Origin of the sequence: Streptomyces coryli (assembly GCF_011044975.1) — a bacterium.
GTDB classification, from domain to species: domain Bacteria; phylum Actinomycetota; class Actinomycetes; order Streptomycetales; family Streptomycetaceae; genus Streptomyces; species Streptomyces coryli.
In genome coordinates, this window is record NZ_JAAKZV010000036.1 from 1 (window position 1) to 47,503 (window position 47,503).

Consider the following 47,503-nt stretch of genomic DNA (forward strand, 5'->3'; position numbering starts at 1 on the left):
TCCCGCGCCCCCAAGATCAGCCGCGCTTCCCCCACCGCAATCCGCCGCGCAGCGACCGCCCCGAACCCCGAGGTCCCCCCGGTCATCACCACGGTCACCATGCCGCCACCTCCCGCGTGCGCCGCGACACTTCTGCGTACCATCGCCCGGCCCCGGTGGCGAGGCGGACGGTCAGCCGTCAGCTCACGTCGCAGCCGATCCCATCGCCGTCGCGGTCCAGGCGATGGGGGTCGCTGTCGCCCACCCACACCTCGCCATTGAGATCGGGGCAGTCGACGTCGGGTCCGGGACCGGGACCGGAGGGCAGGCCCGAGTCATTGCCGTCCCCTTGACCGGCCGGCTCCGCGGTGACCGTCTTCGTCACCTCCACCTCGACCTCGACCTCGGCCCGCTTCGTTGTGGTGACGGTCGGCGCGGGCTCCGGGGAAGCGGTCACCGTGGCGGTCGCCGTCACGGTTCGCGTGGGCTTGGCCGCGGTCGCGTCGCCGCCACATGCCGTCAGCGTGGCAGCGGCCGCCAGCACGATGACTGCGAGGCCCGCTATTCGTATGACCATGATCCCCCCGAGGTGGTGCAGTGAGCGACGCTCTGAAACGTATCGGTCCTGGCCGGCGTGCCGTATGGGCCGGATAGGCCCGGTGGGAGGGCCGGACGTCAGTGGGTCGTGCGGGCGCGTACGTGGATGCGTTCGCCCTGGCCGCCGAAGAGGCTGAGGAGTTCGACGCTGCCGCGGCCGGCGGCGCCGAACCAGTGGGGGACCTGGCAGTCGAATTCGGCTACCTCGCCGGGGTCCATCACGAAGTCCTGGTCGGCGAGGCGGACGCGGAGGCGGCCGCGGAGTACGTAGAGCCACTCGTAGCCCGCGTGCGTGCGCAGGACCGGCTCCTCGTCGTGGCCCGGGATCGTCATCTTGTAGGCGCGCGGCTCGCCTTGGGTGCGGGAAAGCGGCACCAGCACGCGGCCCTCCTTCTTCGTCGCGTGCTGCGGCACCCGCGGGTCGACGATCCGCGGTGCCGCGACGATCTCGTCCAGCGGGATACCGAGCGCGGCGGTGATCGGCAGCAGCAGCTCGAGGCTGGGCTTGCGCTGCCCGGACTCCAGCCGCGACAGCGTGCTGGTGGAGATGCCCGTGGAGCGGGCGAGGGCGGCGAGGCTGACGTCCTTCTTCTCGCGGGCCCGGCGCAGCTTCGGGGCGATCTGATCGATGGCGGCGGTGATGCTCGGTTCCTGCTCCATGCGGCCCCAGCCAACCAATGCGTCCCGGATTCGGCAACGAATTTTGCCGCTACGGCACGGCGCGGCGGACGCTCGTCGCGGAGGTGATCCGCATGGATGCGGTGCAAGCGAAGGAGAAGGCGGCGGCGGCGCCCGCCGACTCCCGTACCAATGCGGCCGGAAAGGGCCGCGACCGGCTGCCGGCCGGCGTATATCTGCTGGGCTTCAGCCTGTTCGCGATGGGCAGCGCGGAATTCCTGCTGGCCGGGGTGCTGCCCGAGGTCGCGAGCGATCTCGACGTCGGGCTGTCCGCGGCCGGGATGCTCATCACGGCCTTCGCGGTCGGCGTCGTGCTCGGCGGGCCGCCGTTCGCCGTCCTCAGCCTGCACTGGCCGCGGCGCACCGCGCTCGCCGTCACCCAGGCGGTGTTCGCGGCGAGCATCGCGGCCGGGCTGCTGGGGAGTTACGAGGTCATGCTGGTCACCCGCTTCGTGTCCGGGGTCGCGTACGCGGGCTTCTTCGCGGTCGCGTCGGTCACCGCGATCAGCCTGGTGACGCCCGATCGCAACGCCCGCGCGTCCGGCGTCGTGGTCAGCGGCCTCAGCGTCGCGATGGTCGCGGGCGGACCCGCCGGCACGCTGCTGAGCCACTTCACCGAATGGCGCGGCGGCTTCTGGGCGGTGGTCGCGCTGACGCTGGCCGGGATCGCCGGGTGCCTGCGCGGCCTGCCGGCGGACCGACCGGCCGCACAGCCGGCCGCCGACCCTGACGCCGGCCCCTCCGCCCCACCAAGCGTCGCGCGCGAACTATCCACCATGCGCAACCCCCGCCTCTGGACCGTATACGCGATCACGATCCTCACCACCGCCGCCTACATGATCTCCTTCAACTACCTGGCCGCCCTCCTCCAGGACCGCACCGGCATCCCGCAGATCTGGATCCCCGCCGTCCTCGCCCTCTTCGGCATCGGCGCCTTCCTCGGCCTGTCCATCGGCGGCCGGATCTCCGACCGCCGCCCGCACCTGGCGCTGCTGACCGGCGCCGCCGCGATCGTGGCGCTCTCAGCGACACTCGCCGGCGTCATCTCACACGCCTGGGCCGTGGTCCCGGTGGTGTTCCTGCTCGGCGTGGCCGCCTTCCTGCTCAATCCCGCCCTCTACGGAAGGGTGTTCGCGATCGCCGGCGCCGCGCCGACGCTGGCGGGCGCCACCACGGTGTCGTCGTTCCAGCTGGGCATCAGCATCACCCCGCTGCTGGCCGCCGTCCCGCTGGCCAACGGGGGCTCGCTGACGACGGTTTGCCTGATCGGCGCGGCCCTCGCCGCACTGGCGGTCCCGCTGATCGTCCTGGACCGCAGGTCCTAGTCCCAAGGCCCCATCCCCCGCCCGCCGGGCGCCCGATGCAGCCGGGCCCCGGCGGGCGGCATGATCTTTCCGTACGCAGCGACGGAGAACGGAGAGGGGAGGGGAGGGACCATGACCGGACCGAACGGCCCGAGCATCGGCACCCCTCACCCCGGTGTCCTCAAAGGCTGCGCCAACAAATGCCCGCCGTCCCCGGTGCCGCACATCCCGGCACCCACCCGCACCGGACCACGGACGGACGAAAGGCACCCCCATGTCTGCAACGCAGGCGGACGACACCCATAAGCGCCGCAGCGGCCTGATCCTCGCCCTGCTCGCGCTCTCCCAGCTGATCATCGCGCTGGACTACAACATCGTGTACCTGGCGCTCCCCGACATCAGCGCCGACCTCGGCTTCAACGCCCAGAACCAGCAGTGGGTGATCAGCGCCTACGCGGTCGCGTACGGCGGCTTCCTGCTGCTCGGCGGGCGCGCCATCGACCTGCTCGGCCGCCGCCGGATGGCGGTCGCGGGCCTCGCGCTCTACGGCGCCTCGTCGCTCGTCGGCGGACTCGCCTGGAACCAGGGCCTGCTCGTCGCCGCCCGCGCCGTGCAGGGCCTCGGCGGCGCGCTGCTCTTCCCCGCCACCCTCGCCCTGATCTCCACCACCTTCGCCGCGGGCCGCGACCGCAACCGCGCCTTCGCCGTCTGGGCGACGGCCGGCGCATCCGGGATGGTGCTGGGCTCGCTGCTCGGCGGGGTGCTCACCGAGGCGTTCGGCTGGGCGTCGGTGTTCTACGTGAATGTGCCGCTGGCCGCCGTCGCCATCGCGCTCGCCTTCCCGCTGATCGCCCCCGACGGGCCGCGCCGCACGGACCAGTCCTTCGACCTGCCGGGCGCGCTGACCGCCACCGGCGGCCTGACCCTGATCGTCTTCGCGCTCGTCCAGGGCCCTGAGTCGGGATGGACATCGGCGACGGTGCTGATCTCGGCCGTGATCGGCCTGGTGCTGCTGGCCGCCTTCGCGGTGATCGAGCGGCGCACCGCCGACCCGGTGCTGCCGGTGCGGCTGCTCCGCAACCAGGACCTGGGCGCGGGCGTCGCGACCACCTTTCTCTTCATGGCGACCTTCGGCACGCTGGTCTACTTCCTGATGGCGTACTTCCAAGGCGTCCAGGGCTACGGCCCGCTCCGTACCGGCGTCGCCTACCTGGTGCCGATGGCCGCCGTCGTCGCCGGCTCCAACCTCGGCGGCCGCCTCAACACCCGCTACGGCGCCCGCCGCACGCTACGCGGCGGGGTGCTGCTGGGCGTGGCCGGCACGGTCTGGCTGGGCCTGGCGATGACGCCGCACGCCTCGTACGGCTCGCTGGTGGCGCCGATGCTGGTCTACAGCCTCGGTCAGGGCGTCGTCTTCACCTCGATGTTCGCGGCCGCGGCCGCGACCGTCCCGTCGAAGCAGCAGGGCGTCGCCTCCGGCATGGCCTCCACCGGCCAGCAGGTCGGCAGCGCGGTCGGCCTCGCGGTGCTGGTCGCCATCGCCAACTCCGGCGTGCACGACCAGACCGGCGAGGCGCTGCGGGCGGCGACGACGGACGGCATCCGCACGGCGGTGTTCGTCGCGGCGGCGGCGATGGCGGTGCTGCTGGTGGTCGCCGGGCGCTTCGAGCGGACGCCGGGCGGGCCGGCGGCGGCACGGAGTGCGAAGCCGGCAGCGGCGAAGGAGCCCGCCGACGCGCTCAAGTGACGCTACTAGGCACGCGGGCCGTCCGGTCACCCCGCTCGCGGGTGCACTCTGCAGTTGGTGTGGAGGTACTGGGCGGCCCCGTTCCTGAAGCCGTAGATCGCGACCGTCTGGGGGTCCTCCAGCGGGTCCGGTGACGGCATCAGGAAGTGCGTCTCGCTGACCGGCAGCAGCTCGTACCGGATGCGGTCCGGTTTCCCGAGGAACTCCGCGTGCATCGGGTCGACGAAGAGCGTCAGGTGCAGCTTTCCGGCTTCCGCCGACACCTCGAATCGTGTGCCCGGGCGCTCGTAGACGCCTTCGTAGCGGGACAGGTCGAGGGTCAGCGCGGGGTCGGGCCGCGGCAGTTCCGGGATGGTGGCGGCGCCGAGGCCGGTCAGGATCTCGTTGAACACCGTGCGGTAGAAGCTGTCCCGCGGGCCGCCGTTGGTCAGCAGCGCGATGGCGGTGTCCGAGTCCGGGAGCAGCCGGAGCCGGGCGTTCTGGCCGATCGTGCTGCCGTCGGTCGCGTAGACGGTCTCGCCGTGCCAGTCGCAGACGATGAGGCCGAGCGCCCACTGTGGTCCGAAGGTGTACGGATCCGGTATGGGTACGCGCGAACGCGTCATCTCCCGGACGCTCTCTGCCGAGACGATGCGCCGTCCGTTCGGCGCCGTGCCCTCGGAGAGGAGGACGTGCGCCATCGCGAGCACCTCCCGGACCGTGGACCTGACGCCCCCGCCGGGGCCGAAGGCACGCGGCAGATAGTCCACCGGCGTGACGATGGGGCCTTCCTCGAGGGAACGGACCAGGTGCCCGGTCGCGGCCCTGCTCTCGTCCACGTCCTCGCGCCAACTGCTCGTGCTGGTCAGACCCATGGGGCCGAAGAGCCGGTCGCGCATGATCGCGTCCCAGCGGGCGCCGTCGTGCACCTCCAGGATCCGCGCGAGGATCGCGTAGCCCAGGGCCGCGCTGTAGCCGTGGGTGTGGCCGGGCGGGAAGACCTGGGGAGCGTCGGCGATGTTCGCGACCATGCGCTCGAGGACGTCGTCGTCCTCCCCCGGATCGCCATAGGCCTCCTCGATGCCGTTGGTGTGATTGAGCAATTGCCGGGGCGTGACCTCGGCGGTCACCCGCGGATCGGCCACCGTGAAGCCGGGCAGGCAGGCCCGTACCGGGGCGTCCAGATCGACCTTGCCCGCGTCGACGAGCTGCATGAAGGCCAGCGCGGTCCAGGTCTTGGTCATGGAGCCGCACTGGAAGACGGTGTCCGTCGTCGCGGGCTCCCGCGTCTCCACATCCTTGACGCCGACCGCGAACTCGGCGATCTGCCCGTCGCGGAGCACGCCGATCGCGGCGCCCGGGATGCCGTACTCCGCGAGGAGCCCGGCGACCCGGGCCTCGATCCGCGGCAGGTCGAGCGTCATCGCGGGAGACCGACCGCGTTCGCGGCGTCGGCTTCGAAGTACTCCGTCGTGGCGTAGGCGCCGCCGTGCGCCTCGAAGAAGTCCCGGACGCCGTCGATCGAGTCGTGCCTGATGATGTTCACCGCCTTGGTCCCGTCCTTGCTCGCGACGGCGACCTTCCACTTGGCGCCCTTGGGGAGCTTGGCGTGGGCCTTCTTCAGGCCGCTCCAGAATCTGCCTTCGTCCGAGACGGTCGAGACGGCCATCACCTGCATCGTCATACACCCCTCACTGCGTTGCGTTTCAAACAAAGTAAATACCGATCGCCCTCAAAACAACAGCTCAGCGGCAATCGTTGCGCTAGCATTGCGGATGAACGCAACGAAGGGCGGAGGTGCGTCAATGGCAGGCGGCAGGCTCACCCACGACGACCGCCGGCAGATCGCGGCCTGGCTGGCCGACGGCCTCGGATACGCCGAGATCGCGCGCAGGCTCGACCGGCCGACGTCCACGATCAGCCGCGAGGTGGCGCGCAACGGCGCCTCCGGCGACTACCTCCCCGACCACGCCCAGCAGGCCGCCGGCCGCCGCGCCCGCCGCAGCAAGCCGCCCCGGCCGCCAGGGCCGCCGGCCGACGGACAGCCGACCGAGGCGATGCGCGAGTTCGTGGACGAGTTCGCCACCCTGCTGGCCGCGACCGGCCTGCCCCGGATGACCGCCCGCGTCTTCGCCTGCCTGCTCACCGCCGACGCCGACGGCCTGACGGCGGCCGACCTGGTGCGCCGCCTCCAGGTCAGCCCGGCGTCGGTCTCGAAGTCCATCGCCTCCCTGGAGGCCATGGAGTTGGTCGTACGCGGGGCGGACCCGGGCGGCCGCCGCGAGCGCTACGTCATCGACGACGACGTCTGGCTCCGCGCCTGGCAGGCCGACACCGGCGCCCACGGCAGGGTCGCCACCGCCGCACGCCGCGGCATCGACATCTTCGGCGCCGACACCACGGCCGGTGCCCGACTTGGCCGGATGGGCCAGTTCTTCGCCCAGCTCAGCGAGCACATGGGCGGCAGCCCCCTCGCCGAGCCCGTCGTACACGACGCCCTGACCGTGCTCGCCGCCCTCGCCCACGCCGCCCGCCCCCTCACCGTGAACACGCTGACCACCGCGCTCGCCTGGCCCGCAGACCGGACCACCGCCGCCCTGGATGCCCTCCAACAGCACCCGGCCATCGCCGATCCCCTCACCCTGCACACCACAGGACCCGGGACCTACACGCTCACGGCGAGGGCGGACCGCCTCACGCCCGCGCAGCGCGAGGCACTCACGTGAATGCCCCGACGCCGCATTCAGCGGATTACGTCGCTACCGGGGTCTTGGGCTCCTCCCGCGGCTCCGGCGCCGGTTCGGGGGCGTCCGAGGCGGCGGCCGGAGGGTCCCGGCGCAGCACGACGACGGCGAGGATCGCGGCCACGGTCACGAGGCCCGCCGCGCCGGCTGCCGCCAGGTTGAGGCCGTCGGTGAAGGCGGCCCTCGCCGGGATGAGAAGCGAGTCCCCCAGGCCGGCGGGGAGCGTCTCGGCCACGGCCAGCGCCCCGGGCAGGGTGTCACGGGCACTCTCCTCCGCCCCGGCGGGGACGGCGGCCGGGACGGCATCGGCCATATCGGCCCGGTAGACGGCGGTGCCGAGGCTGCCCAGCAGCGCGATGCCCAGGGAGACCCCGAGGTCGCTCGCGGTGCTGTTGACGGCGGAGGCCGCGCCCGCCTTCTCCGGCGGGGCCGAGCCGATGACGAGGTTGGTGGCCAGGGTCATGACCGGGGCGACGCCCGGATAGAGGATGTAGAAGCCGGTGATCAGCAGCGGCAGTCCGCCGGCGCTGCCGACCTGGGTGAGCACGACATAGCCGGCGATCGAGAGCACACTGCCCGCGGCGATCACATACGCCGGGCGGATCCGCCGCGCGATGACCGGCGACAGCATCGAGACGATCACCAGCAGCACGGCCGCCGGCAGGATCCACAGCCCCGACTCCAGCGGCGACAGCCCCTCGACCAGCTGCAGATACTGGGTGAACAGCAGATACACGCCGCCGAGCGCGACCGCGCTCAGCAGGAAGACGCCCAGCGCACCGCTGAAGGTGGGATTGCCGAACAGCCGCATGTCCAGCAGCGGATCGGCGAGCCGGAGCTGGCGGCGGACGAAGACCACCGACAGCAGCACCCCGGCCACGACGGCGAGGATGCCGTCCGCCGCCAGGCCATGGGCGGAGATGTCCTTGATCCCGTAGACGATCGGCAGCAGCGTGACCAGGGACAGGACCACGCTGGGCAGGTCGAGGCGACCGGCCTGCGGGGCGCGGTACTCGGGCACCAGCGCGGGCGCGGCGACCAGCACCACAGCCATGACGGGCACGCCCACCAGGAGGGCGGCGCCCCACCAGAAGTTCTCCAGCAGCAGGCCGCCCACGAGCGGGCCGACGGCGACGCCGACGGAGACCGACGCGGCCCACAGCCCGATCGCCGTGCCGCGCTGCTTGGCGTCGTGGAACATGCTGCTGATCAGGGCGAGCGTCGACGGCATCACGGCCGCGGCGCCGATGCCCATCACCGCGCGGGCGACGATCAGCGCCTCCACGCCCGGCGCGAAGGCGGCGACGGCCGAGGCCGCGCCGAAGGCGGCGGCACCGAAGAGCAGGATGCGCCGGCGGCCGATACGGTCGCCGAGCGTCCCCATCGCCACCAGCAGGCCGGCCATCATGAAGCCGTAGATGTCATTGATCCACAGCAGTTGCCCGCTGCTCGGTCGCAGGTCGGCGGCGATCTGCGGGGTGGCGAGGAACAGCACGGTCATGGTCAGGAAGAGCAGCACGGTGGGCAGCAGCAGCACGGCGAGGCCGAGCCACTCCTTGAGCCCGGCACGTTGCCGGGATGCGATGGCAGTCATCGGGTGGGTACTCCTTTTCGGTTGGATATATCGAGAGAAATCCGGCACAAGAGAGCGCGAGTGACCGCACGTTGCCTTGCCACGGTTCGGCTTACGCCCTGCCGTACGGCCCGGAAATGATCAGCTCTTCGCCCGGCGTCGCGTCCGCGTGGAGCAGCGTCGCCAGCCGGTCGCCCGGACCGGCCGAGGGCACGGTGATCTGCAGGCGCGGGCCGTCGTGGTCGCCGATGGGATACGAGCGCCAGAGCGGACCCGCGCCGTCGGCGGCGTGCACCCGGAGCTGTTGGCCGGGTTGGGGTGCCGGACGCAGGCCGTGGAGGGGGTCGTCGAGCCACAGGGCGATGGCGTCCGGTGGCTGTGCGCTCCGGGCGGCTATCCGCGCCGGGCGCGGCCAGCGGGCAGGCGGCGGGCCGCCGTCCGTGGGGACGGGCGTGATGGTGTCTCCGGTACGGGAGAGAGCGGCGCCCACGGTCAGCGTGCCACCCATGACGACGCGGGCGCGCAGCCCGCAGAAGACATGCCCGAAGCGGGCGTTGAGCTCGGCCGGCACCGGCAGGTCGCGGCGTGCGTCGGCGGGGTTCACGGCGGTGGCGCGGCAGCGGTTGATGGGGTGCAGCACCTCGAGTTCGACGTCGCCGATCGCGATCCGCTCGCCTACGAGGCCGAGTTCGGCCCACGCCGGGAGGCCGGAGAGGTAGAGGTTGCCGCGGAAGCGCAGCGGGTCGACCGGAGTCCCGACGGCGTCGGCGAGCGCGTCGACCGTGGCCAGGTTGATCAGCGAGACGGTGCCGTCGGGGTCGTCCCAGTAGCCGCCGTCGGCCGCCCGGACCAGGGTGGCGGGTGCCTCCCCGGCACCGGCGAACCAGTCGATCGTCGCCAGCACGCCCGGCCGGTCGAGCGGGATGGCGAGCGACTCCCGCTCCGGGTGGCCGAGGCGCAGCACCCCGGTCTCCTCCACCAAATCCACCCTGCAGCGGAGCAGTTCCGGGGTGGAGGTCAGATTCAGGAACGTCTTCGTCGGCGCCCACTGCCCGCAGCGCGGCAGGTGCTCCTGCCCCCGCCCGGCGACCAGCGCCACGGTCCGGTCGTGCGGCACGCCGCCACCGGCCCGCACCCGGGCACCGGCCAGGTCCTGGCCCGGCATGCCCTTGACCGGATAGCGCACCAGGCGCGCGAGTTCCGCGAGATCTGTCATGCCGTCAAGCCTGCGGCCGGGCGATCACGCAGGTCCAGGTTGAGTTGGTTCACGCTATCGTGAAGACTCACCATCATGATCGACCTCCGCCGCCTGGCAGTGCTGCGTGCCGTCGCCCACCACGGCACCGTCACCGCCGCGGCCGAAGCGCTCTACCTCACCCCGTCCGGCGCCTCGCAGCAGCTCCGCGCGCTCGGCCGCGAGTTGGGCGTCCGGCTGCTCGAGCAGGACGGCCGCCGGGTGCGGCTGACCGCGGCGGCGCAGGAGCTGCTCGTCCACGCGGACGCCATCGAGGAGCGCTGGGAGCAGGCGGAGATCGCGCTGCGCCGCGACGGCACCCGCCCGGCCGGCCTGCTGCGGCTGTGCGGGCCGCCGAGCGCCCTGGTCGCGCTCCTGGCCCCCGCCACCGCCCGGTTGCGCGCCGAACACCCGGCGCTGACCGTCCGCATCACCCAGGCGGAGTCGCCCGACGGCGTCGACCAGGTCTTCTCCGGCGCCGCCGACCTCGCGGTCATCGAGGCCGCCGTCGGCACCCCGCCGCAGACCGACCGGCGCTTCGAGCAACAGCCGCTGCTCACCGACCCCTTCGACCTCCTGGTGCCGGCCGGGCACCCCTTCACCGACCGGCCGGGGCCCGTAAAGCTGGCGGATGCGGCGGCGGAGGAATGGGTGGTGGAGATGTCGGACCACACCTCCCACGATCACACCCTCGCCGCCTGCGCCGCCGCGGGGTTCACCCCGGACATCGTGCACCAGGCGCGTGAGTGGCCCGCGGTCGTCGCCCTCGTCGCGAACGGGCTCGGCGTCTCGCTCCTCCCCCGCCTCGCCCAGCTCCCCGACCGGTCGGCGGCCGTCCGCGTACCGCTGGCGGGCACGCCTCCCACCCGCCACCTGCTGACCTGCATACGCGCCGGCACCGCGGCGCAGCCCGCGATCGCCGCGGCCCGCGCCGCACTGTGCGCGGTCGCGGACGTCAGCCCTGCTCGACCGTCACCGTCACCGGATCAAAACCGATCCGGGTGACCGTACCGTCATCGGCCCACTGCACTTCGACGCCAGCGTCCGCCGGCCGCACCTCGGACACCGCCTCCGCCGTCCCGGAACCCACTCCCCCGCCGGTGAGGGCCGCCAGCGCCACGTACACGCCGGTCCCCTCCGCCGCCGCCGCAAGCCGCGGCATCCGGGCCCAGGGCGTGTACGCCGTCCCCTCCGGGGCGCGCACCTCCTCACGCTCGCTCCAGCCGAACAACGGCTCCAGCACCGAGGCGACTTCGTCGTCCCGGCCCGTCGCCCACCCGGTCAGCGTCACCCGCGCCCCCGGCGGCGCGCCGATCACCCGGTGGACGCGCAGCTCGTACGGGCCGCGCGCCACCGTCACGCTCTCCACGCGCAGTCCCGGCGCCATCTCCGGGCCCTTCCCGAAGACCGGCCGGTGCCAGGACGCGGCCCAGCCCCAGCCGTCACCGCCGCCCGCGCCCAGCGGGTGGATGCGGCGGCGGACGCTCGGCACCCCGGCCATCTCCACGGCGAGATGGTTGTCGGCGGTGTTCGCGGCGGACGTCGGCCCGGTGCGGGTGGAGTACGCCAGCCGGCCGTAATGCGGATCCTCGGCGGCGGCCGCCTCGCCCTCGTGCGGCCGCACATGATCGCTCCCGTGATTGTGCAGCCGTACGATCCCGTCCGCCCGCGTGGACTGGATCAGCAGACCGGGCCCCGGCAGGGCCAGCACCCGGTCCGCCGTCTCGACCGGAGCGGGCTCCTCCGCCGCCGTCCACAGCGCGTGCCCGGCCGGGGCCAGCAGCGCGGCGAAGGCCTTCGACGCCCAGTACGGCGAGGCCGGCCCCGAGTACGCCTGCAGCGTGGACGCGTGCGGCCCGTACCAGCCGAGGCTCAGCAGGCCGTCCTCGCCCACCGCCCCGCGGTCGAGGAAATGCTTGAGGCAGCCGCTGATCACGCGTCGCGAAGCACCCGCCGACAGCGGCGTGTTCCCGGTCAGCGCGCCCAGCGCCACGGCCGCGCCGGCGGCGAAGCGATACGTCAGCGACCGGCCGAAGTGGATCGGCGCCCCATCGCCGCCGAAGAGCAGCGCGTGGCTCTCCAGATGCTCGCGCAGCCGCGCGCCGTGATGCGTCAGCCGCTCCGCGTCCCCGGCCAGGTGCGCGTCCAGCATCGGATACAGGTGCAGCGCCCACCCGTTGTAGTGGTCGAAGGCCCGGCCGTCGCCGTCCGCGTACCACCCCTGGCCCCGATACCAGCTCTCCAGCAGCTCCTCGGCCCGCTCGCGCGCCCGCGCCGTCTCGGCGTCGCCGCGCCCGACGGACTCCAGGAATCCGGCCACGGCATACGGGAAGAAGTACCAGTTGTTCGGCGCGGGTATGTGCCGCAGCGCCCCGCGCAGCCACTCCTCGGCCCGGTCCTGTACCCCCGCGTCCAGCCGGTCCCACAGCCACGGCCGGGTCAGCCGCAGCCCGAGCGCCACGGACGCCGACTCCACCATGGGCTGGCCCTGCACATGGTGATCCAGGATCAGCGGCCACGACTCGGTGTCGTCCCGCCCCGGCGTCGCGGTCCCGGCGGCCAGCCCGTCGGCGTACCGCTCCAGCATCCCGTCCGGGTCCTTCCCGCCGGCCCCGGCCGTGCGGAAGCCCGCGGCGAGAAAGGTACGGGCATACCCCTCGAGCCCGTCCGACCGCACCCCCGACCGCGACGGCGGCCCCGGCAGATCGAGCAGCGCCCCACGCGGCGTCGCCCACCGCCAGGCCGCCCGCAGCAGCCCGTCGGCGGCGGCCTCCCAGTGATCGCGGGTGTATCCGGTGTACGGGCTGAGCTCGCGGTCATCGGGCAGGAGTTGAAGGTGAGCGGTCATGCGAGGTATGCCAGCCTTTCGCGTCGTACGGGGTGGTCGAAGCCGTCGCCCGCGGCCCAGCGGGTCACCTCGCCGGCGGCGAGGTCGGCCAGGCGGCCCCATTCGTTGCCCTGGGAGCCGGCCAGGTGCGGGGTGATGGTGACGTGGTCGCAGTCCCAGAGGGGGTGGTCGGGCGGCAGCACCTCCGGGTCGGTGACGTCGAGGACGGCGCGGATGCGGCCCGCGGTGGCGGCGTCGGTGAGGGCGTCCTGGTCGATGACGGCGCCGCGGGCCGTATTGATCAATACCGCGTCGGGGCGCATCGCGTCGAGGAGCGTGCGGTCGACCAGGCCGCGGGTCGCGGGCAGCAGCGGCGTGTGCACGCTGACCACGTCGCTGTCGGTGAACAGCTCCCGCAGGCCGACCGGGCGGGCGCCCAGCTGCCGCGCCTCGTCCTCGGTGACGTACGGATCGTGCAGCAGGATCCGCAGGTCGTACGGCCGCAGCAGCTCGATGGTGCGGCGGCCGATGAGCGAGGCGGACAGGATGCCGACCGTGCGCCGGTAGTTGCCGACCGACTGCGGGACGGCGAACGGGTTCCGGGCGGTGCGCGCCGCCTTGAAGTCCCGGGCGCGCTCCAGCACCTGCTTGCCGCTGAGCAGGATCATCGCGACCGTGTACTCCGCGACCGGCACCGCGTTGGCGGCCGCTGCAGAGGACACCTCGATGCCCCGCTCCCAGCAGGCGTCGGTGATGTGCCCGCGCACCGAGCCGGCCGTGTGCACGACGGCGCGCAGCCTGGGCGCGGCGGCGAGCGCGGCCGCGTCGAGGGGCGGGCAGCCCCAGCCGGTGATGAGCAGCTCGGCGTCCTGCAGCACCGAGCGGGCGTACGGGGTGGTGAAGTCGTCGAGTACGGGGCCTTCGTGCAGGTCGCAGACGGCGGCGAGGGACGCGCGGGACTGCGGGGTGAGGACGGCCTCGGCCGCGTTGGCGGCCATGGCGAGGGCGGCCTTGGGATGGTGCGGGTGGGTCACTTCGTGGCTCCTGCTGTCATTTGACGGCTCCTGCGGTCAGCCCCGAGCGCCAGAACCGCTGCAGCAGCACGAAGGCGGCGATCAGCGGCAGCACCGCCAGCAGCGAGCCCATGACGACGACGGGGTAGTACTCGGGCGATACGGACGCTGAGCTGTTCCATTGGTACAGGCCCAGGCTCAGCGGATAAAGGTGCTGGTCGGACAGCATCACCATGGGAAGGAAGAAGTTGTTCCAGATCGCGGTCAGCTGGAAGAGGAAGACCGTGACCAGGCCGGGTCCGAGCATCCGCAGCGAGACCTTCAGATACGTCGCCAGCTCCCCGGCGCCGTCCACCCGCGCCGCTTCCAGGACCTCGCGGGGTACGTATCCCTCGCTGAAGATGCGGCCGAGGTAGACGCCGAAGGGGTTGAAGAGCACCGGGATGAAGACGGCCCAGAAGGTGTCGACCGCGCCGACCTTCGACGCCATCAGGTACAGCGGCAGCGCCAGCACCGTCTGCGGCACCATCACGGCCGCGAGCACCAGGCCGAAGACCTTCTCCTTGTGCCGGAAGCGGTATTTGTCGAAGGCGTAGCCGCAGGCCACGCTGATCAGGGCGCTGAGCGCGGCGCCGACGACGGCGTAGAGGAGGCTGTTCACGTACCAGCGGCCGTAGAGCCCGCCGTCCATGGCGAGGAGGTCGCTCAGGTTCTGGCCGAAGGAGAAGTTGCTGAGGTCGAGGATGTTGCTGCTGAACAGGGCGTCGCGGTCCTTGGACGCCGCGAGGAGCAGCCAGAGCACCGGCAGCAGGGTGTAGAGGACGGCGATGCCGACGATCGTGTTGACGGCGGCGCGGCTCAGCATCCTGGGCCGCAGGATCGTGGACCTGGCGCTCATCGGTCGGCCTCCTCGCGGCTGCGGGTCGTGAAGCGGGTGACGCCGTACGACAGGGCGATGGTGCAGCACAGCAGGATCACCGAGGCGGCCGCCGCCAGGCTGTAGTTGTTGCGGGTGAAGGCCGCGTCGTAGATGTACATGCTGGGCGTGAAGCGCGAATTGATCATCGGGGTCGACTGGCTGAGCAGCATCGGCTCGGTGAACAGCTGCAGCGCCCAGATCAGCGTGAACAGCGCCACCATGACGACCGCGGACCGCACCAGCGGCGTCTTGATCTGCAGCGCGGTGCGCAGCCAGCCGGCGCCGTCGACCACCGACGCCTCGATCACCTCGCGCGGGACCGCCTGCAGCGCGGCGTAGAAGATCACCATGTTGTAGCCGAGGTTGCTCCACAGCGCGATGTTCACGATCGACGGCAGCACGGTGTTCACACCGAGGAAGTCGATGGTGATGTCGCCCTTGGCGAGCAGGTCGACGACGGGGCTGATGCCCGGGGTGTACAGGTACAGCCAGATGATCGCCGCGATGATGCCGGGCACCGCGTGCGGCAGATACAGCGCCAGCTGGGCCGAGGCCCGCAGCCGTACGACGCCGGAGTCGAGCAGCAGCGCGAGGGCGAGGGCGGCGATCACCATCAGCGGGATGTAGATCAGGCAGTAGACGGCGACAAGACCGAGCCCGCCGAGGAAGGTCGGATCGGTCAGCACGGCGGCGTAACTGCGCAGCCCGACGAAGACGGTGCTCTCGGGCCCGAAGCCGAGGCCCGGCTGGTCGTCGCTGAAGAAGCTCAGCCAGACGGCGGTGCCGACGGGGATCAGGAAGACGATCGTCAGGAGGACGAGAAACGGGGTCATCAGCACCGCACAGGCACCGCCCTCGCGGCGACGGGTGCTCATCCGGGCCCGCCGGGCGGGCGCGGCGTCGGCGCCGGCTGCCGTACGCGCCGGGGTGGCTGTCGTGGTCATCGGATTCACCTGCCTCTCTACGAGCTGCGCTGGGTGGTGGACAGGCCGAGCGCCTTCAGGTCCGGCATGGTGCCGTCCTGGGCCTTGCGCACGGCGCCGAGGATGGAGCCGGCGCCGCCGCCGGCCTGCGCGAAGCCGTCCTGCATGACGCGCTGGGTGGCGGTCATGCGCGGGCCCCAGAGCCAGCCGTCGCGGATCGTGTCGGCCTGCTCCCGGAAGAGGGTGTAGATGTCCTGGCCCCGGTAGTACTCCTCCGGGAAGGCCTTGCGGCCGACGTCGACGAGGCCGGGCGCGGCCGGGTACTGGCTGCTGGCGCCGCTGGAGAGGCGGGCCTTGAGCGCGTCCGGGTGCGAGACCTGCCACTCGATGAACTCCATGGCCGCCTCGGGCTGCCTGCTGTCCTTGGTGACGGCGAAGGTGGAGCCGCCGTGGGTGCCGACGGTCGGCCGGTCCGTATCCCACTGCGGCAGCGGTGCGACGCGCCAGCGCCCCTTGGCGCCGGGGTGGGCGGACATCTGGGCGCCGGCGTCCCAGGCGCCGGTGAGCCGGGTCAGGACGAGACCGTCGCCGATCTGCGCCTTGTGCTGGTTGCTCTCGCTGCCGTTGGCGAAGACCAGGTCCTCGTCGAGCATGCGCTGCCAGTACGCGGCGACCTTGCGGGTGGGGGCGTCGGCGAGGGAGACGTTCCAGGCGCCGTCGCGGGTGTCGAACCACTGCGCCCCGGCCTGCCACGCGTACGCGGCGAACTGCATGCCGCCGTCGGTGGGGAAGAGCACCAGCCGCCGCTGCCGGGACTTGCGGCGCACGGTGCGGGCGGCCTCGGCGAACTCGTCCCAGGTGCGCGGCACCTCCAGGCCGAGCTCCTCGAAGAGGTCGGTGCGGTAGTGCAGCACCATCGGCTCCACGTCGAGCGGCACGGAGTAGGTCCGCTTCTCGAAGGTGGTGAGGGCGAGCGTCTGCGGCAGCAGCTTGCGCCGCAGCCCGGCGCCCATCAGATCGGTGATGTCGCGGGCGACGCCGTCGATGGCGAAGCCGGGGACCTGCGGGTATTCGATGGTGGCGACGTCGGGTGCGTTGCCGGCGCGGGCGGCGTTGCTCAGCTTGGCGTAGCCGCCCTGGCCGCCGGAGGGGATCTGCTGGAAGTCGACCTGGATGCGGTCGTGGGTGCGGTTGAAGGCGTCCACCACCTCCTGACTGCCGCGCAGCGCGGACCAGAAGGTGATGCGTACGGCACCGCCGGTGCGGGCCGTGGTGCTGCTGCCGCCGGAACAGGCGCCCAGCGCACCGGCCGCCAGGGGGGCGGCAGTTGCGGCGAGCAGGGTACGGCGGCTGGGTCGACCGGGCATGAGGGCCTCCCGCGGCTCATCGTCGGAGACACGGGAATCCTGACCGCCTGAACGGGTGCGGTCAATATACCGATCAGAAGAACTTGAAGCGGTCAAACAGTCATTGGCGCCTGAGTGGAGCCCCGCACCTCGAGCTTCGGCAGCAGTTCGAGCCGCCCCGCGGGCGGCGCCCCGCCGTCCTTGCCGCCCCGCCCCAGCCGCCGCAGCAGCAGCTCGGCGGCCATCCGGCCGACCTCCGCCTTGGGCGGGGCCACGGCGGTGAGCGGCGGGTTGCCGAGGGCGGCGACCACATCGTCGTACGCCACCACCGAGCAGTCCTGCGGCACCTTCAGGCCGGCGTCGGCGAGCTGCTGCACCAGCATCAGCGCGTCCACGTCGCCGTGCAGGATCGCCGCGGTGGCGCCGCGTTCGCGCAGCAGCGCGGCGAGTTCGACCGGGGTGCCGGGGCCGTAGTCGGGGGCGGCGTCGGGCGCGCTGTAGATGACGTCCCAGGTCTCGCCACCGCTGCGGTCCGCGGCGATGGCGGCGAAGGCGGCCCGTACGGCGCGGGCCGTCGGGCTGTCGTCGCGGGCGGCCAGCACGATGCGGCGGTGGCCGAGCCGCAGCAGGTGGTCGACGGCCAGGTGCACGCCGTACCAGTGGTCGGAGCAGACGGAGTCCATGGCGTGCAGCACGCTGCCGGGCCGGGGGCGGCGCTCCATCAGCACGGCGGGCACATCGGCGGTCGCGGCGGCGAGCCAGTCGTAGTCGCCCTCCTCGGCCTCGTAGCTGCGCCACCGCGGGGCGATCAGCAGCCCGCGGACGCCGTCCGCCAACGCCCGCTCCACGATGGGCCGTTCGGTGCCCGGCGCCTGCGGCGCGATCAGCAGCGCGGGCCGTACGCCGGCGGCCTGCAGCACCTCGCGGGCGCCGTTCATGGTCTCGTAGAGATACGCGTGCCGCTCCGGCACCACGATCCCCACCGTCCCGCCGGGCGGCTCCGCGGCCGGCTCCGCCCGCTGCACCGGCACTACGGACCGGGCCACCCCGTGCCCCCGCCGCAGCTTCCCGTCGCGCGTCAGATCCTCGACGTCGCGCCGGACCGTGATGATCGAGACCTCGAGATCACTCGCCAGCTCCGTCAGCCGCACCTCCCCGCGCGCCTGCACCGTCGCGAGTATCCGCCGCCGCCGCACATCCGCAGCCTCCCGCATCCCCGCCCCTCCTCCCGCGCACTGACGTTCGTTTGAACGCTTCGGCGACAGAATAGCGATCGTCAGCCGAAAGGATCCCGCTTGCGCCGGGAGGCGACGAAATAGCCGGCGAGCAGCCCGACGATGAGGAAGGCCAGCCGGCCAGGGGCCGGTGGGGCGTCGGGCGGCGTGACGTAGCCGCCATCGGCGAGGCCCGCCGCCCGCTCGAAGTGGTTGAAGGCGCCGGGGAAGAGGGCCTCGTCGGCGCTGTACAGGGCCGGGAAGGCGAGCGGGCCCGCCAGCAGCGTGGATACGGCCCACTGGTCGGAGTGCTTGGCCTCGTGCTCCGAGAGCCTTCGCATCCGCGGTGAGGCCTGCTCGGTGCGCTGGTCCGTGAGGAAGACCGTTCCGTACATGGTGCCGCCGCGCGAGAAGCCGTCGTCCATGACGACGGCCGTGGTGCCATTGCCCGCGCACTGGTACGCGGCGCCGCCTCTGGCCTCCCCGTAGAGCAACGCGGCGCCGGAGACGGGGGCGTTGATCACCGTGCGCAGAGTCTGCCAGGCGCCGCCGCCCTGCTGCGGCGGCGGCGACGATTCAGCGGGGCGGGGCCCGTATACCCCGGTCTCGGGTGGCCATGAGGGCGCCGGCGCCGGACAGGCCCGCAGGTCCCCGGCAGCCGCGATGCCCGCGAACAGGCTTGCGCACACCAGCTGCACCACGGCCCCGGCCACGACGAGCGTCACCCGTCGCCGCGTCGGCCGCTCGCCCCGGATCGTGCCGAATACCGCCAGCAGCAGCCCCAGCACCCCGCCGCACGCCAGGCACGCCGCCCACCAGGCCGCCGCTCTTCGACGCCGCCGGACCCCGACCGGAAATCTCCGGGTCGGTGGTCCGGCCGGGGATAATGGGCGCAGGGGCGGTGTCGTGGTCGCCATGGAGCTCCTCTCCTGGCCACGGCAGCGAGTCAAGACGAAAGCATCACGCTCCTATAACATAAGGGATTCGATTGGGACTCGGGGAGTGGGGTCCGCGTCGCTCCTCGTCACTCCTGGCTCATTCGAAGCGATCGGTCGCACCGGCCCCGTGCCGTACCACCTCCGCTTCCCCGCTGGAGAAGTCGATGACCGTCGTCGGCTCGGTGCCGCAGTCGCCGGAGTCGACCACCGCGTCCACGGCGTGGTCGAGCGCCTCCTTGATCTCCCAGCCCTGCGTCATCGGCTCCTCCTCCCCGGGCAGCAAGAGCGTGCTGGACAGCAGCGGTTCGTCCAGCTCGGCGAGGAGCGCCTGGGTGACGACATGGTCGGGGATGCGGACGCCGACGGTCTTCTTCTTCGGGTGCTGCAGCATCCGCGGCACCTCGCGGGTCGCCGGGAGGATGAAGGTGTAGCTGCCCGGCGTGGTCGCCTTGATGGCGCGGAACACGTCGTTGTCGATGTGCACGAACTGCCCGAGCTGCGCGAAGTCCCGGCAGACGAGCGTGAAGTGATGCTTGTCACCGAGCCCGCGGATGGTGCGGATGCGCTCGGTGCCGTCGCGGTTGCCGAGCCGGCAGCCCAGCGCGAAGCAGGAGTCGGTCGGATACGCCACCAGCGCACCGTCGCGGATGCTGTCCGCGATCTGGGCGATGGAGCGTGGTTGCGGATTGTCGGGGTGAACGTCAAAGTACCTGGCCACAGCGGAAGCTTACGGTCCGCGCGGACGCCGCACCGGGCGGATGAGCGTAGATGAACACGTACAGCTGACTGCTTGTCCCCTGCGCCCCACCGCCGGATACTCCCGACAGCGTTTGTCAGGGACACGCCGCGATCCGGTCGGCGTCCCGCAATCTCCGCCCAAGGAGGCCGAGTTGAGAACCAAGCGCACCATCCCCCTCTTAGCGGCCGCGTCTGCGCTGGTCGCGGCAGTAGCACTCACACTGCCGACGGCCCAGGCGGCACCCTCCGCCGAGCACCGCACCGCAGAAGCGCGGGCGGCCGTCGCGGCCGCCGACGTCCCGGGCACCGCCTGGGGCACGGACGGTCAGGGCCGCGTGCTGGTGACCGCCGACAAGTCGGTCAGCGGCGCCGAGCTGGCCAAGGTGAAGAAGGCGGCATCGAAGTACGGCGACACCGTCCGCATCGAGCGCACCAACGGCACCTTCCGCACCCTGCTGCGCGCCGGCGACGCCATCTACGGCGGCGGCTACCGCTGCTCGCTGGGCTTCAACGCCCGCAGCGGCAGCACGTACTACCTGCTCACCGCCGGACACTGCACGAACGCGGCGAGCACCTGGTACACCAACTCCGCGCGCACGACCCAGATCGGCCCGCGCACGGGCACCAGCTTCCCCGGCAACGACTACGGCATCGTCCGCTACGCCAACACCTCGCTCAGCCACCCCGGCGGCTTCACCGTCGCCGACGCCTATGTGGGCGAGCGCGTGACCCGGCGCGGCTCCACGACCGGCACCCACACCGGCACCGTCCGGGCGCTGAACGTGACCGTCCGTTACGCCGAGGGCGCGGTGTACGGCATGATCCAGACGAACGTCTGCGCCGAGCCCGGCGACTCCGGCGGCCCGCTGTACGACGGCACCCGGGCCCTGGGCATCACCTCCGGCGGCAGCGGCAACTGCTCCTCCGGCGGCACCACCTTCTTCCAGCCGGTACGGGAGGCGGCGAACCGCTACGGCGTAACGATCTACTGACGCCGACCGATTGCGCCCGGGGCGCGGGGATCACGGTCCCGCACCCCGGGCGCCACTATGCCCGCTCGCGAGAGTCCAAGCCCGGTCTCCGCTCGCGAGAGTCCCAACCCCGGGCTGCGCTCCCGAGAGTCCAAGCCCCGGACCGGTTTCGTCCATGGCGGCGGTGCACGGCGCCGAGTACAACGACCCACGCGCCACTTCCACCCCCCACATGAGACGAGGCCCCCATGCCCCGATCCCGGACCCTCCGCCGCAGCCTGCTCGCCGCCGCGGCCGCAGGGCTGTTACTGACCGTCCCCCAGACCGCGCAGGGCGCCGTGGGCGGCGGGAACGTCCTGGTCAACTGGTCCCTCCCCGGCACCCCCGCCGACGGCCTTTCCAACCTCACCTTCCCGATCACGGTGCACCCGGAGACGGCCCACAAGGCCGGCATCTACTTCGCCCAGCAGTACGACTTCGCCAACGCCATGGGCTACACCGGCCTCCAGCCCCGCGAGAACTCCGGCGGCAACGAACGCCTCTCCGCCCGCTTCTCCACCTTCACCGAGGGCGCCACCACCTCCGACCCCCTCTGCCACGAGGGCGCCGACGGCGGCCCCGGCGTCACCTGCGCCGTCGACTTCGACGCGGTCTACGGCCACCGCTACGACATCAAGGTCGAACGCACCGGCACCAACACGTGGTCCGGCACCGCCACGAACACGGTCAACGGCGACTCCCACCACCTCGGCACCTGGACCCTCCCCGAAGGCAGCGGCAACCTGAAGGGCACCCAGGTCGGCTTCGTCGAGTACTACCTAGCCATCCCCAGCTGCGCCGAAATGCCCCGCTCCGCCGTGACCTTCGGCGGCCCGACCTCGACAGACGCGGGCGGCCTCAGCGGCACGACGCGAGCGAGCCACGAATACGCGGACTGCGTGGGCGAGGGCAACTACCAGGCCGAAAACGACGGTTCCGGCACCCACGTAACCCGGGGCTTCGTGTCCTGAGCTGCCGTAAGCTGGCTGTCTCGCCGGAGACGGGGTGCGGCGCAGGGGGTGGGCGTGTTGCTGAACGTTGGATTGCACCAGGGATTCCGCTATATCCACGAGCCGTTACCCGCCGGCGACTCCGCGATCCCCGTACTCGGTCACGAACAGCTCGTCGAGGCCCTCAAACAGCGGCTGCGCTACTCCCATGGCGGCGCTTTCCTCGTCACCGGATTCCGTGGCGTCGGCAAGTCCACCCTGGTCACCAGGGCGCTGACCGAGGCTGCCGAGGAGTGGAGCGGCGGCGAGGAACTCCTCACTGTGCACCTGACCTTGGCCCGTCCCATGACCGCCGACGAGCTGCTGTTCGCCGTCGTCCGGCGGATCGTCGAAGCGCTGGAGGACAGGGACCTGCTGCAGCGCCTGCCCCGCGAGATCCAGGGCAAGCTGCTGCTGTCCTACATGCGCACGTCCCTGTCCTACACCCAGACCCACTCCGAGTCCGTTGAGGCGGGGGCCGCCCTCGGCACGGGCCTCACCGGCCGGGCCGGGCCGCTGAGCGCGCTCACCCCCACCCTCAACCTCAGCGGCCGCCGCACCCGCGAGCAGGCGACCGAGGCGGCGTTCCTGGCGTACTCCGAGACCGATGTCGAGCATGACCTGCTGCGCATCATCCGCCTGCTCTCCGGCACCGAAGGCCGCCCGGAGCGGCAGCGGCGCCGCACCCTGCGCCGCCGCGTCCGCGGTGGGCGGCTGCGCATCCATCCGGTGGTCGTGCTGGACGAGATCGACCGCCTCACCGACAACCGGGCCGACGCGCTGGACGAACTGGAGAAGACGCTGGCCCGGCTCAAGAACGTGCTCACCGCCCGCGGCGCCCACTTCGTCCTCGTGGCCGGCGTCGACCTGCATGAGCGCGCGGTACGCGACGCCGATCGGGGCAACGGCACGTACGACAGCGTCTTCGCCTGGCGCATGTATGTCCCCTGTCTGTGGACCGCGCCGGAGCGGCTGGTGACGGAGTTGACCCGGGCGGCACCGCGCCCCGGCGTCGCCCTATCTGCGTGGGCCTCGCCCCCCGCCTCCGCCACGTCCGCCACCGACGTCACCGTGCCGGACAGCGTGGAAGGCGGCCTGAACCCCTGGCGGAAGTCCGAGTTCAACAAGTACCTGGCCTACAAGGCGCGCGGTCTCACCCGGCGCCTGCTGCAGGAGTTCAACTCGCATGTCTCCTGGGAGGACGGCGCCCCGGCGCTGCGCATCGCCCGAGAGGACTGGGAGCGCATCAAGTTCTACAGCGAGCTGGAGACCCTGGTGGCCGCTGCCGTGGACCACGGCCTGCCGGGCGGCCTGACCCCCGTGCCCCTGGATGAGGACCGCTGGCGGCTGGGCGGCTATCACGTCGTCGACTGGGCGCTGCGCAGCCGGGGCCGCTCCTTCACCGCTGCGGATGTCGCAGGCGCCGCCGGCGCCGTGGAGGGTCAGGAACCCGGCATCGACCCGCTGCTGCGGATGGACAGCAACACCGCGGAGCGCTTGCTGCGGCACCTGGTGCGGTTCAACGTACTGGAGGTGGTCAGCGAGGCAGGCCGACCCGACGCGACCATCCTCGGCAACCCGGGCGAGGTACAGCCCAGCTACTACAAGCTCACCCGGGAACTCCGCCGCCAGCTCGACCGGTTCGCACGCCGCAGCGAGTCCGAGCGGGCCGAGCTGCACCTGGACGTGTCCTGGAGCCCACACCTGCACGACGCGACGGTCACAGCCCGCCCGGCGGCCGGCACTCCACCGGCCACCGAACCGGTGCCCGGCGACGACGGCCCGATGCCCCTGCCCTCACCGGCCACGGACGCGCCGGACGACCGAACCCAGGCCCCCGCCCAGGCCGCCGCCCCGATCTCGCCCGTCACGGTCTCGCCGATCGCCGTCCTGGCCGACCGCTACGAGGTACGTGAGCTGATCGGACAGGGCGGGATGGGTGCGGTCTACCAGGGCCGCGATACCCGTACCGGCCTGCCGGTGGCGGTGAAGATGCTCAACCGCGCGCTGCTCACCGAAGAGGGGTTCCGCAGTCGTCTGCAGCGCGAAGCCCAAGTGGGACAGCTCTTCCATCACCCCAATGTGGTGCGGGTCCTCGACTTCGTCGACGGCCCCGATCCCGCCCTGGTCATGGAGTACATCCAGGGCCCGACTCTGGAAAAGGTCATCAGGGATCAGGGCCCCATGCGTCCCGACGCAGCCGCTCGCCTGGCCACGGACATCGGCAACGCACTCGTGCAGGCGGAGGCGCTGGGCGTCTCCCGCCTCGACCTCAAACCCTCGAACATCATCCTTCATCCCGATCGCGGCGCCGTCATCATCGATCTGGGCATCGTCCGCTACGAGCACGACCAGCTGTCCGGGAATACGACGCAGACCGGCGTGGTGTTCGGCACCGCCGGCTACCTCGCTCCCGAACAGGCCCAGGGCCAGCACTCCGACATCCGCGCCGACCTGTTCGTCCTCGGCGTCATCCTCTTCCTGTGCCTGGCCGGCAAGCCCCCGTTCCCGCACGAAGGCGCACTGCTGATGCTCTACCGCGTCGTGACGGAGGAGGTGCCCGTGCACGAGCTCATGATTTCCGCCGAGTTCCGCGACGTGGTGCAGAAACTCACCGCACGCGACGTCGCCGAGCGCTACCAGAACCCGGTGGACTTCCTGCAGGCGCTGTCCAAAGCACCTGAGGCCGGAGGCGATTGACCACCGGGGATCACCGGCCGAGAATCTTCAGCACCCCGTCGAGGGACGTGACCTCATAGGCGTGATAGCCGGGCGCCGGCGGTTCGGTGCCGCGGTTGAGGTACACCGTGTTCCGCACGCCGAGGTCGGTCGCCGACTGCAGGTCGTAGCGCGGGCTGGAGGAGACGTGCAGGGTGTCGGCCGGCTCGCAGCCGAGCCGCTCGTAGAGGAACTCGAAGGCGCGCAGCCTGGGTTTGTACGCCCCCGCCATCTCGGCCGTGACGATCGTGTGGAACGGGGCGCCGAGCTTGGCGACATTGCGGTCGGCCTGCTCGTCCGCGGCGTTGGAGAGGATGGCGAGCGGGTAGTGCGCGGCGAGCTCGGCCAGCGGCTCCGGTACGTCGGAGTGCGGGCCGAAGCCGGGGACCGCGGCGTACACCTTGGCGGCGTCACCCGCGCGGAATGCGACGCCGCTCGCGCGGCAGGCCCGCTCGAGGGCGCGGGCGACGACCTGGTCGTACGGCCGCCAGTCCCCCATCACCTCGTCGAGCTGATAGCGGCTGAACCGCTGCAGGAAGGCCGCCATCCCCTCCGGCGGGACCAGGTCCGCGACCGCCTCGCGCGCGGCGGCGCCGATGGCGAAGTCGGTCAGCGTTCCGTACATGTCGAAGGTGATGAAGGCGGGCTTCGGGTGCTCTGGGCGCGTCATACGTACGACGCTAGGCCCGGCACCTTTCGGCGCCGGCCGAACGATCGCTTACGCCACCACGCCGCCGAGCACCGCCGTCACGACCCGCCGCAGCTCCGCCGCGTCCGGCGCCCCGCTGCCCGCGGCGAGCAGGTGGCCGGAGCCGATGAGCGTCGGCGCGAGCACGTCGACGTCCGCGTCGGCGGCGATCCGGCCCAGGTCGCGCTCCGCCCGTAGATAGCCGGCGAGCATCGCCCCGGCCTCGGTGAGCAGCGGGAGGCCGGCCGGCGTGGTGCGGCGCAGGCGCTCGCGCAGGGCGTCGCGGGCGAAGACGAGCGCGACGATCGAGACGGCGACGGTTTCGAAGATCTCCGCCAGCGCGTCCGTGAGGTTGCCGGCCACCGTGCCGGTCCCGGCCGCCGCCCGGAGGGCCTCGGCCCGGTCCGCCAGCCGCGCGATGCGGTCCTCGACCAGCGCGGCGAGGAAGTCGTCGAAGTCCGCGAAGTGCCGGTGCAGCACGCCCTTGGCGACGCCCGCCTCCTCGGTGACGGCACGGCTGGTCAGCCCGCTCGCACCGGCCCGCAGCAGCACGCGCTCGGCGGCCGCGAACAGCTGCTCGCGCACATCCCGGATGGCCACACCTGTCGGCACCCCGCACCGTCTCCTCGTCTCGGCGTCGGGGACAGCTTACGACCTGCACGCTTGTTGAGTGGGCAGGCGCCCACTAGAGTGGGCACATGCCCACTCCCGCGCAGAACGAGCCACCCGAGGTACACGAACTCCGCGAAGCGGCCGAGTCCTTCGGCATCGACGCCGAGCGCTACGACCGGACCCGCCCCACCTACCCCGCCGCCCTGATCGAACGGATCGCCGCGACCGCGCCGGGCCCCGACGTCCTCGACGTCGGCTCCGGCACGGGCATCGCCGCCCGGCAGCTGCGGGCGGCCGGCTGCCGCGTCCTCGGCGTCGAACCGGACGCGCGGATGGCGGAACTGGCCCGGCGGACCGGGACGGAGACCGAGGTGGCCACGATCGAGACGTGGGACCCGGCCGGGCGTACCTTCGATGCGGTCGTCGCCGGACAGGCATGGCACTGGGTCGACGCGCACGCGGGGGCGGTGAAGGCGGCGCAGGCGCTGCGGCCGGGCGGCGGGCTACTGGCGGTGTTCTGGAATGTCGCCGAGACCCCGCCCGAGGCCAACACGGCTTTCGCGGAGGCGTATCGCCGGGCCGTGCCCGAACTGCCCCTGGACCGCGGCACCCAGTCGGCGCTGGCCGCGTACGAGCCGATGTTCGCCAAGGCCGCCGAAGGCATCCGCGCCGCCGCCGGCTCCTTCACGGCGCCGCAGGAGTGGCGCTACACATGGGAGCACACGTACACCCGCGACGCCTGGCTCGACCAACTCCCGACCGGCGGAGTCTTCACCCGCCTGCCGCGGCCGACCCTCGACGCGCTGCTGGCGGAGGTGGCCGCCGTAATCGACGGGCTCGGCGGCCACCTCCCCGTCAGCTACACGACGGTGGCGGTCACGGCAGTGCGCGCCTGATCAGGTCGACCGTGATCCGATCAGGCCGACCGGGATCCGATCAGGTCGACCACGAGAGCGTCCCGTTGGCCACGCTCAGGATCGCCAGCACGGCGAGATCCGCCACGCCCAGCGCGATGCCGAGCCAGGCCCGGCCGCGCCGGGAGGTGCCGCGGGCGAGCGCCAGCGAGCCGAAGACCAGGGCGCACGGGCCGAGGAAGAGATTGAAGACGAGCAGCCCGGCCAGGCCGGTGACGAACGACGCCACGGCGAAGTCGTCACTGCGGTTACGGCGCGGCGCCTCCGTCTCCGCCTCCGTCTTCGCGGACTGAGTGCGTTCCGTCAGCGTCGTCATCGCTCCGCCCTCCGGCTGTGGTGCTCGCGCACCGCGAAGCCCAGCAGCCACGCGGCGATCACGGCCCCGGCCACCATCGATACGGAGACCGGCAACTGGGCGGCGGCGCCGATCACGACGCCGAACAGCAGGAAGGCCGCCACAAGAATGATCACGGGATTCCATCCCCCTCTTCGGTGAACGGTTGTAGTAACACTTGTTCACTGAAAACGAGGGTACGCACTCCTGGCGCGCAAAGGCAAACGAGTGTTTACTGAATTTCTGTGAGCCGCACCACCGCCCCCGGGCTCCGGGAAGCCCGCAAGCAGCAGACCCGCCAGTCCATGCTCGACGCCGCGCTCGGCCTCCTCGAGGAGCAGAGCCTGTCCAGCCTCGGCCTCCGCGAGGTGACCCGCGCCGTCGGCATCACCCCGGCGGCCTTCTACCGCCACTTCCGCGACATCCCCGACCTCGGCGTCGCCCTGGTCGAGCAGGCGCTGGGCAGCCTGCACACGCTCGTCACCTCACTGCTCACCGAGCAGGACGGCGCCGAGGAACGCATCGACACCTCCGTCGAGCTGATCCAGCGCTACGTCCGCGCGCACCCGGCCCACGTCCGCTTCGTGGCCCGCGAACGCTACGGCGGCGTACGCGAGGTGCGCCTGGCCATCGCCGCCCAACTGAACCTCTTCACCCGCGAGGTCGCCGACGCCCTCTCCGCGGAAGCCGCGGCGAAGGACTGGAGCCCGGCCGAACTGCACATGCTGGCCGGCCTCTTCGTGGACCAGATGGTCCTGACGGCGTGCGCCTTCCTCAACGCCGAACTGGGCGAGGGCCCGTCCCCGACCGAGGTGGCGGACACCGCCCGCGCCCGGATGCGCCTGGTCCAGCTGGGCCGGGAGCACTGGCGGGGCTGAACGCACGCGAAGCAGGGCCCGAATCGGACCCTGCTTCGGTGCACGGACGAAGTGGCGTCAGTTCACGGTGGCCGGCTGGGCGTCGGCCGCCCCCTGCTCCTCGGCCGCCGCCTCCTCGGCCGCGACCTCCTCGGCCGTCTTGTCGTTGACGTTGGCGACGGAGTCGACGACCTCGTCGACCATGTTGCCGATGTCGCGGAGGCCACCGATGGAGAGGATCTGGCCGAGGAGGCCCTCGCTCTCGGGTTCCGGGTTAACGCCATCGGCGTTCGCGGGGACGGTCATCAGAGCGGTTGCTGCCATGCCGGTGGCGACCAGTACGGCCGCGCGGCGGATACCTGCACGCATGGGAAGTTCTCCTGCATGTGGGGGAAGGGACCTTCGGAGTATTCCGCGCAAAACGGATAATATGCTTAATGGCGCCCGTTTGGCGGAGCGGCCCGAGCGGCCCTCTGATGCCCCATCAGCCGGCGCGGCCGGCTAGCGCCCCCGGCGCAGCAGTACCCACTGCGCCACCGCGAACGCGGCGGTCACCGCGGCCTGGAGCGGGATCCACACGGTGCCGGTGCCGGACGGGTCCAGCAGCACGACCGCGACGATGCTCGCGGCCGTCCAGGCCAGGTTGATGTCGATGAAGACGGCGACCGCGCCCGGCGGCGGGCTCGGGCGCAGGCCCACGTAGCCGACCACGGCCCCGTACCCGACAAGGAAGGCGCCGAGGCCGAGGAGCAGGCCGGCGGAGACGCCGAGCAGGTCCTCGAGCGGGCCGGAGGCCGCCAGGTAGGCGAGTCCGTTCGCGGTGGTGACCGCGGCGTCGAGCAGCAGGACGCGGCGGAGCCAGGTCGTCGGGGTGGTCGCGGTGCGGGTGGCGTTGGCGGTCAGGGACATGGCTCCTCCGGATGTACGGCGGGATGCGGTGCGTTCACCGTGCCGTGCGGAGGGGTGCCGGGTCGATTACCGCAGAGGTAATGAAGGGCCTGCTCAGACGTCGTAGTTGAAGCCGAAGGCACGCACGCCCGTCTCCGTGCGGGGGCGGTGGCTGGTGCGGTCGCCCATGGCGACGTAGGTGCCCGGGCCGTGGGTGCGGTCGCCCTCGATGATCTCGCCGGAGACGACGAAATAGGCCTCGCCGTACGTCTCGTGCACATCCGTCTCCGGCCATTCGGCGCCGGGGGCGAGGTCCATGACCCAGGTGCGGATCCCGGGCATGCCGGGGAGCATCCGGACCTGGATGCCGGGGGCGAACTCGGTGGCGGGCAGGGCGTCGACGTCCACGGGCAGGGTCTGGCCGGTGGCGACCGGCGGAGGCGTGGTCATCGGCGCACGCTGTCACAGCTGCTCGCGCGCGGCGAGCGATTTAAGCTCCGCGCGGGAGGCGATGCCGAGCTTGGGATACGCCTTGTAGAGGTGGTAGCCGACGGTGCGGTGGCTGAGGAAGAGCTGGGCGGCGATGTCGCGGTTGGACAGGCCCTGGGCGGCGAGGCGGACGATCTGCAGCTCCTGCGGGGTCAGGCCCGCTGCCGCGCCGTGGGTGGGGGCGGTGGTCTGCTCGGCGCGGGTGCCGGTGCCGGTGGCGGTGAGCTCGGCGCGGGTGCGTTCGGCCCAGGGGCGCATGGCGAGGCGGTCGAAGACGTCCAGGGCGTCGTCCAGTTGGGCCCTGGCCTCCGCCTTCCGGCGGGAGCGGCGCAGCCATTCGCCGTACAGGAGCGCGGTCCTGGCGTACTCGAGGGGGCGACCGTCGCGGTCGTGGGTGCGGAGGGCGTCGGCGTAGTGCTGCTCGGCGCCGTCGTCGATGGCCAGCAGGGCGTGGCAGCGGTGCAGCAGCGCCTGGGCCCAGTCCTGTTGTACGGAGCCGGTCCACTCCGCGAAGCGGGTGAGGGCGTCCGCCGCCCGGTCGGGGGCGCCGACCCGGACCGCGGCCTCGACCAGGTCGGGGGTGGAGCGCAGGGCGCAGAAGTGGTGGCGCATGGGCTCGCGGGTGAGCCGCTCGAAGCGGGAGAGGGCGGATTCGGCGCGGCCGAGGCCGAGTTCGAGGAGGCCGAGCGACCAGTGCGCCCAGGGGGCGCCGGGGGCGAGGGCGCCGGCGGCGCCGCCGGTCAGGCCGGTCTCCGCGTGCCGCCGGCAGGCCTCCTCGTCGCCCTCGGCGGCGGCGAGATAGGCGAGCACGCTGCTGAACTGGCCGGTCCACTGCTCCTGCCCGGTGTCGCGGGCGAGCGCGAGCGCCTCGGCGGCGGTGGTGCGCGCGTCCCGGTGCCGGCCGGTGAAGACCTCGCCCTCGGCGACGAAGAACAGCACCGTGGGTAGCCGCCCGGCCGCCCCCGCGGCGCGCTGCTCGGCGGCCAGTTCGGTGGCGAGCCGGTGCGCGTCGGCGTCCTGGCCGCGGGCGAGGGCGGCGCCGCAGAGGAGCATCAGCGCTTCGTCGGGCACCTTGCCGCCGCGGCCGCGGATCGCGTCGAGGGCGTCGCGGAGTACGGGCGGCGGGCCCGTACGGCCGCGGTCCAGGAGGCGGGCGACGAAGCGGGCGAGGGGTGCGAGGGGGTGGGGCTCCGGCAGTGATACGGCCTCGAGCGCCGTCAGGGTCTCGGAGAGAGGGCGCTCGCCCAGATACCAGGCCGGGTGCACGGACTGGATGAGCATGGCGGCGGCCTGGGCGGGGTCGCTGTCGCGGACGAGCGCGGCGCCGTTGAGCAGCAGTTGGTGAGCGGCGGGGTACGAGCCCTGCCAGAAGGCGGCGAGGGCACGGACGTGGGCGGTACGGGCGCCGAGGGCGGCATCGCCCGGGGTGGTGGCGGTGCTTCCGGGCATGGCGGCGGTCGAGGACGTAGCGCCGTCCTGGCGTGCGGGACCACCCGAGACCGCATCGCCATCATGTGGCGCCCTCCCGCCCAAGCGCGTATCCCCTCCGGCAGCCGCGTCAGTCCCGGCCGCGCCGCGCTCCGCCGCCCGCCGGGCCAGGTCCACCGCACGCTCCAACCGGCCTGCCGCCAGCGCGGATTCCGCCGCGTGTGTCTCCCGCCGGGCCCGTTCCGCCGGGTCCGCGGTCAGGCGCGCCGCGCGCTCGTATGCCGCGGCCGCGGCCTCGTGGCCGCTGCGGGCGCGGGCTCGGGATGCCGTCTCCTCCAGGGCGGTGGCGGCCTCCGCGTCGGGGCCGGTGGCTGCCGCTGCCAGGTGCCAGGCGCGGCGGTCGGCGTGGGACGGTTCGGTGAGGGTGGTGGCCAGGGCGCGGTGGGCTGCCAGGCGGCGGCCGAGGGGAGCGCGCTGGTGGACGGCGGCGCGGATGAGGGGGTGGCGGAACGTCACCGATTCCGGCAGCGAGCCGTCCGCGACCGCGGCGCCGGCCCGGCGTACCAACAGACCCGTCTCCTCCGCCCGCACCAGGTCGTCGATCCCAGCGCCCACCGCGCCCGCCGCGCGCAGCAGCACCTCCGGGTCGCCGGTCTCGTCCACCGCCGCGAGCAGCAGCAGGTCCTGCACGGTCTGCGGGAGCCGGCTCACCTGCCCGTGGAAGGCGAGTTGCAGCCGGCCCGTCAGCGGCAGCGCCCCAGGGCTGAAGCCGCCGGGGCTCTCCGCCGCGAGCGCCAGCGGGAGTTCGTGCAGCGCCAGCGGATTTCCGTGCGCCTCGGCCAGGACGCGATAGCGCACCGTCGGGGACAGCGATATCCCCTGCTCAGATCCCTCCCCCGCAGGCCGCCGGTCCAGCAGCGCGGCCGCCGCCTCCGGTGTGAGACCGGCCAGCCGCCGCTCGGGCAGCCCGGCGGCCGGGAAGGACCCCTCGCCGTCCCGGGCAGCGAAGACCAGCGCCACGCCCTCGGCGTACAGCCGCCGCGCCGCGAACAACAGCGCGTCCTGCGACGCCTGGTCGAGCCACTGCGCGTCGTCGACCAGGCACAGCAGCCCGCCCTCGCCCGCATGCTCCGCGAGCAGCGACAGCACCGCGAGCCCGGTCAGCATCGCATCGCGGTCGCCGGCCGCGCCGAGGCCGAGCGCCGCCTCCAGCGAAGCGCGCTGCGGCTCCGGCAGCGCACCGAGGGCGCCGAGCGCCGGTCGCAGCAGCAACTGCAGCCCGGCGAAGGGCAGTTCCGACTCGACCTCCACCCCCGTGCCGCGCAGCACCCGCATCCCCTTCGCCCGCGCCGCCGCGTGGTCGAGGAGCGCGGTCTTGCCGATGCCCGGCTCGCCGCGCAGCACCAGCGCGCCGCTCCGCCCGCAGCGGGCCGCGTCGAGCAGCGCGGCCAGGGCGTCCTGCTCCGGCTGCCGCCCGTACAACTCTGCTGTCCGTAGATCATCCATGTACCGGTGAAAGTACCTAAGGACGACAGATTCCGCGCCGCCGGGCGCTGCCTAACTTGGTGGTCACCGCAAGGCAAACACCAAGGAGATCACGCCATGACCTTCAAGAACGAGCTGGTCGAGAGCTACCTCGCCGCCTGGAACGAGACCGACGCGGCCAAGCGCAAGCACCTCCTCGCGGAGACTTTCGCCGCGGACGTCCGGTACGTCGACCCGCTGGTCGACGTCCGGGGCCACGACGGCCTCGACGCCACCATCGCCGCCGTGCAGGGGCAGTTCGAGGGGCTGGTCTTCAGCCTCGGCGGCCCGGTCGACGCGCACCACGACATCGCCCGCTTCACCTGGCACCTCGGCCCTGAGGGCGGCGAGCCGCTGGTCATCGGCTTCGACGTCGCCGTCATGGACGACGAGGGCCGGATCAGCCAGGTGCACGGCTTCCTCGACAAGGTCCCGGCCGGCGCCTGACCCCTCCCGGGAGGGCGGGCGGACACCCCGCCCGCCCTCCGGGACCGATCCCGTACGACACCCGCGAAAGGAATCACCATGCCCGCCTACGCCATCGCCCAGCTGCCGGAAGCCGCCCCGCACCCGGAGATCGCCGAGTACATCGAGCGGATCCCCGGCACCTTCACCCCGTACGGCGGCCGCTTCCTGGTGCACAACACCCCGCACGAGACCGTCGAGGGCACCTGGTCCGGCGGCGTCGTGATGATCGGCTTCCCCTCGCTCGCCGAGGCCCGCGCGTGGTGGCACTCCCCCGCGTACCAGGAGATCGCCCCGCTGCGCTCCCGCCACCTGCCCGGCGACATCATCCTGGTCGCGGGCGTTCCGGAGGACTACGACCCGACGCCCTTCGCGCAGGTGGTGCGCGAGGCCGCCGCAGCCACCGGATAGCCCGGCGTTACGGGTCGCCCGGCAGGCGCCAGGTGCCCGAACGGCCCCTGGAGCACGCCGCGTCCCGGCGATAGACAGGTACCGGAAGCGGCCACCGGAGGTGTGGACACCATGGCAGCCGAGCAGCGGACCCCCGCACTCGTCGTCGGCGTCGACGACACCCGCGCGAGCCTGGATGCCGTCCACTGGGCGGTCGCCGAGGCCGGCCGCCAGGGACTGCCCGTGCGCCTGCTGCACGCATCCGTGCCGGCGCCCTCCGCGAACGGCCACCGGGCGGAACTCGCCCTCGCGGAGCGCCTCGTCGCCACCGCCGCGGCCCTCGATCCCGGCGTCGAGGTGTTCACCGAGCTCGCCCCCTACGACCCGGTCACCGCCCTGCTCCAGGCGAGCCGGGAGGCATTCGCCCTGGTCATCGCCGCCCACGGCCACCGCGGTCTCACCGGACCGCTGCCCGGCCAGGTGAGCCGCGCGGTGGCGGCACGGGCGGACTGCCCGGTCGTCGTCGTACGGGGCGCGCGGACGGCGGGCACCGGCCCCCGGCGGATCGCCGTAGGGGTGGGCGAAGCCGAGGAGAGCCGCGCCGCCCTGGAGTTCGCGTTCCGCCTCGCCGCGGCGGACGACGCGACGGTGGAGGCCGTACGCGCCTGGCCCCGCCAGGGCCGGGCAGAACCGCGGCACCGCACCTGCGCCCCCAGCGCGCCCGCCCCCTGGGAGACCCGGGCCCGCACGACGCTGGACACCGCGCTGCGCACGGCCACGCGCCGGCACCAGCAGGTCCCCGTACGCCGGATCACCGCGGCCGGCCCGGCCCGCGATGTGCTCCTCCTGGCCGCCTCCGCCGCCGATCTCCTCGTGGTCGGCGCCCACCGCAGGGCACCGGACCTCGGCTGCCTCAACCACGCCCTCCTGCAGCACGCCTCGTGCCCGGTGGCCGTGGTGCCCGGGTGACGGTCGGCCGTACAGCGATGAGATTCGCCGCGGCGGCGGGTCTGTCCCTGTACCCGCACCAACCGACCGGAGGATCACCTCATGACCGCCACCTACACCTTTGACGTCTTCTCCAGTCTCGACGGCTACGGCGCCGCCGGCGGCGACTGGACCGGCTACTGGGGCAAGCAGGGCCCCGAGCTCCTCGATCACCGCCTCGCCCAGTACGAGGAGGAGCAGCGGATGATCTTCGGCGCCAACACGTACCGGGCCTTCGCCCGGATGCTGGCGGACAGCACCGAGGACTCCGACGTCCGGGACCCCTGGGTCACCCGCATGACACACCTGCCCGCCACGGTGGTGTCGAACTCGCTCGAGGGCCCCCTCGACTGGCACGACGGGACCGTCGCGAACGGCGACGCGGTCGACGTCGTCGCCCGGCTCAAGGAGGAGTCCAAGGTGCCGCTGCGCTCGCACGGCAGCCTGTCCATGAACCGCGCGCTGCTGGCCGCCGGCCTGGTCGACCGCGTCCAGGTGACCCTCTTCCCGGTGATCACCGGCCGGACCGGCCTCGACCCGATCTTCCGGGGCGCCGCCGACTTCGACCTCGACCTGGTCGAGTGCCGGACCCTCGACGGCAACATCCAGGAGCTGATCTACCGGCCCACCCTGCACGCCTGAGGCCACGCTCACGCGAGAGGCATAGTTGAGGTCTCAATCTTTTCGGAGGCCGCCATGAAGATGCCCGCGCTCTACCTCTCGCACGGCGCTCCGCCGCTCGCCGACGACCCGGTGTGGCCCGGGGAGCTCGCCGCCTGGTCGGCGGAGCTGCCGCGGCCGCGCGCCATCCTCATGATCTCCGCGCACTGGGAAGAGGCGCCGCTGGCCATCGGCGCCACCGAGACGCGGCCGCTGGTCTACGACTTCTGGGGCTTCCCCGAGCACTACTACCAGGTCACGTACGCCGCCCCCGGCGCCCCCGGCCTCGCCGCTTCCGTACGGGCCCTGCTGCGCGGCCCCGGCACCGACGTCCAGGACACCCCGGATCGCGGCCTCGACCACGGCGCGTACGTCCCCCTCGTCGAGATGTATCCGGACGCCGACATCCCGGTGCTGCAGATCTCCATGCCCACCCTCGACCCCGAGCAACTGCTCGCCATCGGCCGCAAGCTCGCGCCGCTGCGGGACGAGGGCGTGCTGATCGTCGGCAGCGGGTTCTTCACGCACAATCTCGCCGCACTGCGGCACGACGGCGTGCCGCGCTGGTCCGCGGAGTTCGATGCCTGGGGGCGCGAGGCGCTGGCCGCCCAGGACGTGGACGCGCTCGCCGACTTCCGGCACAAGTCCCCGGCCGGCGCGCTGGCCCACCCGCGTACCGAGCACTTCGCGCCGCTGTTCGTCGCGATGGGCGCCGCGGGGACCGACCTGGGCGCGCAGCGCAGCGTCATCGACGGTTTCTGGATGGGGCTGGCCAAGCGGTCCGTGCAGTTCGGGTAGCCCGGCACCGGCCGGCGCTTCATGACAAGCGTGTGAAGAGTTTATTCCGAGCTGTTGACATAAAACATCGGCGCTCCGCATGCTGTGCGGCATGCCACAACCCGACGGTCCGCTGGCGCGGCTGCGCCGCGGTCATGAGTCCCTCGTCCTCGGCCTGCTGCGCAAGCACGGCCCGCTCAGCCGCGCCGAACTCGGCCGGCTGAGCGGCCTGTCGCGTACGACGCTCTACGACATCGTCGCCGCGCTCGTCGACAGCGGCGCCGTGGCCACCGCCGCGCCGGCGACGGACGCCGCCGGCAAGCGCGGCCGCGGCCGCCCGGTGGAGAAGCTGACGCTCAACCCCGGGGCGGGCCAGGCGCTCGGCATCGACTTCGCCCGCCGCGCCGTGCACGTGGCCGCGGTCAACGTCGCCCACGAGGTGATCGGCTCCGCCGGCGAAGCACACGCCGCCGACCTCCCCTGGGAGGAGCGCATCGACCTCGCCGAGCGGCTCGTCGGCACCCTCGGCCAGGGCGCGCTGCGGCTCAGCTCGCTCAGCGCCATCGGCGTCGGCGTCGTCGGCCCGGTCGGCGCACCCGGCGAGGAGGCCACCCGGGCCGGCGACAGCGACGGGCTGCCGGGGCTGCTGGCCAAGCGCTTCGGCGTGCCGGTCCTCGTCGACAACAACACCCGCCTCGCCGCGCTCGCCGAGGCCACCTGGGGCGCGGCGGCCGGCGACGAGGACGTTCTCTACCTCAAGATGTCGTACGGCGTCGGCGGCGGCCTCATCGTCGGCGGTTCGCTGCACCGGGGCGCGTACGGGCTCTCCGGCGAGTTCGGGCACATCACCGTCGAGCCGGGCCCTGACGGGCGGCCGTGCGAGTGCGGCGGCACCGGATGCCTGGAGACGGTGGCCTCCGCCGGTGCCGTACTCGACGCCGCCCGGGAAGCGGGCTGCGACGTCGCGGACTTCCCGGCGCTGATCGCCGCCGTCGAGGGCGGCGACGCGGCCGCGCGCGGCGTCTTCGACCGCGTCGGTACGGCCGTGGGCGAGGTGCTCGCCGCGACCTGCAACGCCATCGGCCCCGGCGTCATCGTCCTGGGCGGCGAGGTGGCCGCGGCCGGCGCCGCGCTCCTCGAGCCCGTCGAACGCGCCCTGAGCGCCCACATCCAGCCCATCGCCCGGCACCGCGTCGACCTGCGCCGGGCGGCCATCGACGAGTCGGGCGGCGCGCTCGGCGCCATCGCCCTCGTCCTGCACGAATCCCCCTTGCTTTCCCGCTACCCGGCGCAGGAGCCGGGATCCGAAGAAGAGGACGACGCATGAACGTCACCAGGCGACCGGAGCGGATATGGCTGTGATCACCGCACCGGAGAACGAGAAGGCCACCGCGAAGTCGGCGCCCGTCCGCGGCAGGAAGCGCCGGGTCCGGCCCATCGTGCTCAACCTGATAGCGCTCGCCATAGGCATGGTCATCTGGAACGTCGGGGCCGCGCTCGCGATGATCGGAGATCTTCCGGGACCCGGCGATGTCGCGTCCCGCACCGGCGAGATGATCGGCGACGGTCAGCTCTTCGAGAACGCCTGGGCCAGCTTGCAGCGCGTCTTCCTGGGGTTCCTGATCGGCAACGCGGTCGCAATACCCATCGGCTTCCTGATGGGCTGGTATCCGGTGGCCCGTGGGCTGCTGGAGCCGTACATCCAGTTCTTCCGCACCATCCCGCCACTGGCGATCATCCCGCTCGCCATCGTCCTGATGGGCATCGGCGAGACCCCGAAGGTCTTCGTCATCTTCATCGCGGCCTTCATGGCCACGGTGGTGGCCGCGTTCCAGGGCGTGACGAACGTCGACCGGACGCTGGTCAACGCGGCCCGGGTGCTGGGCGCCTCGGACGGAGTCATCTTCCTGAAGGTCGTGATGCCGGCGTCGGTGCCGTTCCTCCTGGTCGGCATGCGGATCGGCCTCGGTTCCGCCTGGGCCACCGTGGTGGCCGCCGAGATCATGGGCGCGGAGTCGGGCGTGGGCCAGTCGATGATGCAGGCCCAGACGTACTACGACATGCCCACGATCGTCGTGGGCGTCATCACCATCGGCGTGATCGGGCTGGTCATGGACCGGCTGCTGCTCCTCGCCGAGCGCCGTCTGACCGGTTGGCAGGAGACCCGATGAACAGCAAGATCTCGTTCCAGAACGTCACCAAGACCTTCGACTTGAAGGACTCGGTATTCACCGCCCTCGACGACGTATCGCTGGAGATCGAGGACCAGGAGTTCGTGACCGTCGTGGGCCCCTCCGGGTGCGGCAAGTCAACGCTCATGGGCATGGCCGCCGGCCTGGTGACTCCGGACGGCGGGCAGGTCGAGGTCGACGGCGCGCCCGTGACCGGGCCGGGACCCGAGCGCGGCGTGATCTTCCAGCAGTACGCGCTGTTCCCCTGGCTCACGGTGCGCGGCAACGTCGAGTTCGGGCTGAAGCTCGCCGGGCTCTCGGCGGAGGAGCGCCGCAAGCGCGCCGAGCAGGCCATCGACCTCGTGGGCCTCACCGACTTCGCCGACGCACTCCCCAAGACCCTCTCCGGCGGCATGAAGCAGCGCTGCGCCATCGCCCGGGCGTACGCGGTGGACCCCGAAGTGCTCCTCATGGACGAGCCGTTCGGCGCCCTCGACGCGCTCACCCGGGTCCAGCTTCAGGACCAGCTGCTCGACACGTGGACACAGCAGAAGCGCACCGTCATGTTCATCACGCACGACGTGGACGAGGCCGTCTACCTGGCCCGCCGGGTGATCGTGATGGCCGCCCGGCCGGGCCGGATCTTCCGCATCATCGACGTGGACCTGCCGTATCCGCGCACCGAAGAGATGCGCCTGTCGCCCGAGTTCGCCCAGCTCCGTAACGAGGTCTGGCACGCCGTCTACCACCAGGACGAGCCGCAGGACGCCGTCGCGGCCTGACGCCCCGCACATCTTCCTTCCTCCCGAAAGGACCTACGCGCCATGAGCGTGACCCGCCGCGGCTTTCTGACCGCACTCTCCGCAACCGCTGTGTCACTCCCCGTAATATCCGCGTGCTCCAACTCCAAGACCAGCACGGGCCCGCGTGGTGCGGGCGGTGGCGGAGGCAAGGCCGACAGCAGCATCAAGTTCGGCTATATCTCCGACTACAACGGCGTCAGCCTGCTCGCCGTGGCCGACAAGCTCGGGCTCTGGAAGAAGCACGGGCTCACCGTCGACGTCACGTCGTTCTCCAACGGCCCCATCCAGATCCAGGCGCTGAACGCCGGGGACCTCGACTTCGGCTACATCGGCCCCGGCGCCATGTGGCTGCCCGCCTCCGGCAAGTCGAGGATCGTCGCCATCAACACCCTGACCTACGCCGACCGCGTCATCGGCCAGCCGGGCCTCGAGACCATCAAGGATCTGCGCGGCAAGCGCATCGGCGTACCGGAAGGGACGTCGGGCGAGATGATCCTGAATCTGGCCCTGCAGGACGCCGGAATGTCGATGGATGACATCAAGAAGGTCCCCATGGACCCGCCCACCGTCGTCTCCGCCTTCTCCTCCGGCAAGATCGACGGCGCCGGCATCTTCTACCCGCTGATCGGCACCATCAAGGAGAAGGTGCCGAAGCTCGAAGAGGTGGCGAGCACCCGCGACCTGCCGGACAGCAACTTCCCCACCGCCTTCGTGTCCGGCCAGAAGGTCTCCGACGCCACCGTCACGAACGTCCTCAAGGTGCTCCAGGAGGCCAACGACTGGCGCGAGCAGAACTACGAGGAATCGATCAAGCTCTCCGCCAAGATGCTCAAGGTCTCCGAGGACAAGGTGGCGGCCGACGCGAAGAACGTGAAGATCATGTCGACCGACGACCTCGTCGCCAAGACCAAGGACGGCACCGTCGGCGAATGGCTCGACGGCATGAGCGACTTCTTCGTCAAGACCGGCCAGCTGAAGGAGAAGCCGAAGGCCACCGACTTCTACACCGCCGATCTCTACACAAAGGCTGCCGGCAAGTGAACCTGCTCTTCCTCATGACCGACCAGCACCGGGTCGACACCCTGGGCTGTTACGGCAACCCCCACGTCTCCACCCCCCATCTCGACCGGCTCGCCGCCGGCGGCACGCGCTTCGACCGCTTCTACACTCCGACCGCCATCTGCACGCCTGCCCGGGCCAGTCTGCTCACCGGGCAGGCCCCGTTCCGGCACCGGCTGCTCGCCAACTACGAGCGGAATGTGGGTTATCTGGAGGACCTGCGCGAGGACGCCTTCACCTTTCCGTCCGCGCTCGCCGAGCGGGATTACCAGCTGGGGCTCATCGGCAAATGGCACGGCGGCACGCAGCGCAATGCCGCCTCGTACGGCTTCGAGGGCCCGGATCTGCCCGGCTGGCACAATCCGGTGGATCACCCGGACTACCTGGCGTATCTGGAGGAGAACGACCTCCCGCCGTACCGGATATCCGACCTGGTCCGCGGCACCACCCCGAACGGCAACAAGGGCAATCTGCTCGCCGCCCGGCTACACCAGCCGGTCGAGGCGACCTTCGAGTACTACCTGGCCACCCGCGCCATCGAGCAGCTGGAGAAGTTCGCCGCGGACGGCCGCCCCTTCTATCTGGCCACCCACTTCTTCGGCCCGCACCTGCCGTATCTGCTCCCCGACGCGTACTACGACATGTACGACCCGGCCCTGGTCGAGCTGCCGCCGTCCATCGCCGAGACCTTCGAGGGCAAGCCGCCGGTGCAGCGGAACTACAGCGCGCACTGGACCTTCGACACCATGCCGATCGAGGTCACCCGCAAGCTGATCGCGACGTACTGGGGCTATGTCACGCTCATCGACGAGCAGATCGGCCGCATCCTGACCCGGATGGAGGAGCTCGGCCTCGGCGCCGACACGTCGGTCTTCTTCACCGCGGATCATGGTGAGTTCACCGGGGCGCACCGGCTGCACGACAAGGGTCCGGCGATGTACGAGGACATCTACCGGATTCCCGGCATCGTCCGCGTCCCGGGCCAGGAGCCCCAGGTCCGCGACGAGTTCGTGTCGCTCACCGACATGACGGCGACCATCCTGGAGCTGGCCGGCTGCGATACGGAGCCCGCCACCGACAGCCGCTCGCTGCTGCCGCTGGTGTGCGGTGAGCACCCCGAGTGGCCGGCGGAGCTGCTGGCGGAATACCACGGCCACCACTTCCCGTATCCGCAGCGGATGCTCCGCGAGGAGCGCTACAAGCTGGTGGTCAACCCGGAGTCGGTCAATGAGCTCTACGACCTCGAGGCCGACCCGCACGAGCTCAGCAACCGCTACGAGCACCCCGAGATGCACCCGGTCCGGCGCCGCATGATGCGCCGCCTCTACGACCTGCTCCGGGACCGCGGCGACAACTTCTACCACTGGATGACACCGATGTACGACATCGGCGAACTCGACTACGACCCGACCCTCAGCTCCTTCGAGCCGGAAGGCACCTAGGGCCTCTCTTTCGGATCTTGCCGCGTCCCGCGCCGCCCGGCACGCACGCTCGCCGCACGCCGCGACCGGACCGGTGGCTCCGCCACCGGACCGGTCGCAGCGCACGCCGATCGCACGCACCGAACGACGCTCCTGTGCCACACCGCAGCCGCATTGCTCACCCGTCGGGCACCACTCCGTGCTCACCGACAAGATCCAAAAGAGAGGCCCTAATTGATGCGCAGGCTGATGCGGACGGCCGCTCTCCTCGGCGCGCTGGTGGCACCCCTGGTGCCGGCGCCGGCGGGGGCGGCGGACGAGCAAGGCACGTACGCGAATCCCGTCACCCAGGGGGTGGTCGACACCTTTCCCGACCCGGCGGTGATCAAGGGCAAGGATGGCTACTGGTATGCCTACGGCACCGAGAACCCGGTCTTCCAGTCCCGGGGCGAGAACACCGAGCGCAAGCTGCCGATTCTCAAGTCCAGGGACATGGCGCACTGGGAGTACGCGGGTGAGGTCTTCACGCCGGAGAGCCAGCCTTCCTGGCATGACAAGTCCCGGCTCTGGGCCCCGGACGTCCGCTATTCCGGCGGGAAGTACCACCTGAGCTACTCGGTCCCGGGCAAGGACACGGTCGGCGTCGCCACCGCACCCACCCCGACCGGGCCCTGGACCGACCAGGGCGCGATGCTGCCGAAGCCGAGCGGCTGCGCCACCGGGAACATCGACCAGGCGACGTTCACGGACGACGACGGCACCGCGTATCTGTATTGGGGCAGCTACGACACCCTCTGCGTGGCGAAGCTCAACGCCGACCGTACGCGGATCAAGGGCAAGGTCACCGAGATCGCCAAGGGCAGTCAGATGGAGGGCGGTTACGTCATCCGGCACGGCCGCTACTACTACCTGCTGTACTCCGACGCCGGCTGCTGCGACGGCGCGTACAGCGGCTATCAGATCAAGGCGGGGCGTTCGACCAGCCCGTTCGGCCCGTTCACCGACGACGAGGGCGTCAAGCTGACCGAGCCGACCAGCAAGGGCGCGATCGTCGCGGGGGCCAACGGCAACAAGTGGATCGGACCCGGCCATCACGCCGTACAGACGGACCTGTCGGGGCAGGACTGGCTGCTCTACCACGGCATCTCGGCGGATGATCCTGATCTCGACCGCATCCCGGCGCTTCCCGACCGGCAGCTGACCAAGCGCCCGATGCTGATGGACCGGATGGACTGGATCGACGGCTGGCCGGTCATGCGGGCGGGCGCGGGCCCGTCGGAGGAGCGTGAGCAGGCGCCGGTCGCCGAGTGGGACGCGGGCGGATCGTTCGGCGAGGGGTCGCTGGACGGGTGGCGTTCGGAGGGGTCTGCCTGGCAGGCGGCCGAGGACAAGGACGCGCACGGCTACGCCGCCGGGGCCTCGTCCGACAAGGCCTCCTTCCTGCTCTCCGACGACTCCGCTCCGGCCGACGTACGCGCGGAGGCCGATCTGAAGGTCACGTCCGGGTCCGGTGCCGCCGCGCTCGTCCTCAGCCACCGCGGCCGCGGCGACTACACGGCCGCCTGGCTGGACCGCGGCCGGAAGGCGCTGGTCACCGAGGCGGTGGTCGACGGTCGCAGCCGTGGCACGAAGGCGACGGCGCTGCCGGACGGCTTCGCCTGGGACCAGTGGCACACCGTCACCGCCGAGCTGCGCGGCGACCGGCTGACGGCGGAGGTCAGCGAGGACCGGCTGGGCGACCCGGTCGCGCGGCAGGAGCGCGAGGTCCCCGAGGCGCGCTCCGGCGCGGTAGGGACGGCCGTCCGCGGCGGCTCCGCCGCGGCGGACAACGTGGGGGCGGCGCGGCTGTACACCCCGGTGACCGAGCGCGTGCCGGAGCCGTCGACGGGACAGCGGCTGCCCGGATACAGCGACGAATTCACCGGCTCGGGGCAGCCGGGCGAGGACTGGTCCTGGGTGCGCGGCCCGGCCGCCGGCGCCGACATCGGCGACGGCGGGCTGACCTGGCCGACCCAGGGCGGCGCCCTGGGGCTCGACAAGAACACCGCGCCGGTGCTCACCCGCGCCGCGCCCAAGGGCGACTACACGGTGGAGACCAAGCTCCACTTCGCCCCTGACCAGGCCGGTCAGCAGGCGGGCCTGATCCTCTACGGCGGCGACGACCGGTTCTTCAAGAACGTGCACTCGGTCGCGGCCTACCGCCACCACGCCGGGCAGGTCCTGCACCGGAGCGAGTTCGGCAAGGAGGGGCCGCGCCCCACCACCGACCCGCCGCAGCCGGTGGCCCAGGCGCCGATCTACGGCGGGCCGACGGCCGACACCATGTGGCTGAAGCTGCAGAAGCGCACCGATGAGGCGAACGGCGAGACCGAGGTCCGCGCCGCCACCAGCCGGGACGGGAAGCACTGGGTGTGGAACGGGGTGTGGACGCTGCCCGGCACCGAGGAGCTGAAGCTCGGCCTGGTGTCCATGGGCGCGGAGGGTGCCGACGCGCGGTTCGCGTACGTGCGGACGTACGTGGACTGAGCCCGGCGCTGTGACTCCCGCCACCTCGCTTATGCAACTTGTTGCACAAGCGAGGTGGCGGGCGCTACAAAAGGCACCATGACGGCTTACCCGCACCTCCTCCAGCCCCTGGACCTCGGCTTCACGACGCTGCGCAACCGCGTCCTGATGGGCTCCCTGCACCTGAACCTGGAGGAGGCGGAGAACGGCTTCGAGCGGCTCGCTGCCTTCTACGCCGAACGCGCCCGCGGCGGCGTCGGCCTGATCGTCACCGGCGGCATCGCCCCGAACGAGGCCGGTCGCCCGTACGGCGGCGGCGCGAAGATGACCACCGAGGCGGAGGCCGCCCAGCACCGCCAGGTGACCGACGCCGTGCACGAGGCCGGCGGCAAGATCGCGATGCAGGTGCTGCACTTCGGCCGGTACGCGTACGACGAGGGCCTGGTCGCGCCCAGCGCGCTGCAGGCGCCGATCAACTTCTTCGAGCCGCGCGCGCTGACCACCGACGAGGTCGAGCAGACCATCGAGGACTTCGTCCGCGCCGCCGAGCTCGCCCAGCAGGCGGGTTACGACGGCGTCGAGATCATGGGCTCCGAGGGCTATCTGATCAACGAGTTCATCTCGGCGGCGACGAACCACCGCGACGACGAGTGGGGCGGCTCGTACGAGAACCGGATGCGCTTCCCCGTCGAGATCGTGCGCCGCACGCGCGAGCGGGTCGGCACGGACTTCATCATCATCTACCGGCTTTCGATGCTCGACCTGGTGCCCGGCGGCTCCACCTTCGACGAGGTGCTCACCCTCGCCAAGGCCGTCGAGGCGGCCGGCGCCAGCATCATCAACACCGGCATCGGGTGGCATGAGGCCCGTATCCCGACGATCGCCACGTCGGTGCCGCGCGGCGCCTTCTCGTGGGTGACGAAGCGGGTGATGGGCGAGGTCGGCATCCCGCTGGTCGCCGTCAACCGCATCAACACCCCGGAGAAGGCCGAGGAGTTGCTGGCCGACGGCAGCGCGGACATGGTGTCCATGGCCCGGCCCTTCCTCGCCGACCCCGACTTCGTTGCCAAGGCCGCCGCAGGGCGGCCCGACGCGATCAACACGTGCATCGGCTGCAACCAGGCCTGCCTCGACCACACCTTCAGCGGCCAGATCGCCTCCTGCCTGGTCAACCCGCGGGCCGGTCGCGAGACCGAGCTGATCCTCTCCCCCACCCGCCTCGCCAAGAGCGTCGCGGTGGTCGGCGCGGGCCCGGCGGGCCTCGCCTGCGCGGTGAGCGCGGCCGAGCGCGGGCATGCCGTGACGCTCTTCGACGCCGATGCGGAGATCGGCGGGCAGCTGAACATCGCCCGCCGCATCCCCGGCAAGGAGGAGTTCGACGAGACGGTGCGCTACTTCCGTACCCAGCTCGCCGAGCACGGCGTGGAGCTGCGGCTGGGCACGTACGCCACCGCCGAGCTGCTCGCGGACTTCGACGAGGTCGTCGTCGCCACCGGCGTCACCCCGCGCACCCCGGAGATCGAGGGTGTCGACCACCCGAGCGTGGTCGGCTATCTCGACGTGCTGCGCGACGGCGCTCCGGTCGGCGAGCGGGTCGCGATCGTGGGCGCGGGCGGGATCGGCTTCGACGTGGCCGAGTTCCTGACGGACGAGGGTGAAGAGGCGAGCCTCAAGCCCGACGTCTTCTTCCGGCAGTGGGGCGTGGACACCGACTACACGACGCCGGGCGGCCTGACCAAGCCCGCGCGCTCGCGTGCCCCGCGCACCGTGCATCTGCTGCAGCGCAAGCCCAGCAAGGTCGGCGCGGGGCTCGGCAAGACCACCGGCTGGATCCACCGCACCGCACTGCGGCAGCGCGGGGTGGAGATGGTCAAGGGCGCGTCGTACGACCGGATCGACGACGCCGGGCTGCACATCACCGTGGACGGCGAGGCGCGGGTGCTGGAGGTCGACACGGTGGTGCTGTGCGCGGGCCAGGAGCCGCGCCGGGACCTGTACGCCGAGCTGACCGCCGCCGGCCGCACGCCGCACCTCATCGGCGGCGCCGACGAGGCGGCGGAGCTGGACGCGAAGCGGGCCATCCGGCAGGGCACCGAGGTCGCGGCCGCGCTGTGATCGCCGCTTAGGATTCGAGGATGTCCCTCCAGCACGCGATCCTGACGGCCCTGCTCGAGAAGCCGTCGTCGGGGCTCGAGCTGGCCCGCCGCTTCGACCGGTCGATCGGCTACTTCTGGTCGGCGACGCACCAGCAGATCTATCGCGAGCTCGGCAAGCTCGAATCCGCCGGGCTGATCCGCGAGCTGCCCGTGTCCCAGCCGGCGCGCGGGCAGCGCAAGGCGTACGAGGTGCTGCCCGCGGGCCGCGACGAGCTCGCGGCCTGGGTGCGCCGCTCGGAGGACCCGAGGCCGCTGCGCGACCCGCTCGGGCTGCGGCTGCGGGCCGCCGCGATGGTGGGCACCGAGGGGCTCGCCGCGGAGGTGCAGCGTCATCTCGCGCTGCACCGCAAGCAGTTGGCGGAGTTCGAGGCGATCGAGGCCCGCGACTTCCCGGCGGACGGGTCCGGCGACGCGCTGCAGCACCTGGTGCTGCGCGGCGGCATCGAGATGGAGACCTTCTGGATCAAGTGGCTGACCGAGGCGGCGGAGCGGCTCCCGGAGGGATAGCCGGTACGGGACGGTGCCGACTCCGCCCCTCCGGGGCACACTTGACCGAAACGCGCGTCGTCGTCGGAACCCCCTCCCGGTGAGGAGGCCGGCCCATGAACCGGCTGCCGGCACTCGTCAGCAAGCCCGCCCGCTCCCCGCACGCCCAGCGTGACGCGGAGCGCCTGCTCGCGGCCGGACCGTGTGCCGTCTGCACGGAGCGGGACGACGCGGCGCACCGCTGGCTGCGTTACTTCACCCACCACAGCCGCGCCGAGGCGCGCGTACAGACCCGTATCCGCTCGTCCATGGGCTTCTGCCCGCCACACACCCGGCACTTGCTCGGCGACCCGGCGTCCGCCTCCTGGCTGCTGCCGCAGCTCTACGACCTCGCGCTCGACGGCGGCCTGCAGCTGCTGACGGGCCCGGCGCGGCGCCCGGCCCCGCACGCCTGCCCGGCCTGCGTCACCGGCACCCGGGCGGCGGCGCGGGCCCGGTCGGTGCTGCTGCGGGCGCTGGACAGGCCGCCGGTGTTCGCGGCGATGACCGGCGGCGACGTCTGTCTGCCGCACCTGGCCGCCGCGGCGGCGTCGCTGCCCGCCGAGGAGGGCGTACGGCTCGCGGAAGCCGTCGTGCACCGCTTTCCCGAGCGGGCCGCCCTCGAGTGGATCGCCGGTTCCGATGCCGACGCGCCCGTACGGGCCCGGCTGCACCGCGCCCTCGACCCGCTGGCCGACGAGGAGGACCGGCGGCAGCAGCGGTCGGTGCTCGACCGCTGGGACGCCGACGCCGGGCTGGCCTGCTGCCCGCTCTGCCTGGCCGAGCACCGCGCCGCGCGCCGGCTGCTGCGCTGGGCCGCCTGGGCCGGGCCGGAGCCGCCGGACGGCGAGGACACCGCGCTGTGCGCCCGCCACCTGCACGACCTGGCCGCGGACGGCGGCCCCAACCTGGCCGTCATCACCGCCGGCAACGCCGCCGCCTGGCAGGCCCGCTTCACCCGCTTCCACCTGCTGCGCCGGCAGGGCGGCGCGGCCCGGCGGACCGCGCCTGAGCGACTGCTGTACGGCCCCGACACCCGCGGCTGCCGCGCCTGCCGCGAGGAGGCGCTCGCGGCCCGCCGCCAGCGCGACCTGCTGACCGCCGTCCTGTACGACGCGACCCGCGCCCGCGCGTACGAGACCGCCCACGGCATCTGCCTCCGCCACGCCATGAGCTGGCCGGACCCGCCGGCGCCGGTTTTTGCCGCGCTACGGGCCCGGACGGCGCTGCTCCGCTGGGAACTGGACGAGGCGCTGCGCAAACAGGAGTGGCATACGCGGCATGAGGTCAGGGGCGCGGAGCTGGGGGTGGGGCTGCGGGCGCCGACGCTGGTGGACGGGCGGGTGTACGCGGGGCTGCCGCCGCAGCCGCGCGTACACC

45 protein-coding genes are annotated in these 47,503 nt (G+C 72.3%); 23 read left to right on the forward strand and 22 right to left on the reverse strand.

The genetic code is table 11. The annotated features are described in order from the left end of the window. Positions 1-178 precede the first annotated feature (178 nt). Positions 179-556, reverse strand: coding sequence for a hypothetical protein (locus G5C51_RS42505; protein ID WP_206313710.1), 378 nt, complete (start codon positions 554-556; stop codon positions 179-181). A gap of 98 nt (positions 557-654) precedes the next feature. Next, on the reverse strand, positions 655-1,236 hold the full coding sequence (locus tag G5C51_RS11340; RefSeq protein ID WP_165235934.1) for a helix-turn-helix domain-containing protein: 582 nt from the start codon (positions 1,234-1,236) through the stop codon (positions 655-657). 92 nt (positions 1,237-1,328) lie between these two features. Here G5C51_RS11340 and G5C51_RS11345 point away from each other — a divergent pair, with 92 nt between their 5' ends. Then, positions 1,329-2,579, forward strand: a complete 1,251-nt coding sequence (locus G5C51_RS11345; protein ID WP_165235936.1) for an MFS transporter — start codon at positions 1,329-1,331, stop codon at positions 2,577-2,579. A gap of 253 nt (positions 2,580-2,832) precedes the next feature. Then, positions 2,833-4,305, forward strand: coding sequence for an MFS transporter (locus G5C51_RS11350; protein ID WP_165235939.1), 1,473 nt, complete (start codon positions 2,833-2,835; stop codon positions 4,303-4,305). Between the two features lie 26 nt (positions 4,306-4,331). Here G5C51_RS11350 and G5C51_RS11355 read toward each other — a convergent pair whose 3' ends face one another. Then, complete coding sequence (locus G5C51_RS11355) at positions 4,332-5,708, reverse strand: serine hydrolase domain-containing protein (protein ID WP_165235941.1); 1,377 nt, start codon at positions 5,706-5,708, stop codon at positions 4,332-4,334. Then, positions 5,705-5,968, reverse strand: coding sequence for a hypothetical protein (locus G5C51_RS11360; protein ID WP_240929567.1), 264 nt, complete (start codon positions 5,966-5,968; stop codon positions 5,705-5,707). The genes G5C51_RS11355 and G5C51_RS11360 overlap by 4 nt, the downstream gene beginning before the upstream one ends. A 121-nt stretch (positions 5,969-6,089) precedes the next feature. Here G5C51_RS11360 and G5C51_RS11365 point away from each other — a divergent pair, with 121 nt between their 5' ends. Continuing rightward, positions 6,090-7,010, forward strand: coding sequence for a GbsR/MarR family transcriptional regulator (locus tag G5C51_RS11365; protein WP_165235943.1), 921 nt, complete (start codon positions 6,090-6,092; stop codon positions 7,008-7,010). Between the two features lie 25 nt (positions 7,011-7,035). On the opposite strand, the gene G5C51_RS11370 is transcribed toward G5C51_RS11365, so the two are convergent. Next, positions 7,036-8,622, reverse strand: coding sequence for an MFS transporter (locus G5C51_RS11370; protein WP_165235945.1), 1,587 nt, complete (start codon positions 8,620-8,622; stop codon positions 7,036-7,038). A 91-nt stretch (positions 8,623-8,713) separates the two neighbouring features. Further along, positions 8,714-9,817: an MOSC domain-containing protein gene (locus tag G5C51_RS11375; RefSeq protein WP_165235948.1), complete on the reverse strand. Its 1,104-nt coding sequence runs from the start codon at positions 9,815-9,817 to the stop codon at positions 8,714-8,716. A 75-nt stretch (positions 9,818-9,892) separates the two neighbouring features. On the opposite strand from G5C51_RS11375, the gene G5C51_RS11380 reads away from it, so the two are divergent. Then, on the forward strand, positions 9,893-10,840 hold the full coding sequence (locus tag G5C51_RS11380; RefSeq protein WP_165235950.1) for a LysR family transcriptional regulator: 948 nt from the start codon (positions 9,893-9,895) through the stop codon (positions 10,838-10,840). Here G5C51_RS11380 and G5C51_RS11385 read toward each other — a convergent pair. From G5C51_RS11385 to G5C51_RS11420, 8 genes are all read right to left on the reverse strand, one after another. Next, positions 10,791-12,683, reverse strand: coding sequence for a DUF2264 domain-containing protein (locus tag G5C51_RS11385; RefSeq protein WP_165235952.1), 1,893 nt, complete (start codon positions 12,681-12,683; stop codon positions 10,791-10,793). The genes G5C51_RS11380 and G5C51_RS11385 overlap by 50 nt on opposite strands. Then, positions 12,680-13,660 (reverse strand): hydroxyacid dehydrogenase, encoded by a 981-nt coding sequence (locus G5C51_RS11390; protein ID WP_165236044.1) that lies wholly within the window; start codon positions 13,658-13,660, stop codon positions 12,680-12,682. Before G5C51_RS11390 ends, G5C51_RS11385 begins: the two co-directional genes overlap by 4 nt. Positions 13,661-13,712: 52 nt before the next feature. Next, complete coding sequence (locus G5C51_RS11395; protein WP_165235954.1) at positions 13,713-14,573, reverse strand: carbohydrate ABC transporter permease; 861 nt, start codon at positions 14,571-14,573, stop codon at positions 13,713-13,715. Continuing rightward, positions 14,570-15,538, reverse strand: a complete 969-nt coding sequence (locus G5C51_RS11400) for a carbohydrate ABC transporter permease (protein ID WP_165235956.1) — start codon at positions 15,536-15,538, stop codon at positions 14,570-14,572. The genes G5C51_RS11395 and G5C51_RS11400 overlap by 4 nt, the downstream gene beginning before the upstream one ends. 17 nt (positions 15,539-15,555) lie before the next feature. Then, positions 15,556-16,884 (reverse strand): ABC transporter substrate-binding protein, encoded by a 1,329-nt coding sequence (locus G5C51_RS11405; RefSeq protein WP_165235958.1) that lies wholly within the window; start codon positions 16,882-16,884, stop codon positions 15,556-15,558. A gap of 92 nt (positions 16,885-16,976) precedes the next feature. After that, positions 16,977-18,077 carry a substrate-binding domain-containing protein gene (locus G5C51_RS11410; RefSeq protein WP_165235960.1) on the reverse strand — a complete coding sequence of 367 codons (1,101 nt, stop codon included), beginning with the start codon at positions 18,075-18,077 and terminating at the stop codon, positions 16,977-16,979. A gap of 62 nt (positions 18,078-18,139) precedes the next feature. After that, positions 18,140-18,865 (reverse strand): hypothetical protein, encoded by a 726-nt coding sequence (locus G5C51_RS42510; protein WP_206313711.1) that lies wholly within the window; start codon positions 18,863-18,865, stop codon positions 18,140-18,142. 247 nt (positions 18,866-19,112) lie between these two features. Then, positions 19,113-19,733, reverse strand: coding sequence for an L-threonylcarbamoyladenylate synthase (locus G5C51_RS11420; protein WP_165235962.1), 621 nt, complete (start codon positions 19,731-19,733; stop codon positions 19,113-19,115). Positions 19,734-19,905: 172 nt separating this feature from the next. Between G5C51_RS11420 and G5C51_RS11425 the strand changes: the two genes are divergently transcribed. The 3 genes from G5C51_RS11425 (at position 19,906) to G5C51_RS11435 (ending at position 24,452) form a co-directional block, all read left to right on the forward strand. Continuing rightward, positions 19,906-20,745, forward strand: coding sequence for a S1 family peptidase (locus tag G5C51_RS11425; protein WP_240929568.1), 840 nt, complete (start codon positions 19,906-19,908; stop codon positions 20,743-20,745). Between the two features lie 227 nt (positions 20,746-20,972). After that, positions 20,973-21,734 carry a hypothetical protein gene (locus G5C51_RS11430; RefSeq protein WP_165235966.1) on the forward strand — a complete coding sequence of 254 codons (762 nt, stop codon included), beginning with the start codon at positions 20,973-20,975 and terminating at the stop codon, positions 21,732-21,734. A 54-nt stretch (positions 21,735-21,788) separates the two neighbouring features. Then, positions 21,789-24,452: a protein kinase domain-containing protein gene (locus tag G5C51_RS11435; protein WP_165235969.1), complete on the forward strand. Its 2,664-nt coding sequence runs from the start codon at positions 21,789-21,791 to the stop codon at positions 24,450-24,452. Between the two features lie 10 nt (positions 24,453-24,462). Here the strand turns inward: G5C51_RS11435 and G5C51_RS11440 are convergent, their stop codons facing one another. Continuing rightward, positions 24,463-25,140: a haloacid dehalogenase type II gene (locus G5C51_RS11440; RefSeq protein WP_240929569.1), complete on the reverse strand. Its 678-nt coding sequence runs from the start codon at positions 25,138-25,140 to the stop codon at positions 24,463-24,465. Between the two features lie 48 nt (positions 25,141-25,188). Further along, positions 25,189-25,770: a TetR family transcriptional regulator gene (locus tag G5C51_RS11445; RefSeq protein ID WP_165235972.1), complete on the reverse strand. Its 582-nt coding sequence runs from the start codon at positions 25,768-25,770 to the stop codon at positions 25,189-25,191. An 86-nt stretch (positions 25,771-25,856) separates the two neighbouring features. On the opposite strand from G5C51_RS11445, the gene G5C51_RS11450 reads away from it, so the two are divergent. Further along, positions 25,857-26,666 (forward strand): class I SAM-dependent methyltransferase, encoded by an 810-nt coding sequence (locus tag G5C51_RS11450; protein WP_165235975.1) that lies wholly within the window; start codon positions 25,857-25,859, stop codon positions 26,664-26,666. A gap of 40 nt (positions 26,667-26,706) precedes the next feature. Here G5C51_RS11450 and G5C51_RS11455 read toward each other — a convergent pair whose 3' ends face one another. Both G5C51_RS11455 and G5C51_RS11460 read right to left on the reverse strand, forming a co-directional pair. Next, the gene (locus G5C51_RS11455; protein ID WP_165235979.1) at positions 26,707-27,000 is read right to left on the reverse strand and encodes a DUF4190 domain-containing protein; all 294 of its coding nucleotides are present in this window, start codon (positions 26,998-27,000) and stop codon (positions 26,707-26,709) included. After that, a complete protein-coding gene (locus G5C51_RS11460) occupies positions 26,997-27,155 on the reverse strand; it encodes a hypothetical protein (protein ID WP_165235982.1) in 159 nt (52 codons plus the stop codon). Before G5C51_RS11460 ends, G5C51_RS11455 begins: the two co-directional genes overlap by 4 nt. Before the next feature lie 108 nt (positions 27,156-27,263). On the opposite strand from G5C51_RS11460, the gene G5C51_RS11465 reads away from it, so the two are divergent. Further along, positions 27,264-27,896 carry a TetR family transcriptional regulator gene (locus tag G5C51_RS11465; RefSeq protein ID WP_338118100.1) on the forward strand — a complete coding sequence of 211 codons (633 nt, stop codon included), beginning with the start codon at positions 27,264-27,266 and terminating at the stop codon, positions 27,894-27,896. A gap of 57 nt (positions 27,897-27,953) precedes the next feature. On the opposite strand, the gene G5C51_RS11470 is transcribed toward G5C51_RS11465, so the two are convergent. The 4 genes from G5C51_RS11470 to G5C51_RS11485 all read right to left on the reverse strand — a co-directional run bounded on the left by G5C51_RS11470 (position 27,954) and on the right by G5C51_RS11485 (position 32,186). After that, the gene (locus tag G5C51_RS11470; RefSeq protein WP_165235985.1) at positions 27,954-28,244 is read right to left on the reverse strand and encodes a hypothetical protein; all 291 of its coding nucleotides are present in this window, start codon (positions 28,242-28,244) and stop codon (positions 27,954-27,956) included. A 132-nt stretch (positions 28,245-28,376) separates the two neighbouring features. Then, the gene (locus G5C51_RS11475) at positions 28,377-28,784 is read right to left on the reverse strand and encodes a hypothetical protein (protein ID WP_165235988.1); all 408 of its coding nucleotides are present in this window, start codon (positions 28,782-28,784) and stop codon (positions 28,377-28,379) included. A 93-nt stretch (positions 28,785-28,877) separates the two neighbouring features. Further along, a complete protein-coding gene (locus tag G5C51_RS11480; RefSeq protein WP_165235991.1) occupies positions 28,878-29,213 on the reverse strand; it encodes a cupin domain-containing protein in 336 nt (111 codons plus the stop codon). 12 nt (positions 29,214-29,225) lie between these two features. Beyond that, positions 29,226-32,186, reverse strand: coding sequence for a helix-turn-helix transcriptional regulator (locus tag G5C51_RS11485; protein ID WP_165235994.1), 2,961 nt, complete (start codon positions 32,184-32,186; stop codon positions 29,226-29,228). Positions 32,187-32,282: 96 nt separating this feature from the next. Between G5C51_RS11485 and G5C51_RS11490 the strand changes: the two genes are divergently transcribed. From G5C51_RS11490 to G5C51_RS11555, 14 genes are all read left to right on the forward strand, one after another. Further along, positions 32,283-32,651, forward strand: a complete 369-nt coding sequence (locus G5C51_RS11490; protein WP_165235997.1) for a nuclear transport factor 2 family protein — start codon at positions 32,283-32,285, stop codon at positions 32,649-32,651. A gap of 78 nt (positions 32,652-32,729) precedes the next feature. Continuing rightward, positions 32,730-33,080, forward strand: coding sequence for a DUF1330 domain-containing protein (locus G5C51_RS11495; protein WP_165236000.1), 351 nt, complete (start codon positions 32,730-32,732; stop codon positions 33,078-33,080). Positions 33,081-33,191: 111 nt separating this feature from the next. Continuing rightward, positions 33,192-34,028, forward strand: coding sequence for a universal stress protein (locus G5C51_RS11500; protein WP_165236003.1), 837 nt, complete (start codon positions 33,192-33,194; stop codon positions 34,026-34,028). 81 nt (positions 34,029-34,109) lie between these two features. Next, entirely contained in the window at positions 34,110-34,688 is a 579-nt protein-coding gene (locus G5C51_RS11505; protein ID WP_165236007.1) for a dihydrofolate reductase family protein, read from the forward strand. A gap of 54 nt (positions 34,689-34,742) precedes the next feature. After that, complete coding sequence (locus G5C51_RS11510; protein ID WP_165236010.1) at positions 34,743-35,504, forward strand: dioxygenase family protein; 762 nt, start codon at positions 34,743-34,745, stop codon at positions 35,502-35,504. Positions 35,505-35,583: 79 nt separating this feature from the next. Then, positions 35,584-36,810 (forward strand): ROK family transcriptional regulator, encoded by a 1,227-nt coding sequence (locus G5C51_RS11515; RefSeq protein WP_165236013.1) that lies wholly within the window; start codon positions 35,584-35,586, stop codon positions 36,808-36,810. Positions 36,811-36,835: 25 nt separating this feature from the next. After that, positions 36,836-37,654 (forward strand): ABC transporter permease, encoded by an 819-nt coding sequence (locus tag G5C51_RS11520; RefSeq protein ID WP_165236016.1) that lies wholly within the window; start codon positions 36,836-36,838, stop codon positions 37,652-37,654. Then, positions 37,651-38,436, forward strand: coding sequence for an ABC transporter ATP-binding protein (locus tag G5C51_RS11525; protein WP_165236019.1), 786 nt, complete (start codon positions 37,651-37,653; stop codon positions 38,434-38,436). Before G5C51_RS11520 ends, G5C51_RS11525 begins: the two co-directional genes overlap by 4 nt. Positions 38,437-38,478: 42 nt before the next feature. Beyond that, positions 38,479-39,498, forward strand: a complete 1,020-nt coding sequence (locus G5C51_RS11530) for an aliphatic sulfonate ABC transporter substrate-binding protein (protein WP_165236022.1) — start codon at positions 38,479-38,481, stop codon at positions 39,496-39,498. Then, the gene (locus G5C51_RS11535) at positions 39,495-40,958 is read left to right on the forward strand and encodes a sulfatase-like hydrolase/transferase (RefSeq protein WP_165236025.1); all 1,464 of its coding nucleotides are present in this window, start codon (positions 39,495-39,497) and stop codon (positions 40,956-40,958) included. The genes G5C51_RS11530 and G5C51_RS11535 overlap by 4 nt, the downstream gene beginning before the upstream one ends. 216 nt (positions 40,959-41,174) lie before the next feature. Then, complete coding sequence (locus tag G5C51_RS11540) at positions 41,175-43,463, forward strand: family 43 glycosylhydrolase (protein ID WP_165236029.1); 2,289 nt, start codon at positions 41,175-41,177, stop codon at positions 43,461-43,463. Between the two features lie 78 nt (positions 43,464-43,541). Beyond that, positions 43,542-45,557, forward strand: coding sequence for an NADPH-dependent 2,4-dienoyl-CoA reductase (locus tag G5C51_RS11545; RefSeq protein WP_165236032.1), 2,016 nt, complete (start codon positions 43,542-43,544; stop codon positions 45,555-45,557). Between the two features lie 20 nt (positions 45,558-45,577). Next, positions 45,578-46,105 carry a PadR family transcriptional regulator gene (locus tag G5C51_RS11550; protein ID WP_165236035.1) on the forward strand — a complete coding sequence of 176 codons (528 nt, stop codon included), beginning with the start codon at positions 45,578-45,580 and terminating at the stop codon, positions 46,103-46,105. A 95-nt stretch (positions 46,106-46,200) separates the two neighbouring features. After that, positions 46,201-47,503 (forward strand): hypothetical protein (locus tag G5C51_RS11555; protein ID WP_165236038.1); only part of this gene is annotated, 1,303 nt, incomplete at its 3' end.

Bases quoted from the DNA above. Each gene is read 5' to 3' on its own strand.
- G5C51_RS11440 (WP_240929569.1), bottom strand. From the start codon at position 25,140: ATGACGCGCCCAGAGCACCCGAAGCCCGCCTTCATCACCTTCGACATG.
- G5C51_RS11510 (WP_165236010.1), top strand. From the start codon at position 34,743: ATGAAGATGCCCGCGCTCTACCTCTCGCACGGCGCTCCGCCGCTCGCC.
- G5C51_RS11395 (WP_165235954.1), bottom strand. From the start codon at position 14,573: ATGAGCGCCAGGTCCACGATCCTGCGGCCCAGGATGCTGAGCCGCGCC.
- G5C51_RS11405 (WP_165235958.1), bottom strand. From the start codon at position 16,884: ATGCCCGGTCGACCCAGCCGCCGTACCCTGCTCGCCGCAACTGCCGCC.
- G5C51_RS11365 (WP_165235943.1), top strand. From the start codon at position 6,090: ATGGCAGGCGGCAGGCTCACCCACGACGACCGCCGGCAGATCGCGGCC.
- G5C51_RS11430 (WP_165235966.1), top strand. From the start codon at position 20,973: ATGCCCCGATCCCGGACCCTCCGCCGCAGCCTGCTCGCCGCCGCGGCC.
- G5C51_RS11550 (WP_165236035.1), top strand. From the start codon at position 45,578: ATGTCCCTCCAGCACGCGATCCTGACGGCCCTGCTCGAGAAGCCGTCG.
- G5C51_RS11450 (WP_165235975.1), top strand. From the start codon at position 25,857: ATGCCCACTCCCGCGCAGAACGAGCCACCCGAGGTACACGAACTCCGC.
- G5C51_RS11475 (WP_165235988.1), bottom strand. From the start codon at position 28,784: ATGTCCCTGACCGCCAACGCCACCCGCACCGCGACCACCCCGACGACC.
- G5C51_RS11400 (WP_165235956.1), bottom strand. From the start codon at position 15,538: ATGACCACGACAGCCACCCCGGCGCGTACGGCAGCCGGCGCCGACGCC.
- G5C51_RS11390 (WP_165236044.1), bottom strand. From the start codon at position 13,660: ATGGCCGCCAACGCGGCCGAGGCCGTCCTCACCCCGCAGTCCCGCGCG.
- G5C51_RS11355 (WP_165235941.1), bottom strand. From the start codon at position 5,708: ATGACGCTCGACCTGCCGCGGATCGAGGCCCGGGTCGCCGGGCTCCTC.
- G5C51_RS11360 (WP_240929567.1), bottom strand. From the start codon at position 5,968: ATGACGATGCAGGTGATGGCCGTCTCGACCGTCTCGGACGAAGGCAGA.
- G5C51_RS11530 (WP_165236022.1), top strand. From the start codon at position 38,479: ATGAGCGTGACCCGCCGCGGCTTTCTGACCGCACTCTCCGCAACCGCT.
- G5C51_RS11540 (WP_165236029.1), top strand. From the start codon at position 41,175: ATGCGCAGGCTGATGCGGACGGCCGCTCTCCTCGGCGCGCTGGTGGCA.
- G5C51_RS11385 (WP_165235952.1), bottom strand. From the start codon at position 12,683: ATGACCGCTCACCTTCAACTCCTGCCCGATGACCGCGAGCTCAGCCCG.
- G5C51_RS11470 (WP_165235985.1), bottom strand. From the start codon at position 28,244: ATGCGTGCAGGTATCCGCCGCGCGGCCGTACTGGTCGCCACCGGCATG.
- G5C51_RS11480 (WP_165235991.1), bottom strand. From the start codon at position 29,213: ATGACCACGCCTCCGCCGGTCGCCACCGGCCAGACCCTGCCCGTGGAC.
- G5C51_RS11485 (WP_165235994.1), bottom strand. From the start codon at position 32,186: ATGGATGATCTACGGACAGCAGAGTTGTACGGGCGGCAGCCGGAGCAG.
- G5C51_RS11545 (WP_165236032.1), top strand. From the start codon at position 43,542: ATGACGGCTTACCCGCACCTCCTCCAGCCCCTGGACCTCGGCTTCACG.
- G5C51_RS11490 (WP_165235997.1), top strand. From the start codon at position 32,283: ATGACCTTCAAGAACGAGCTGGTCGAGAGCTACCTCGCCGCCTGGAAC.
- G5C51_RS11455 (WP_165235979.1), bottom strand. From the start codon at position 27,000: ATGACGACGCTGACGGAACGCACTCAGTCCGCGAAGACGGAGGCGGAG.
- G5C51_RS11370 (WP_165235945.1), bottom strand. From the start codon at position 8,622: ATGACTGCCATCGCATCCCGGCAACGTGCCGGGCTCAAGGAGTGGCTC.
- G5C51_RS11515 (WP_165236013.1), top strand. From the start codon at position 35,584: ATGCTGTGCGGCATGCCACAACCCGACGGTCCGCTGGCGCGGCTGCGC.
- G5C51_RS11495 (WP_165236000.1), top strand. From the start codon at position 32,730: ATGCCCGCCTACGCCATCGCCCAGCTGCCGGAAGCCGCCCCGCACCCG.
- G5C51_RS11350 (WP_165235939.1), top strand. From the start codon at position 2,833: ATGTCTGCAACGCAGGCGGACGACACCCATAAGCGCCGCAGCGGCCTG.
- G5C51_RS11375 (WP_165235948.1), bottom strand. From the start codon at position 9,817: ATGACAGATCTCGCGGAACTCGCGCGCCTGGTGCGCTATCCGGTCAAG.
- G5C51_RS11410 (WP_165235960.1), bottom strand. From the start codon at position 18,077: ATGCGGGAGGCTGCGGATGTGCGGCGGCGGCGGATACTCGCGACGGTG.
- G5C51_RS11505 (WP_165236007.1), top strand. From the start codon at position 34,110: ATGACCGCCACCTACACCTTTGACGTCTTCTCCAGTCTCGACGGCTAC.
- G5C51_RS11500 (WP_165236003.1), top strand. From the start codon at position 33,192: ATGGCAGCCGAGCAGCGGACCCCCGCACTCGTCGTCGGCGTCGACGAC.
- G5C51_RS42505 (WP_206313710.1), bottom strand. From the start codon at position 556: ATGGTCATACGAATAGCGGGCCTCGCAGTCATCGTGCTGGCGGCCGCT.
- G5C51_RS11380 (WP_165235950.1), top strand. From the start codon at position 9,893: ATGATCGACCTCCGCCGCCTGGCAGTGCTGCGTGCCGTCGCCCACCAC.
- G5C51_RS11520 (WP_165236016.1), top strand. From the start codon at position 36,836: ATGGCTGTGATCACCGCACCGGAGAACGAGAAGGCCACCGCGAAGTCG.
- G5C51_RS11525 (WP_165236019.1), top strand. From the start codon at position 37,651: ATGAACAGCAAGATCTCGTTCCAGAACGTCACCAAGACCTTCGACTTG.
- G5C51_RS11345 (WP_165235936.1), top strand. From the start codon at position 1,329: ATGGATGCGGTGCAAGCGAAGGAGAAGGCGGCGGCGGCGCCCGCCGAC.
- G5C51_RS11340 (WP_165235934.1), bottom strand. From the start codon at position 1,236: ATGGAGCAGGAACCGAGCATCACCGCCGCCATCGATCAGATCGCCCCG.